The 57,671-nt window shown below is 43.0% G+C and carries 46 protein-coding genes (2 of these 46 running past the window's edge); 15 read left to right on the forward strand and 31 right to left on the reverse strand.

The features are described 5' to 3' along the window. The 3 genes from FHS10_RS15350 to dcd all read right to left on the reverse strand — a co-directional run. Positions 1 to 1,047: the 5' end (the start) of a carboxypeptidase-like regulatory domain-containing protein gene (locus FHS10_RS15350; protein WP_259091961.1), read on the reverse strand. Its footprint begins 1,341 nt before the window's first position; 1,047 of the gene's 2,388 nt are visible here — the first part of the coding sequence; its start codon is at positions 1,045 to 1,047; its stop codon lies off the left edge, out of view. Between the two features lie 252 nt (positions 1,048 to 1,299). Next, positions 1,300 to 4,041 carry a TonB-dependent receptor gene (locus FHS10_RS15355; protein WP_259091962.1) on the reverse strand — a complete coding sequence of 914 codons (2,742 nt, stop codon included), beginning with the start codon at positions 4,039 to 4,041 and terminating at the stop codon, positions 1,300 to 1,302. A 599-nt stretch (positions 4,042 to 4,640) separates the two neighbouring features. After that, the gene (gene dcd / locus FHS10_RS15360; protein WP_259091964.1) at positions 4,641 to 5,177 is read right to left on the reverse strand and encodes a dCTP deaminase; all 537 of its coding nucleotides are present in this window, start codon (positions 5,175 to 5,177) and stop codon (positions 4,641 to 4,643) included. A 205-nt stretch (positions 5,178 to 5,382) separates the two neighbouring features. On the opposite strand from dcd, the gene FHS10_RS15365 reads away from it, so the two are divergent. Genes FHS10_RS15365 through FHS10_RS15375 form a run of 3 tightly spaced genes read left to right on the forward strand, consistent with a single transcriptional unit; the run spans position 5,383 to position 7,510 of the window. Further along, entirely contained in the window at positions 5,383 to 6,027 is a 645-nt protein-coding gene (locus FHS10_RS15365) for a 4'-phosphopantetheinyl transferase family protein (RefSeq protein WP_259091966.1), read from the forward strand. Then, positions 6,027 to 6,782 (forward strand): lipoyl(octanoyl) transferase LipB, encoded by a 756-nt coding sequence (lipB, locus tag FHS10_RS15370; RefSeq protein WP_259091968.1) that lies wholly within the window; start codon positions 6,027 to 6,029, stop codon positions 6,780 to 6,782. Before FHS10_RS15365 ends, lipB begins: the two co-directional genes overlap by 1 nt. Beyond that, positions 6,782 to 7,510, forward strand: coding sequence for an SGNH/GDSL hydrolase family protein (locus tag FHS10_RS15375; protein WP_259091970.1), 729 nt, complete (start codon positions 6,782 to 6,784; stop codon positions 7,508 to 7,510). Before lipB ends, FHS10_RS15375 begins: the two co-directional genes overlap by 1 nt. A 578-nt stretch (positions 7,511 to 8,088) precedes the next feature. Here the strand turns inward: FHS10_RS15375 and FHS10_RS15380 are convergent. Further along, entirely contained in the window at positions 8,089 to 9,516 is a 1,428-nt protein-coding gene (locus FHS10_RS15380) for an L-serine ammonia-lyase (protein WP_259091973.1), read from the reverse strand. 130 nt (positions 9,517 to 9,646) lie between these two features. On the opposite strand from FHS10_RS15380, the gene FHS10_RS15385 reads away from it, so the two are divergent. Together FHS10_RS15385 and FHS10_RS15390 are read left to right on the forward strand one after the other, a co-directional pair. Further along, the gene (locus tag FHS10_RS15385; protein ID WP_259091976.1) at positions 9,647 to 10,114 is read left to right on the forward strand and encodes a DUF5684 domain-containing protein; all 468 of its coding nucleotides are present in this window, start codon (positions 9,647 to 9,649) and stop codon (positions 10,112 to 10,114) included. After that, positions 10,114 to 10,479 (forward strand): DUF2752 domain-containing protein, encoded by a 366-nt coding sequence (locus FHS10_RS15390; protein WP_259091978.1) that lies wholly within the window; start codon positions 10,114 to 10,116, stop codon positions 10,477 to 10,479. Before FHS10_RS15385 ends, FHS10_RS15390 begins: the two co-directional genes overlap by 1 nt. Here the strand turns inward: FHS10_RS15390 and FHS10_RS15395 are convergent. Then, positions 10,461 to 11,195: an RDD family protein gene (locus FHS10_RS15395; RefSeq protein WP_259091981.1), complete on the reverse strand. Its 735-nt coding sequence runs from the start codon at positions 11,193 to 11,195 to the stop codon at positions 10,461 to 10,463. The two genes, FHS10_RS15390 and FHS10_RS15395, sit on opposite strands and share 19 nt — an antisense overlap. Positions 11,196 to 11,289: 94 nt before the next feature. On the opposite strand from FHS10_RS15395, the gene FHS10_RS15400 reads away from it, so the two are divergent. From FHS10_RS15400 to FHS10_RS15430, 7 genes are read left to right on the forward strand one after another with little or no spacing between them, the layout of a single operon-like run. Then, a complete protein-coding gene (locus tag FHS10_RS15400; protein ID WP_259091983.1) occupies positions 11,290 to 12,252 on the forward strand; it encodes a stage II sporulation protein M in 963 nt (320 codons plus the stop codon). After that, the gene (locus FHS10_RS15405; protein ID WP_259091986.1) at positions 12,236 to 13,150 is read left to right on the forward strand and encodes a glycerophosphodiester phosphodiesterase family protein; all 915 of its coding nucleotides are present in this window, start codon (positions 12,236 to 12,238) and stop codon (positions 13,148 to 13,150) included. The genes FHS10_RS15400 and FHS10_RS15405 overlap by 17 nt, the downstream gene beginning before the upstream one ends. Position 13,151: 1 nt before the next feature. Further along, positions 13,152 to 13,919: a DUF4129 domain-containing protein gene (locus FHS10_RS15410; protein ID WP_259091989.1), complete on the forward strand. Its 768-nt coding sequence runs from the start codon at positions 13,152 to 13,154 to the stop codon at positions 13,917 to 13,919. Continuing rightward, on the forward strand, positions 13,916 to 15,100 hold the full coding sequence (locus FHS10_RS15415; RefSeq protein ID WP_259091991.1) for a DUF4350 family protein: 1,185 nt from the start codon (positions 13,916 to 13,918) through the stop codon (positions 15,098 to 15,100). Before FHS10_RS15410 ends, FHS10_RS15415 begins: the two co-directional genes overlap by 4 nt. After that, positions 15,090 to 16,067 carry an AAA family ATPase gene (locus tag FHS10_RS15420; RefSeq protein WP_259091992.1) on the forward strand — a complete coding sequence of 326 codons (978 nt, stop codon included), beginning with the start codon at positions 15,090 to 15,092 and terminating at the stop codon, positions 16,065 to 16,067. Before FHS10_RS15415 ends, FHS10_RS15420 begins: the two co-directional genes overlap by 11 nt. Before the next feature lie 9 nt (positions 16,068 to 16,076). Further along, the gene (locus FHS10_RS15425; RefSeq protein WP_259091995.1) at positions 16,077 to 17,423 is read left to right on the forward strand and encodes a DUF58 domain-containing protein; all 1,347 of its coding nucleotides are present in this window, start codon (positions 16,077 to 16,079) and stop codon (positions 17,421 to 17,423) included. Between the two features lie 4 nt (positions 17,424 to 17,427). Beyond that, entirely contained in the window at positions 17,428 to 18,534 is a 1,107-nt protein-coding gene (locus FHS10_RS15430) for a hypothetical protein (RefSeq protein ID WP_259091997.1), read from the forward strand. 447 nt (positions 18,535 to 18,981) lie between these two features. Here the strand turns inward: FHS10_RS15430 and FHS10_RS15435 are convergent, their stop codons facing one another. The 9 genes from FHS10_RS15435 to FHS10_RS15470 form a co-directional block, all read right to left on the reverse strand. Next, positions 18,982 to 19,788, reverse strand: a complete 807-nt coding sequence (locus tag FHS10_RS15435) for a mechanosensitive ion channel family protein (protein ID WP_259092000.1) — start codon at positions 19,786 to 19,788, stop codon at positions 18,982 to 18,984. A gap of 407 nt (positions 19,789 to 20,195) precedes the next feature. Next, the gene (gene groL, locus FHS10_RS15440; RefSeq protein ID WP_259092005.1) at positions 20,196 to 21,827 is read right to left on the reverse strand and encodes a chaperonin GroEL; all 1,632 of its coding nucleotides are present in this window, start codon (positions 21,825 to 21,827) and stop codon (positions 20,196 to 20,198) included. Positions 21,828 to 22,004: 177 nt separating this feature from the next. Continuing rightward, positions 22,005 to 22,280 (reverse strand): co-chaperone GroES, encoded by a 276-nt coding sequence (gene groES / locus FHS10_RS15445; protein WP_090641441.1) that lies wholly within the window; start codon positions 22,278 to 22,280, stop codon positions 22,005 to 22,007. Between the two features lie 239 nt (positions 22,281 to 22,519). Continuing rightward, the gene (gene secG, locus FHS10_RS15450; protein WP_259092008.1) at positions 22,520 to 22,873 is read right to left on the reverse strand and encodes a preprotein translocase subunit SecG; all 354 of its coding nucleotides are present in this window, start codon (positions 22,871 to 22,873) and stop codon (positions 22,520 to 22,522) included. A 20-nt stretch (positions 22,874 to 22,893) separates the two neighbouring features. Further along, entirely contained in the window at positions 22,894 to 24,267 is a 1,374-nt protein-coding gene (locus FHS10_RS15455; RefSeq protein ID WP_259092010.1) for a hypothetical protein, read from the reverse strand. 21 nt (positions 24,268 to 24,288) lie between these two features. Beyond that, a complete protein-coding gene (gene lptE / locus FHS10_RS15460; RefSeq protein WP_259092013.1) occupies positions 24,289 to 24,804 on the reverse strand; it encodes an LPS assembly lipoprotein LptE in 516 nt (171 codons plus the stop codon). Between the two features lie 3 nt (positions 24,805 to 24,807). Continuing rightward, positions 24,808 to 26,049 carry a sigma-54 interaction domain-containing protein gene (locus FHS10_RS15465; protein ID WP_259092014.1) on the reverse strand — a complete coding sequence of 414 codons (1,242 nt, stop codon included), beginning with the start codon at positions 26,047 to 26,049 and terminating at the stop codon, positions 24,808 to 24,810. A 28-nt stretch (positions 26,050 to 26,077) separates the two neighbouring features. Continuing rightward, a complete protein-coding gene (locus tag FHS10_RS29300) occupies positions 26,078 to 26,458 on the reverse strand; it encodes a four helix bundle protein (protein ID WP_374759829.1) in 381 nt (126 codons plus the stop codon). A gap of 33 nt (positions 26,459 to 26,491) precedes the next feature. Next, positions 26,492 to 28,003: a MiaB/RimO family radical SAM methylthiotransferase gene (locus FHS10_RS15470; RefSeq protein WP_259092016.1), complete on the reverse strand. Its 1,512-nt coding sequence runs from the start codon at positions 28,001 to 28,003 to the stop codon at positions 26,492 to 26,494. Positions 28,004 to 28,156: 153 nt separating this feature from the next. Here FHS10_RS15470 and FHS10_RS15475 point away from each other — a divergent pair, with 153 nt between their 5' ends. Then, on the forward strand, positions 28,157 to 29,965 hold the full coding sequence (locus tag FHS10_RS15475) for a hypothetical protein (protein WP_259092017.1): 1,809 nt from the start codon (positions 28,157 to 28,159) through the stop codon (positions 29,963 to 29,965). A gap of 209 nt (positions 29,966 to 30,174) precedes the next feature. Here FHS10_RS15475 and FHS10_RS15480 read toward each other — a convergent pair whose 3' ends face one another. The 15 genes from FHS10_RS15480 to FHS10_RS15550 form a co-directional block, all read right to left on the reverse strand. Beyond that, on the reverse strand, positions 30,175 to 30,675 hold the full coding sequence (locus tag FHS10_RS15480; RefSeq protein WP_259092020.1) for a YcxB family protein: 501 nt from the start codon (positions 30,673 to 30,675) through the stop codon (positions 30,175 to 30,177). A 14-nt stretch (positions 30,676 to 30,689) separates the two neighbouring features. Beyond that, on the reverse strand, positions 30,690 to 37,748 hold the full coding sequence (gene sov, locus FHS10_RS15485; RefSeq protein WP_259092021.1) for a T9SS outer membrane translocon Sov/SprA: 7,059 nt from the start codon (positions 37,746 to 37,748) through the stop codon (positions 30,690 to 30,692). Positions 37,749 to 37,772: 24 nt separating this feature from the next. After that, entirely contained in the window at positions 37,773 to 38,357 is a 585-nt protein-coding gene (gene ruvA, locus FHS10_RS15490) for a Holliday junction branch migration protein RuvA (RefSeq protein WP_259092023.1), read from the reverse strand. Between the two features lie 40 nt (positions 38,358 to 38,397). Continuing rightward, positions 38,398 to 40,674, reverse strand: a complete 2,277-nt coding sequence (locus FHS10_RS15495) for an NADP-dependent malic enzyme (RefSeq protein WP_259092024.1) — start codon at positions 40,672 to 40,674, stop codon at positions 38,398 to 38,400. A gap of 118 nt (positions 40,675 to 40,792) precedes the next feature. Further along, complete coding sequence (locus FHS10_RS15500) at positions 40,793 to 42,079, reverse strand: lytic transglycosylase domain-containing protein (RefSeq protein WP_259092026.1); 1,287 nt, start codon at positions 42,077 to 42,079, stop codon at positions 40,793 to 40,795. Between the two features lie 65 nt (positions 42,080 to 42,144). Continuing rightward, on the reverse strand, positions 42,145 to 43,569 hold the full coding sequence (gatA, locus tag FHS10_RS15505; RefSeq protein WP_259092027.1) for an Asp-tRNA(Asn)/Glu-tRNA(Gln) amidotransferase subunit GatA: 1,425 nt from the start codon (positions 43,567 to 43,569) through the stop codon (positions 42,145 to 42,147). 100 nt (positions 43,570 to 43,669) lie between these two features. Continuing rightward, entirely contained in the window at positions 43,670 to 43,843 is a 174-nt protein-coding gene (locus tag FHS10_RS15510) for a Sec-independent protein translocase subunit TatA/TatB (RefSeq protein ID WP_259092029.1), read from the reverse strand. A 70-nt stretch (positions 43,844 to 43,913) separates the two neighbouring features. Continuing rightward, positions 43,914 to 44,363 (reverse strand): Sec-independent protein translocase subunit TatA/TatB, encoded by a 450-nt coding sequence (locus FHS10_RS15515; RefSeq protein ID WP_259092031.1) that lies wholly within the window; start codon positions 44,361 to 44,363, stop codon positions 43,914 to 43,916. A 53-nt stretch (positions 44,364 to 44,416) separates the two neighbouring features. Next, complete coding sequence (locus tag FHS10_RS15520) at positions 44,417 to 45,700, reverse strand: murein hydrolase activator EnvC family protein (protein WP_259092034.1); 1,284 nt, start codon at positions 45,698 to 45,700, stop codon at positions 44,417 to 44,419. 16 nt (positions 45,701 to 45,716) lie between these two features. Beyond that, positions 45,717 to 46,508, reverse strand: coding sequence for a lipoprotein insertase outer membrane protein LolB1 (gene lolB1 / locus FHS10_RS15525; RefSeq protein WP_259092036.1), 792 nt, complete (start codon positions 46,506 to 46,508; stop codon positions 45,717 to 45,719). Further along, positions 46,486 to 48,252, reverse strand: a complete 1,767-nt coding sequence (locus FHS10_RS15530; RefSeq protein WP_259092039.1) for a tetratricopeptide repeat protein — start codon at positions 48,250 to 48,252, stop codon at positions 46,486 to 46,488. Before FHS10_RS15530 ends, lolB1 begins: the two co-directional genes overlap by 23 nt. Positions 48,253 to 48,309: 57 nt before the next feature. Continuing rightward, positions 48,310 to 48,744, reverse strand: coding sequence for a dUTP diphosphatase (dut, locus tag FHS10_RS15535; RefSeq protein WP_259092041.1), 435 nt, complete (start codon positions 48,742 to 48,744; stop codon positions 48,310 to 48,312). Further along, positions 48,744 to 50,246, reverse strand: a complete 1,503-nt coding sequence (locus FHS10_RS15540) for an oligosaccharide flippase family protein (RefSeq protein ID WP_259092044.1) — start codon at positions 50,244 to 50,246, stop codon at positions 48,744 to 48,746. Before FHS10_RS15540 ends, dut begins: the two co-directional genes overlap by 1 nt. Before the next feature lie 40 nt (positions 50,247 to 50,286). Further along, positions 50,287 to 50,565, reverse strand: a complete 279-nt coding sequence (locus FHS10_RS15545; RefSeq protein ID WP_259092045.1) for an acylphosphatase — start codon at positions 50,563 to 50,565, stop codon at positions 50,287 to 50,289. A gap of 96 nt (positions 50,566 to 50,661) precedes the next feature. Then, complete coding sequence (locus tag FHS10_RS15550; RefSeq protein ID WP_259092047.1) at positions 50,662 to 51,834, reverse strand: amidohydrolase family protein; 1,173 nt, start codon at positions 51,832 to 51,834, stop codon at positions 50,662 to 50,664. A 154-nt stretch (positions 51,835 to 51,988) separates the two neighbouring features. Between FHS10_RS15550 and rlmN the strand changes: the two genes are divergently transcribed. Next, positions 51,989 to 53,056 (forward strand): dual-specificity RNA methyltransferase RlmN, encoded by a 1,068-nt coding sequence (rlmN, locus tag FHS10_RS15555; protein WP_259092049.1) that lies wholly within the window; start codon positions 51,989 to 51,991, stop codon positions 53,054 to 53,056. Between the two features lie 25 nt (positions 53,057 to 53,081). Beyond that, positions 53,082 to 53,780, forward strand: a complete 699-nt coding sequence (locus FHS10_RS15560; protein WP_259092050.1) for a ComF family protein — start codon at positions 53,082 to 53,084, stop codon at positions 53,778 to 53,780. A gap of 166 nt (positions 53,781 to 53,946) precedes the next feature. On the opposite strand, the gene FHS10_RS15565 is transcribed toward FHS10_RS15560, so the two are convergent. After that, entirely contained in the window at positions 53,947 to 57,075 is a 3,129-nt protein-coding gene (locus FHS10_RS15565; RefSeq protein WP_259092052.1) for a PAS domain S-box protein, read from the reverse strand. Positions 57,076 to 57,079: 4 nt separating this feature from the next. Further along, positions 57,080 to 57,671 carry the 3' end of a serine hydroxymethyltransferase gene (gene glyA, locus FHS10_RS15570; protein WP_259092053.1) on the reverse strand. The gene runs 695 nt beyond the window's last position, so 592 of the gene's 1,287 nt are visible here — the last part of the coding sequence; the start codon falls outside the window, past its right edge; it ends in the stop codon at positions 57,080 to 57,082.

Consider the following 57,671-nt stretch of genomic DNA (forward strand, 5'->3'; position numbering starts at 1 on the left):
CAATTCGTCGTTATGCTGTATGAAAGCTATTCGCTGGTTTAAAGGTTCGCCATTTTCTGCAAACAGTGTAAATTGAACAATACCTGTTGGAAAACGTTTTTTGTCTATCTTGGTGATAAAGCTTTGGGCCGATAGTGTAAACCCGGCAGCAAAATAAACCTCGCCGCCGGTCTGCGCAACCATGTAATACTTAGCTCCCTTTTTTACCTCAAACAATTTAGGTGATGATGCCACCCTGACGCTAATGGTATCCGCGGCGCTATTATTTACTGCAATAGCAAAACCATCATCCTGTGCTTTGGGCAGGTTAACCGTAAACTGCCTGCCATCTTTACGGTTTATTTTAGCCTTATAGGTTTTGCCCGGCTGTGGTATCAGTGCAAAAACGCCCATACCCAGGTGTTGGGTACTAAAAACGGCAACCTCTGTACCATCATTGTCAACTATGGTACCATTTACATCTTCGCCCATGCCGTGGCTGTTTATTGCTTTTATGGCAACCTTGGTGCGCAGGCCGTTAATAAGCGACCCGCCTTCAGGAAAAAATTGCACATCAGGGTCGGCTGCTGCTTTTTCTTTTTTTACCTGCACCAGCGGCTGAATATCGCTTATGAGGATAGATTGATCAAAAAAATAATCGGGTGCAAAATTGCGCATCCAACTGGTGTAGGCCCTTACATGGTAATTGCTGGTTTTAAGTAAAACCGGGATGGCAAAATCGCCCCAGCCAATGCCCGAACTTAGCGGGATAGCTATTTTGCTTACCATCGAATCCTTATCGGTAAGCAACTCTACATGCAATATATTGCTAATGGCCGATAAGCCATGACTTTGCCCGGCAACCGTATAAGCCTTAAACCAGATAGTATCACCAGGCGTGTAGTTGATTTTATTTAAATGCAAGTGTACCTTTTCTACAGGGTTCACATCGGTATACCTGTCAAGTGCAGTAACCGTCCGTTTTAAAAATGAAGTATCTGTTTGTGCAAAAGAGTTAAGTGGGGCAAGTAATAATACAATAAAAACGAAGGTCCAGGTAAGTTTCATACAATCAATAATGGGGATAATATACACAATTATTTATATATTCCAATAAACACTACTCCTCCTTATAAATATACACATGGCTACCAATATTGCCCTCAACATCAATACCCTGCATAGTTACCCGGTAGGTACCCCTTATATCCGCGTTAAAAAACGAAATTGAAGCATTATCCCCTTTATTAAGCTCAAGCAAACCTCTACGATAGGGAGGGCTTTTTTAAGTCTCCCCTACCGGGGGAGATTAGAGGGGGCCTACTCTACCTTATAAGTATAAACCTGCCGGCCAAGGTTTCCCTCAATATCTATCCCCTCAATTAAAACCCGGTACGTGCCTTTGGCATCGGCGTTAAAGAACGACATAGTAGTATTACCCTCTTTATCGGTTACTATGCCGGGGTTCCAGTAAATGGTTGAGCGCAGATCCTGCATTTGGGTGTTGGTTTTAGGATCATCATATTGCGGCGAGTAAAACTCCCTTGCTCTGTAATATCCCTTGGGCGCATAAGTAACCACGCCCGGTGCATAGCGGTTGTATACACCACCATCGCCGCCACGACGGGTGGTAATAACCAATACACCACCACTACCACGGAAACCATAAATGGCTGTGTTGCCTATGGTGCGCAAAACTTCCACGCTGCCAATTTCATCGGTATTTAAATTATCTAAAAAATCGGGCTCCACATAAACGCCATCAACAACAAGCTGCATCGGCTGACCGGGGCTGCGGGTTGAGTAAGCCACATTTTGTCCCTGGTTATTACGCCTTACAAGAACAAAACTTGCCTTCATTTGCAGCGCGTTGGCAAACGCCCCTCCAATGTTTTGAAAATCTTTATAAGTAAGCACCTGGTCGGCATTACCGCCACCGTTAAGGTTGTTTGAGTTTTTCATCAGTTCGGCGTTCTTATTCTGCCTGTCGCGCACTACTACTTCTTTAAGCAGGATGGTATGGTTACCTATGCCGAATTTAACGTCCTCGTTATACTTGCTTTTGCTATTTTTAAGGTAGGCTGCTAAACCGTTACCAATGCTCACCTCAATATCGGCAGCATTTTTATTTTTGCCGATGGGTTGCGCGGCAATGTTATCCAGCTCGATATCGATATTCTTGCGATCTTTAGCAGTACGGGCCTGTACCACAAATTTAATGCTATCCCTGAACACCAGGTTTTTAAAGGCAAAGTTGCCTTTCTCGTCAGATACGGTATCAATAATAAATGTACCGCCTGCCGTGGTCATTAAGGTTATTTTACCGCCGGGCACAGGTTTGCCGCCAAAAGTTTTTAGGTGCCCGCTTATCTGCAATGATTTTTCGGGCTGATAAACTATCGGTGCAAAATTATCGGCCAGTATTTTTTTCCATTCAAAACGGCGGTAGCCCTGGGTTAACATCAGCACATCCAAGTCGGCCTCAGTTGTGGCGTTAGGGTTGTGAAAATAGTACCCCGGCTTTTCAATATAGCCTTTAATATCAGATGTAAGCAGGATATTGGAAAGGATGCTCTCTTCGGCAGTTTCATCAACATTAACTTTCGACAGATCGATAACCGAAGCCGAGAAGCTGCCCATCACAGGCTCATTCTTAGGATTTTTAGCGTTGACGCTGACCTTCACCTTCTCGCGCGGGGCATATTTTTGCTTGTCTGACGATACGGTTAGGGTCATTTCATCTTTCTCCCTGATGAATACAAGGCGTTCATTCAATGCATCGCCTTTATCATTAAACAAAGTAAACTGTACAATACCCGATGGAAATTTGCTTTTGGGGATCACACTGGTAAAAGTTTTGCCGCCATCGGCGCTATTACCGGCATAATAAATTTCGCCGTTACTTTGCCCTACCAGCAATAAGCCGCCTGTTGGTGAAGCGCTTTCCAACAGATCTTTACCTGGCATTATTTTTACTGCGATATCATCATCGTACGAGTTATCAATATCTAAAACGTAGCCATTATCAACAGCCTTGGGCAAATCGAATGTACCTTCAGATCCATCGGCATAAGTAACATGCGCTTTATAGGTTTTACCGTTAACGGGCAACATTTTAAAAACGCCCATCCCCAGGTGCGTGCTGTTAAATGTTGCTACCGTTTGGTTTTGGTCATCAACAACAGTACCTTTTATATTAGCACCCAAACCATCAGCGGCAACGGCTTTAAAAGCCACTTTGCAATTAACCCCGTTTATTAGGTTACCACTTTCGGGGAAAAACTGTACATCAACCTTAGTTGATACCGCTTTAACAATAATGCTTTTTTCTACTATTTTTTTATCAAGCTTAATATTGGTTACTACCCTACCGGTGGCAGCCATATCGGCCGTAGTGTTTATAAAACTAACATTAAGGTTGCCGTTATCATCGGTAATGCCTTTACCATGGGCAATACTTTTGCCGTTTAACTCAATGTGGTAGCTTACTTCTTTGGCGTTGTAGGGGTCGCCATCAATATTGGTGTAGTTTATCAGGGCATTTACCTTCTGTTTGCCATTTTGCTGGCTGTAGGTAAAAGCTGTTTTGGTAAATACGGTATTATTAATGCTGTTTACAACAGTGAAGGTTTTATCAAAAAAATAGCCTTCGCCCTCGTTGCGCATCCAGTTGGTGTAGGCCCGGATGTGGTAGCTGCCTTCCTTCATGGAATCGGCCAGGGCAAAATCGCCTGCGGCAAGGCCGCTTGACAGCGGTAGTTTGATGCTCCGTTTTACAGAATCGTTCTCGTCTATCAAATCAACATTCAGGATCTCACTGAGGGCTGATAGCTGGTGTTTACTGCCAATGGTTACGTAGGCTTTAAACCAGATGTCGTCGCCTATGGCATAGCTGGGCTTATCAAATTGAAGGTAAACTTTTTCCTGCGGATGGTCGGCGCGCCATTTATAAAGCTGATCGACCATTTTATGTAAAAGATCATCGCCGGGTCCGGTAAAACTTAACATAGCAGTGGCCACAACGGCGGCAAGCAAACCGGCAAATAATTGTTTGTGTTTCATCAAGGTAAATAAAGTTCAATCTACAGAAAATATTATAATAATATTATAACATGTGTGTTACGGGCAGGGGCAAATTTTACGCTCGTAATTTCAGGCAGATGAATTAGTTAAGGTTTTGGTTTTCATGATATACGTAGGGTTGTAGGGTTAGGCGTTAGACGAGGCGGAGAATGGAAGGTTTAATGCGGTTGAGTTTTTTTTTCTGAACCGGGATTTTGAAGATTTAGCGGATTTTGGGGATTTTGATTCGCGGGTTGTAAAGTGATTTCGGGCCTTGTGGTTTGGACATACAATTTCCGATCTGGCGGCTAACTAAATGCGGGCCACAAGTGGGCGCTTGCGGCAGCAAAAGAAATCGCTTTTAAAGATTTGCGTAGCAAAAGGTAGCTCCTATGGAGCAAAAAAGCATAAACTTCTTGTTCTACAAATAGGTAGCCGCTATGCGGCATTCTTTCGTATTATTAAATATTCGATGCCGCATAGCGGCTACCCATTGTGCTCATTGAAAGATGTGACCTTATGCGGAAATGTTGAACGTTATTTCTCTGCTTATTCTACTCCAACTCATTAAACCCAATCAATCCAATCCAACCACTCACCTAAAACTTATTCTTCCACATCATGCTTTCAACAGGGCGGGTGGTAGGATTGTTGTATTTGGCGTCGCCTTTGGTATTGTACAGGGTTTCAATATCGCCCTCAACCACAAAATAAATAAGCTGCCCAATGGGCATGCCCGCGTAAATACGTACGGGTTGGGCGCAAGAGATTTCCAGCGTCCAGGTGTTACAAAAACCTACGTCGCCTTTGCCTGCGGTGGCGTGAATATCTATGCCTAACCTGCCGGTGCTTGATTTACCTTCTAAAAAGGGTACGTGTTTATGGGTTTCGGTATACTCAACCGTTACACCCAGGTAAAGCGTGTTGGGTTGCAATACAAAGCCCTCTTTCGGAATTTCAAAGGCATCTATTTCATTGTGTTTTTTGGCATCAAGCACCCTATCGCGGTAAGTAGCCAGGTGTTTGCCCAAATGCACATCGTAGGAGTTAGTGCCAAGACAATCGCGCATAAAGGGTTCAATAATGATGGTTCCTTTTTCTATTTCTTCCAGAATGCGCTTATCAGATAATATCATGGCAGGTGTTTTTAATGAGGGGGCAAAAATATAAAAATTACCACAAGCCGCTTCACCTTTTAATCAAACAATGTTGAAATTGATTGTGGAATAAAAAACTGCTCACATTTCATTAAAAATCAACAGTTTATGAATATGATTTAGCAATTATTATAATTAAATTTATTTCACATAAGTTTGCATCCTATTTTGCAATTTTACTTATATGGCTATAGCATACAGGCAGCATATTGATGACGATACAGAGTTTGCGCTCTGGAAAATTGAGGAGGAAGCCAACGACCTGTATGTACAGCTACAATTGAACGAAGAAGAAAAGGCCTACGTTGAAAAACTAAGCAACGGCAAACGCCACCTGCACTGGCTGGGCACCCGTGTGCTGCTTCGTAAAATGCTGCGTACCGATGAATACATCGACTGTAAGGTTGATGCCCATGGTAAACCCTACCTGGTAAACCTGCCTTACCATATTTCGCTTAGCCATTCTTTTGATTATGCCGCGGTGATGATTAGCAGGACCCATAAAGTTGGGATTGATATTGAGCAGATCAAAGAAAAGGTAGAGCGCATTGCCCGCAAGTTTATGCAGCCGCAGGAACTGGCCTTTATTGCCGAAGAAAAGAGAATTGAGCACCTGTACGTTTGCTGGTGCGCCAAGGAAGCGGTTTACAAATGCCATGGCCAAAAGGAAATATCCTTTGTAGATAACATTTTTTTAGAGCCTTTCAATTTTGAGCATCATGGCGTGTTAGATGCACGCCTGCAAAAAAATGAGCTTAATATTGATTATACCGTAGGCTACATGCAATACCAGGATTACATGATAGGCTATGTAAAAGGAGACGTTTAATGAAAAATAAAAGAGTTTTTTTTGAAGACTGGGGACTGATAGATTACCAACAGGCCTGGGATAAGCAGGAGCACCTGTTTTCGGCAACGGTACAAACCAAACTGCATAACCGCAACAGCGAGCTGGCCTATGCCGAAGCCACCAAAGCGCATGTGCTGGCCGATACCTACACGCTGTTTGAACCCGATGAGACTTTTAATTACCTGGTATTTTGCGAACATCCGCATGTGTACACCTTAGGTAAAAGCGGCAAAGCCGAGCACCTTTTATTAGATGAGCAGGCCCTTAAAGATAAACAGGCTACTTACTATACCATTAACCGCGGCGGTGATATTACCTATCATGGCCCTGGCCAGATAGTATCTTACCCGATATTGGATCTCGATAATTTTTTTACCGATATACACCTGTATCTGCGTACGCTGGAAGAAGCGGTGATCCTTACCCTGGCCGATTATGGTTTAAAGGCTGGCAGGTACCCCGGTTATACCGGTGTTTGGTTTGATGCCGATAACGAAAATGCCCGTAAAATTTGCGCCATGGGCGTGCGCTGCAGTCGCTGGGTAACCATGCACGGACTGGCCTTTAACGTTAATCCCGATTTAAGTTACTTTAAAAACATAGTGCCTTGCGGTATTGATGATAAGGCTGTAACCTCCATGCAGCAGGAGTTGGGGCATGAAGTTGATATTAATGAAGTTAAAAAAATCCTTAAACACCATATTTCCGTATTGTTTGATATGGAGATGTTGTAATGAAAGCAATTGTTTTAATTTTATTTTCGATAAGCACCCTATCGGCGTGCTCAAAAAAAACCGATCCGATGTTTAGCAATACCAATACTACTACACCGCCAGCTACAACTACGCCCGTGGCGGCAACCGATACATTGAGCTACCTTGCCCTTGGCGATTCATATACCATTGGCCAATCGGTTACCGCGCAGGAGTCATTCCCTTATCAACTTGCGGCGCAAATCCCCGGGTTTAAAGTAAAGGAACCCGTTATTATTGCGCGCACCGGGTGGACAACAGGCCAGTTGATACAAGCTATAAAAAGCAGCGATATTAACGGTAAGACCTATAATTTTGTAACCCTGCTCATCGGCGTAAACGACCAATACAGTGGCAACAGCAAGGATGATTACCGTTTAAAGTTTGTGGATGTTTTAAACACAGCCATCAAATTTGCCAATGGGAATAAAAACCATGTATTTGTGCTATCTATCCCCGATTATGGTGTTACCCCCTTTGCCAACGGCAATGACGCCATAATAGGCCCCGAGATTGACCAGTTTAATGCCATCAACCTGGAAGAAAGCAACAAGGCCGGGGTTACGTATATCAACATTACCCCCATATCAAAATTAGCAGCCAATGATCTTACCCTGGTGGCTAACGACGGCCTGCACCCATCGGCCAAAATGTACAATATGTGGGTGCAGCAATTGGTGCCCCAGGTGCTGAAGGTGTTTAAAAAGTAGCGGTCGGAAAGTGGGGAAAACGCATCTTTACCCTGTCATGCTGAGTTGTAAAATTTCGCGAAATTCTGAAGGTGGAATGACAATCAACTTTACTTCCACCGTCATGCCGAACTTGTTTCGGCACCCGATATGCTAAGTATACTTCATGCGGGAAACCTGCCCTGTGGGGTCCTGAAACAAGTTCCAGGATGACAAACGTTTTACAACATGTCATGGGTAGTTTTTAAATCCTGCGGACTATGAAGGAGGAAATGACAATCACCATTAACCCCGCCGTCATGCCGAACTTGTTTCGGCACCCCACTCGCTAAGTATACTTCATGTGGGTAATCTGTCCTGTGGGTTCCTGAAACAAGTTCAGGATGACTCCATTTTTATAACTTGTCATGGGTAGCCTGTCGAAGCACGCGGTCGAAGCCCTCTGCGCACGTCCTTCGACAGGCTCAGGATGACCCGCCCCTTTTCAACAACAATAACTTGCCATGGGAAAGAACGAAGCAGCAACATAATTCCATAGCCCCATTTGCACTTCCAAAGCCTCATCTGCACATCTGTAATCTAAAATCTGCACATCTACCCTAACACTCCGGCAAGCTTATCGGGATATTGATAGCCAGGCCACCATCTGATGTTTCTTTGTATTTGGAGTTCATATCCAATGCGGTTTGCCACATGGTTTTTACTACGGCATCCAGGCTTACTTTGGCTTTTTCGGGATTACTTTGCAGGGCCAGTTGTGATGCGGTAATAGCTTTAATAGCCCCCATCGTATTGCGTTCGATACAAGGGATCTGTACCAGGCCTCCTATAGGGTCGCAGGTGAGGCCAAGGTGATGTTCCATGGCAATTTCCGCAGCCATGAGTACCTGGCGCTGTGTGCCACCCAGGCATTCGGTTAGGGCAGCGGCCGCCATTGCCGATGATACGCCAATTTCGGCCTGGCAACCACCCATGGCGGCAGATATGGTAGCCCCCTTTTTAAAGATACTACCAATTTCAGATGCGGTAAGCAAAAACTGGATGATCTTCTCTTCGGTAAAACTATCGCAAAATACAATATAATATTGCAGCACAGCAGGGATAACACCCGCGGCACCGTTGGTAGGCGCGGTTACTACCCTTCCAAAAGAAGCATTTTCCTCGTTAACCGCCAGGGCAAAACAGCTTACCCAATCCAAGGTATTTTTAAAACCTTCGCCGGTTTTACGGATGGCGGTTACCCATTCATCGTAATTAGTGTAGGCATTATTACCTATTAGTTTGCTATTCAGTTTAAAAGCACGCCGGGCTACATTTAACCCGCCGGGCAAAAGACCGGTAGTATGGCAACCGCGGTACATACATTCTTTTAAGGCTTTAAAAATATTAAGCACACCTGCGCGCGTTTCCTGTTCGGTACGCCAGGCCAGCTCGTTTTCCATCACCACTTCCGAGATCCTTAAGCCTGTTTTAATGCACCAATGCAGCAGATCAGCAGCTGTATCTATCGGGAAAGGCAGATCAACCTCTTGTTTGTTTTGTGCTGATGCGCCATCTTTAACCACGAAACCGCCGCCGATAGAATAGTAAGTTTCAGTTACAGCTTTACCATTAAGCAAAAAAGCCTGGAAGGTTACTGCGTTGGGATGAAAAGGTAAACTTTCATTATATAAAAACATCAGGTCATTTTCAACCGAAAAACTGATAGGTTTAATGCCTCCCAATATTAACTGTTGCGATATGGTGATATGCGCAATTTTTGGCGTAACCTGGTCAACCTCAAAAGTTACCGGGTCATCGCCGCTTAGGCCAAGCAGAATGGCGATATCGGTACCATGGCCCCGGCCGGTTTTAGCCAGTGAGCCATATAGCAATATCTGTACCTGCTCAACCTGTGGTAGTACCTCCTGTTGCACAAGCGATTGTACAAATTGTTCGGCGGCACGCCAGGGACCAAGTGTGTGTGAGCTTGACGGGCCAATGCCAATCTTAAACATATCAAATACCGAAATCTGTTCTCTTTGCATCAGGCCAAAATTAAAAATAATATACCAATAGGGCTTTGTAATAAATGTGATAGGATGTTTAATTTTTATTTAAAAAATTTATAATTTGCGGTAACTAAAACTTACAAAAAAACCACTAAACCTCAAAAAAATGAACGATTACAGTTCTTCTTCCGGCTCGCCAGCAGCATTTGCACTCTTTGGTGTAATGATGATCCCAAGTTTGATCATCGGACTCATTTGCATTATTAGCATGTGGAAATTATTTGAAAAAGCCGGCAAACCAGGCTGGGCAGCAATTATTCCAATTTACAACGTTATTGTAATGCTTGAAATTGTTGGTAAACCTGTATGGTGGATCATCTTGTTTTTGATCCCATGCGTAAATATTATTTTCGCTATCTGGACAATTAACCTGCTTAGTAAAAGCTTTGGCCAAAGCGAAGGGTTTACCATTGGTCTTATCTTACTTCCATTTGTATTTTATCCAATTCTTGGCTTTGGTAATTATCCTTATATAGGCCCTGCCGGTGCAGGTTTTGCAGGTGGCTTTAAACCTTACGATCCATCTGTTGATTATAAAGATCCGTTCAACCCTAATACGCCGCCGCAGGCTTAATGCTGCGCGGTTATATCACATTAACACTATTTTGCAGTCAGCTGGGTTTTATCCACTGGCTGCAAAATCATTTAATACCCTGTCCATTTAAATATATTACCGGCATTGATTGCCCGGGCTGCGGTTTCCAGCGGTCGGTTTTAGCGCTCATCCAGGGCAATTTGCATAAAAGCTTTAGCTTATACCCACCAGCCATTCCTCTTTTGCTTTTTTTTGCCTACGGCCTTGCCGATGGCTACTTCAAACTCGATACCAAAAACTCGACGGTAAAAAAAACACTGTTTATGATTGTAGGCAGCATTGTTTTAGTGAGCTATGGCATAAAAATGTACGGGCTATATCGCCATTACAACACATCGGCCTGAGCTACAATGTGGCTGTAATCTTTAATAATGGTTTGTAAAAACAGCATATCGTTCATCTCGGGCGGCGTGGTTACGCCTAATAACTCCCTGATGCGTTCGGCCATATTGTAAACCAGCACACTGTTGCGTGTTTTAATGTAACTGTTTATTACCTCGTTTATCAATTCAATATCCTGGTCGCTAAGGTTAGCCGCGGCGGCAAAAACGGGCTGGTAATTATCTTCGGATGGTTTAAAGGCTATGTTATTCATTTTGGTGCGGGGTACGGTACGGATCAATGAAGTACCGGCAACCATATCACCCAACCGTTGCGATTTATCAGAAACCGCCACGCAAATCAATCCACATAAATGGGATGATAAGGTAAAATCAACTATCCTGAACAACCAGCGCAACAGGTACTGGCTAAACCGCGGCCGGGCACCATCCAAACTGATCACTTTAATTTTCATTACCCGTTTGCCAACACTTTGCCCGTTCATGATGCTTTCGCAAATGAGATCGTAAAACACAAAAAGCACCGCGTAAGCTATCGCAAGCACAATCCAGGCAATCTTGTTCACCATTCCACCGCTGCTAAAAATAATTATCGAGGCAATCATAATGGCAACAAACATGGCCATATCAATTAAGTAGGCCACAATCCGTTCGCCAAGGCCGGCTACTTCATAGTCAATATCAATGTTTTGCGATGTGGTTATCCGTATGGTTTGCATATAATCAAATATAAAAGCTAAATATGTTTTTTTTAGTTGATATATTTCGCTTTTGTAATTATTTTAACGAAATATTTAAACTGTTGATCACTCCATGCGCGAACCTCTATTTGTAAAGCAAAATTCTGCCAAATGGAGCAGGTATGAGCAATTGCCGACTGATGACCCGGATGAACTTGCCGACAGGTTTATTCAAATAACCGACGACCTGGCTTATGCCAAAACATTTTACCCCAAATCAAAAACCACCACCTATTTAAACGGGTTGGCGGCTGGGCTGCATCAATCCATCTACAAAAACAAAACAGAAAAAAGCAATCGTTTTTTAACGTTCTGGAAGTATGAGTTGCCCCTCCTTTTTAAAACCTATCAAAAGCAACTGCTTTACGCCTTTATATTTTTCATCATTTTTTGCGCAATAGGTGCTGTTTCGGCCAGGTACGATGAAAATTTTGTACGCCTTATTATGGGCAATGAGTATGTGGATATGACCAACGCCAACATTGCCAAAGGCGACCCTTTTGGCGTATATAAAAGCAGAGACGAAGCGTTGATGTTTTTAGCTATAGCAGGCAATAACATTTATGTATCGCTGGTAACCTTTGTAAGCGGTATTATATTTTCTGTGGGCTCGGTTTATTTCCTGTTTCGCAACGGCATTATGCTGGGTTCTTTTCAGTATTACTTTTTCAGCAAGGGCCTGGGGGTAAAATCAATATTGGTGATCTGGATACATGGTACTTTAGAGATCTCCTCTATCATGATTGCCGGTGCCGCCGGTTTAATATTAGGCAACAGTTTTTTATTCCCCAAAACTTACACACGGCTGGCCTCATTAAAAAGAGGAGCTAAAGATGGCATGAAGGTAGCCATTGGTATTGCACCTATTTTAGTTGTAGCGGCTTTTTTTGAAGGTTTTGTTACCCGTCATACCGAAATGCCGGTTTGGCTTAGTGTTACTATTTTAAGCGCATCGTTCCTGTTTATTGTATGGTACGTAATTATATATCCCAATAAAATTTATAAAACCCTAAATCATAATGCCTCCAAAAATTGAATTAGCTAAAACCCGAGATTTTGGTGAGTTGATTAGCGATACCTTTTTATTTATGCGGCAAAACTTTAAGCCGCTGCTCAAATACTTTTTCACTTTTGCCGGCATTTTCGTAGCTGCAGGTGTTATAAGCACCACCATGTACCAGTTAAAAGTATTAAATTTTGCCGTTGCCGATGGACAGGCAGCTGCCAGCGGTGGCCTGGAGTACCGCCCATCTATATGGCGAATGTTTGGGGTAGAGTATTTTGTGATGATCATCTGCTCTATGTTAACCGTTATCATTTTAGAAATCACTGTATTAAGTTACATGACCCTTTATAAAGAAAAGGGTAACCAGGTACCTACCAGCGAAGAGGTTTGGGCCTATATCAAATACTACTTTTTAAAGGGTTTCGGCAGCTCGATCCTGCTCAATATTTTAATGGCGATCGGTTTTCTTTTTTGCTTTTTACCGGGATTCTATTTAGCGCCAATATTTGCATTGGTATTACCCATTATGGTAATGGAAAATACATCTTTCGGCTACGCCTTTAACCGTAGTTTTGTATTGGTAAAGGATAACTGGTGGGCAAACTTTGGCACACAGGTGGTGGTATGGATCATAGTTTATGTTGGGATTATGCTGTTTAGCTTGCCCGCCAGCATTTTCACCATTGTAAGCACCTTAACCCACGCGCAAAAAGGCGGCGCTGCCGCTACCGTAACTTCGGTGCCGTTTGCTTTTGTTACCGCGTTGCTCAGGCAAATAGGTTTTATACTCGTCATTATTCCCTGCATTACTTTAGGCTTGTGCTATTTTAACTTAACCGAGGGTAAGGATGGCACAAACCTGTTAAACAGGATTAATAAACTGGGTAATATTGCGCCCGATACGGATTTACCGGTTGAAGAATATTAGTATGCTACGCCTGCTTTGTATTTTCCTGTTAGCCTTTTCCGTACATACTACAGGTAAAACTGTTGCACCTGTTAAGGTAAAAAAAGCGCCGTTGGTATTAAAAATGGATACCGCACAGGTAAATGTGCGCCATTTTGATAGCGTGGCGTTAAAAACGTACAGCAAGCAGCCGGAGTTTCAGTACCAGGAAGACGATGGGCAATCGGCCCCATCCTGGTGGACACGCTTTTGGCGATGGTTTTGGAATTGGCTTAGCGATCTGTTTAAGCCAATGAAATTAGGGAATCATAAATATAGTCAATTTGTACAGGTACTGTTATACATTTTACAATACCTGGCAATTGGTGCGGGCTTAGGCGCGCTTGTTTTCCTTGGCTTAAAAATGGCCGGCATAGATATGCTCAACATATTCAGGCGTAAACCTATGGGGGCCAACCTGCCTTACCAGGAATCGTTAGAGAACATTCACGATATTAATTTTGATGACGAGCTGGAGAGGGCTGTTGCCCAGCACAACTACCGCCTGGCCGTACGCTTACTTTACCTTAAATGCCTTAAACAGCTTAGCGATGCCGATTTGATTAAATGGCAGATAGATAAAACCAACAGCGCCTACATCAATGAACTTACCAATCCCGATCAGCGCCGCGTTTTTAAAACATTAACCCTGCAGTTTGAGTACACCTGGTACGGCGAGTTTGCTATTGATGCAACGGTTTTTAAAAATATCAATGCTTTATTTATGGATTTTAAAAAGGGCATTGTATGAGGGATTTTAAAATTTATATATCCATTGCCAGCATACTGCTTATCATTTACCTGGTAGCCCAGTACAATAAACCCAACGCGGTTAACTGGCAGCCCTCCCTGGCCAAAAATGATAAGATTCCTTTTGGTACCTTTATTTTACATAACCAGCTTAGCCAGCTGTACCCCGAAGCCACATTGGTTAATACCAATAAATCTATCTACAACGTATTTCATAACGATAGCCTGCAAAAGGGCAACTATATCATCATCGCCAAAAACATAACCCTTAATAAATTTGATTTTAAGGAGTTGCTGAAATACATTAACGCCGGTAACTCGGTGTTTATGTCGGCATTTGAGTTTAAGGGCTTTTTTGCCGATTCATTACAGATTGAGTCGCGGGCAGAAAACTCGGCTAAAAACGTATCGCTCAATTTTGTGAATAGCAAGCTAAAGGCCGGCAAAAACTACGTATTTAACCGCGATGTTGTAAACCAATATTTCAACAGCCTGGATACGGCAAAGGCTACCGTTTTGGGTAAAAACTATGCAGAGCATTGTACGCTCATCAGCTATAAATTTGGCAAAGGCACGCTTTACCTGTGCTCAACACCTGCTGCATTTACCAATTACAGCTTACTTACCAAACAAGGTGCCGACTATGCAGAAAAAGCATTATCGTACCTGCCGCAGGCCAATTATGTATACTGGGACCAGTTTCAGAATGGCGATATCCCCGAAGACGCGTCGCCGCTACGTGTGTTTTTTGCAAACCCGGGTTTGCAGTGGGCCTACTACATCAGCCTGTTTGGCATATTGGTATATGTAATTTACGAGATGAAACGCCGCCAGCGCATTATCCCTATTATTGAGCCGCTGCAAAACTCCACGCTGGAGTTTGTGAACGTAGTGGGCCAGGTTTATTACGAGAAGCGCGACAATGCCAACATCGCCCATAAAAAAGTAATTTATATACTGCAGCATTTCAGGGACCAGTACCGCTTGAAAACCAACAAACTCGACCCTGAATTTATTGATGACCTGAGTAAAAAAACAGGGCTTGATATAGCCTATACTACCGACCTGATACACGCCCTTATTTTCATTAGCGCGCAACACCAGGTTACCGATTCGGAATTGATACGACTTAACAGACTAATAGAAAAATTTTACAGCCAAACCGGATATAATGGAAAATGATTTTTTTGAACAACGAACCGACATGAGCAGGCTAAGCCAGGCGGTTGACCAGATTAAAGCAACCCTGGCTAAAATTATTGTCGGGCAGCATGATTCTATTGATCTGCTGGTAGCCGGTATTTTGGCTGATGGGCATATTTTAATAGAAGGCGTACCCGGTGTGGCTAAAACCCTAACCGCCAAATTGATTGCCAAAGCTATCGATGCGCAATACTCGCGCATACAGTTTACGCCCGATCTGATGCCTTCTGATATCCTGGGCACATCGGTATTTAACCCTAAACTAACTGAGTTTGAGTTTAAACAGGGGCCTATCTTCGGTAACATCATCCTTATTGACGAGATCAACCGGGCACCGGCCAAAACGCAATCGGCCTTGTTTGAGGTGATGGAAGAAAAGCAGGTAACTATCGATGGTAAAACCTACAAAATGCAGGAGCCGTTTACCGTACTGGCTACACAAAACCCGGTTGAGCAGGAAGGCACCTATCGCCTGCCCGAAGCACAGCTGGATAGGTTTTTATTTAAAATAGAGATCAAATACCCAACGCTGGAAGAAGAAATCCAGATCATCACCCAGCAACATCAGCAAAAAACCAGCGATCAGCTGAGCAACCTTAGCCCGGTATTAACTGCCGCCGAAATTATTGCTTTAAGGCAGCAGGTGAAAGCTTTGCACGTAGAGCGTAAACTGTTGGAATTTACTGCCAAAATTGTACATGAAACCCGCAGCCATAAATCATTATACCTGGGTGGTTCGCCAAGGGCATCGTTGGCCATGATCAATGCGGCAAAGGCGCTGGCAGCTATTAAAGGACGCGATTTTGTTACACCTGATGATATTACTTACGTGGCAGCACCTGTTTTAAGGCACCGTGTAATGCTTACGCCCGATAAGGAAATGGAAGGCTTAACGCCCGATGATGTGATTGCACAGATCATCCAAAAAATAGAAATACCACGATAACCTACCAGTGTGAAAAAAATCATCGGCCTGTTTTATAAAGATTTGTTTTTTACCAACCGCTTATTTACCGGTTTAGGTATCAGCGCCGTTGTGTTTGTATTTTCTTTCTTTTTCCCCTGGTTGGGTATTATACCTGTACTGATATTTTGGGCGCTGATAGCACTGTTTTTGATAGATGTGCTGATGCTTTACCGCACCGCCAAAGGCGTGTTTGCCAAACGTCACGCCCCCGAAAGGTTAAGCAACAGCGATGATAACGACCTGGGTGTTTACATCGAAAACTGGTATCCCTTCAACATCGGCATCGCGGTTATTGACGAGATCCCTTTCCAGTTTCAAAAGCGCGACATCTGGTTTAAAAGTAACCTAAAACCAAACGAACGTAAACTCATCAGTTACGTTTTACGCCCAACCAAACGTGGTGAGTATGAATTTGGCAATGTAATGGTGTACGCTAAATCACCCCTGGGATTGATCAGGCGGCGTTTCACTTTTGAGCAGGCCGAGACATTGCCAGTGTATCCATCCTTCCTGCAGATGCGCAAATACGAGCTGATGGCCATATCAAACCGCTTAACAGATATCGGCATCAAAAAGATCCGCCGTATTGGGCACAGCCTGGAGTTTGAGCAGGTAAAAAACTACGTGGCCGGCGATGATTACCGCACCATTAACTGGAAAGCCACCGCAAGGCGCGGCGACCTGATGGTGAACTCCTATACCGACGAAAAATCGCAGCATGTGTATTGCGTTATCGATAAATCGCGCGCCATGAAAATGCCTTTTGATGGTTTAAGTCTGCTTGATTATGCCATTAACGCCAGCCTGGTACTCTCAAGCGTGGCGCTTATTAAGGAGGACAAAGCAGGGTTAATCACCGCGGCTGAGAAGATTGGCGCTGTAGTACCTGCCGATAGGAAGCCTTCCCAACTTAACAAGATCCTGGAAGTTTTATATAAGGAACGCACCCGTTACCTGGAAACCAACATGGAACTGGTTTACAGCACCGTACGCAGCGTAATAAAACAGCGCAGCCTGGTGGTATTTTTTACCAATTACGAAAGTATGAACGCCTTAAACAGGCAACTGCCCTATTTAAAAAGGATAGCCAAGTTTCACCTGCTGTTAGTTGTGTTTTTTGAAAATACCGAACTAAAGACCCTGAGTGAAAAGCAGGCTACCGACCTGGAAGGCATCTACATAAAAACCATTGCCGAAAAATTCGCACACGATAAAAAGCTTATTGTAAAAGAGCTGGCCAAGTATGGCATCCAATCTATTTTAAGTACACCGCAAAATTTAACGGTGAATACCATTAATAAATATTTGGAGCTGAAAGCTAAGCAGAAGATTTAAGGCGATGATCTTTCATTTAATTAAATGGTTTATTGAGTACGTTAACGGTGAGATTCACGATCAGCCCGAGCCACAGTTAAGCCCCTCTTTATACACCAGGAAATCGACCACAATTCCTCAATATATTGAGATTGCCTCCAACGCCATGATTAACAATGGCGAAAACGCGAATGATATTAAAACCATGCTGCGTAACCGGGGCCTACATGAAGATCACTTCGACGTTGTTTTAGACCATGCACAACGTAACTATAAAAAATGGTTTAATGAAACCGGCGGCAAGTCTGCATTATCGACTTTTCAGCTATATGAGCAGTCGCTTCAAAATGTTTTAACAACACCCGTTGAGATAACCACACACAAAGGCGAAAACCACGCTCTACATTTCAGCATTTTAATTAGCTACCAAAGATATTTTTTGATAAGTGGCCGCAACCTGTTATATGCTGTTTCGAACCAGGCGTTAAGTAATGCTCCGGTGTTGTCAAACGGACCGGCAGCTATCAGGCAATCAACCTTTGCCAAAGTAGGCGGCAATATAAGTAACCCCTATTTGCGGGTAGTAACTATTAACGGGTACCGGGAAGCGATATACCCTTACCTACACACCGAAATAAAAACGAGCTTTTCGCCCCAACAAATTATTGAGTGGGATAATGGCGAACCCATTGTGGAAGCAGAAGTGCGCGGCTACCTAAGCAGAACTACCCCGGTATGTTTTTTTGCTACAGATTATGCCGTTAATAAACAAAAATATCAAGTCCAAAACAATATCGACATCCGGCTATCGGCCATGATAGTAGAACTTTCTGAGGCCGACAAAAACACCAATGAAATAACCCAGCAACCCAAAGGATTTTGGGCAAATAACGGCTACAGCAACCAAAGCTATTTTTCGTTTGAAGGGGTAATTGTGGGTATCAAAGAAGCCAAGGTTGATCATTTATCAACAGGCTGTATAATGGCCATCAAATTTGGCCGCGGCGAAAGGCCGGGCAGTGATATTGTTCTCGATACCTATATCACCAACAGTAACATTAATGCCAAAAAGATCCACAAAGGAATGCTTGTGACGGGGGGATTGTGGTTTCAGGGAGAGATTGCGGCTTAGGGAAAAGAGTCAAGAGGTTAGAATCAAGAGGTAAGACTTTTTGAGCTATGGAATAGCAGTCTGGGATCTGTCGCGAACTGTGCAAATCCGCTCTTTGTAGCATGGGATTGCTTCGTGCCTACCCATGACATTTGGTAAAATATTTGTCATCCTGAGGAACGAAGGATCTTCTTCGCCCTGTTAATCGCAAACTTTTATAATGAAGAAGATACTTCGTGCCTACCCATGAAAAATCCGCCATGTCATTGCGAGGAACGAAGCAATCTCATGCTATACACGGCGGATTTGCACAGTTCGCGATTGCTTCGTGCCTCGCAATGACATAGCTTTATATTGTTATTTCCTCCTTCAAAGTCCCCGGATTTAAAAACGCTCAATGACATAATTGACATTATCCCCTGCCCAAAAAGTCTTAACTCTTGATTCTAACCTCTTGACTCTTTCCCCCTATCCTGCTTTAGGAAAAGCCACTCCATTGGCACTAAAATCTTTGAAGATCCTTTCCATGAGGGCTATTTTGGCGGTTAGGAAATCGGCTGGCTCAACCCATACGTTAACGGTGATGCGTACAGAATCAATTTCCATAGCGACGATTCCAACACGGGCTGCCGGATCGTTCAGCAGATATTCCGTTGTTTTAATGGCATTTTCAATGATGGTTTTTACTTTATCCAGGTCGTTGGCGTAGGCTATCTTCACTTCAAAATCAAGACGGCGTTTGCCTTCGCGGGTTACATTCACTATCACTTCGTTAAAGAGCTTACCGTTGGGAATAATAACGGTTTTGTTATCGGCCGTAATTAAAACGGTGTAAAAAATCTGGATAGATACTACTCTACCGTCCTGTCCCTGCGCAATGATACTATCATCAAGCTCAAAAGGTTTCAGCAACAAAATAAGCACCCCGCCGGCAAAGTTTTGGAATGTACCGGATAAGGCCAAACCGGCTGCAACCGAAAAGGCACCAATGATGGTGGTAAAAATGGTCATCTCCAACCCTATAATGTTCATTACCCAAATAATAAGTAATACATATAGCGTGGTGATAGACAGACTTAAAAAGAATGGCTGTAGCGAAGAGTGAACGCCTCTTTTGAGCATGCGGGTACGGAGCCTGTTGCGCAGGAATCTGATAACCCAAAGACCAATAAAAAATATGATTATTCCACCTAAGTATTTGGGGCCGTGGGTGACCAACCAGTTGTGGAAATCGGTATAGAAATCTTCTACTTTGTAAATGCTTTTGTCTTTCATAAAAATTTATGAAGGCAAAAGTATAAATTAATTACTTACCGTAAATGGTAACAAATAATTCGGGGCCTTTAAACAGCAGCCAATCCACAATGGTACTGTGCAGTTGTTTTGTTTTTTGTGTAATATTTTTCATGGTACTCAATTCTATTCAAATCCTGTGCCTAATAAGCCACCTTTCTGATTTGTTACACAAAATTACGTATTGTATGTTAAGATAGTTTTTAGAATTAATCAAATGATTAATTAATGACCATCCATTTACGTTTAAATGACTATAAGGGTATTATAAACAACAAAACCCTGTATACAAAAGCATACAGGGTTTCTTTTTTAGTACGTAGTCGTAAGTTTTGAGTTTTGAGCCACACTTAAGCGGCTTTAAGCTTTTTGCTTTCGACTTTGGGCTTTTACATCATGCCACCCATACCGCCGCCACCCATTGGTGGACCAGCAGGAGCATCTTCAGGATCATCAGCCAATACAACTTCTGTTGTTAACAACATAGCTGCAATTGAAGCTGCGTTCTCTAAAGCTACACGACCTACTTTAGTTGGGTCGATAACGCCTGCTGCAATCAGGTTTTCGTATTTATCGGTACGTGCATTGTAACCAAAATCGCCAGTGCCTTCTTTAACTTTTTGCACAACGATAGAACCTTCGATACCCGCGTTAGCACAAATCTGGCGTAAAGGCTCTTCAATAGCGCGACGGATGATCTGGATACCAGTGTTTTCGTCTTCGTTATCACCTTTAAGATCAGTTAAAGCAGCTACCGCGCGGATGAAGGCAACGCCACCACCTGCAACAATGCCCTCTTCAACAGCAGCACGTGTTGCGTGTAAAGCATCGTCAACACGGTCTTTTTTCTCTTTCATTTCAACTTCTGTAGCAGCACCTACGTAAAGTACAGCAACACCGCCAGATAATTTGGCTAAGCGCTCTTGTAATTTTTCGCGGTCGTAATCAGATGTGGTTGATTCGATCTGTGATTTGATCTGGCCAACACGACCTTTGATCTCATCGGCAGAACCAGCACCATTGATGATGGTAGTGTTATCTTTGTCGATAATGATTTTCTCAGCAGTACCTAAGTAAGTAAGATCAGCATTTTCTAATTTGTAACCTCTTTCTTCAGAAATTAAAGTACCACCGGTTAAGATAGCGATATCCTCTAACATTGCTTTACGGCGATCACCAAAGCCTGGAGCCTTAACAGCAGCAACTTTCAGTGAGCCACGGATCTTGTTAACTACCAGGGTAGCTAATGCTTCGCCATCAAGGTCTTCAGCAATGATCAATAATGGTTTGCCTGTTTGGACTTGTTTTTCAAGGATTGGAAGCAATTCTTTCATCGAAGAGATCTTCTTGTCGTAGATCAGGATGTAAGGATTTTCTAACTCAACTTCCATTTTATCTGCATTGGTAACAAAGTAAGGAGAAAGGTAACCACGGTCAAACTGCATACCTTCTACAGTTTTAACTTCAGTTTCGGTACCTTTTGCTTCTTCAACGGTGATAACACCATCTTTACCAACTTTAGCCATAGCTTCAGCAATTAACGAACCGATGATCTCGTCGTTATTTGCAGAGATTGAAGCAACTTGTTTAATTTTGTTATTGTCTTCGCCTACAGTTTGTGATTGAGCTTTTAAGTCTTCAACAACAGCTGCAACAGCTTTATCAATACCGCGTTTTAAATCCATTGGATTTGCGCCCGCAGCTACGTTTTTAATACCAGCAGTTACAATAGCCTGTGCTAAAACGGTAGCAGTAGTAGTACCATCACCTGCAATATCAGCAGTTTTTGATGCAACTTCTTTAACCATTTGAGCGCCCATGTTTTCTAAAGCATCTTTCAGTTCGATTTCTTTAGCAACAGTTACACCATCTTTAGTGATTGATGGTGAGCCGAATTTTTTATCGATAATTACGTTTCTGCCTTTAGGGCCTAATGTTACTTTAACCGCGTTAGCTAAAATATCAACACCGCGTTTTAAGGCGTCGCGTGCTTCAACATTGTATTTAACTTGTTTTGCCATTTTTTTTAATTATTGAATTATAGAATTATTGAATTATCGATTAAGAATTTTGCTTAGCCGACTTTTCTGGTATTCTATAATTGTTTTTCCTTTTTTAAGTTTTTGAACTGATTTGAAGAATTATTGATTTTGCAGGGTGATTTAATAAATCAATCCTTCAATAATTCAATAATTGATTTACAATACCGCGTAAACGTCAGATTCGCGCATAATTAAATACTCTTTACCTTCGTAGGTAATTTCGGTACCGGCATATTTACCATATAAAACCTGGTCGCCAACTTTTACTGTTAAAGGCTCATCTACTTTACCGTTACCTACTGCAACGATGGTTCCACGCTGAGGTTTTTCTTTAGCGGTATCCGGGATAATAATTCCCGAAGCGGTTTTCTCTTCGGCAGCTGCGGCCTCTACAACCACTCTGTCGCCGATTGGTTTAATGTTTAATGACATAGTTATATCTGTTTATTTTATTTAAGTTTTCAGCAGCAAATGCTCATCAATTATGCCAAGCGGCTGCATTGGCAAAAATTGGCATTTAAACTGTTTTATTGTCAGCAAAATGTATACTGACTTTTTGAAGTTAACATAATTTTAACGTGGCTGTGCCATCGTGTCAGTAATGGCAATAACAACAAAAAAGGGCTTTGGATATATCCAAAGCCCTTTTTACGCTTACAGAGCGCGTTATATTATTGTGCTTTTTTTGGAGCTGGCTGATTAGTAGCAGGTGCTGTTGGCAATTGCTGTACAGGTGCTGTTGTAGGCGCTTTTGTAGCCTTCTCAACCTGCTCGCGCATGCCAGAATTATCTGTACTTGCAATGCCACCTTTAGCAACAACGTTGATAGCCAATGCTAAAACCATTACAGCGATAGCCAGGAACCAGGTACCTTTTTCTAAAAAGTCGCCGGTTTTTTGCACACCCATTAATTGAGATGAACTTGAAAAATTTGACGATAAACCGCCGCCTTTAGGGTTTTGGATCAATACAATAAGCCCTAATAATGAGCAAACGATAATAGCAAGGATAATTAAAATGTACATTTCTTTAGTTTATAATATAATTAAGTGGCTTTCTTTTCTATCAATTCAATTTGGTGGGCAAAGTAACGGCTTTTTTCCGGAAATTTCAATATCAATTTTTTATAAGTAGCAATTGCTTTATGATACAGCATTTGCTCCGCGTAAATCTGCGCCAGGGTTTCGCTCACCAGGTCGTTTTTATCTTCCGAGCTTTTTTTGGCCTTATTCTCGTTATCTAATTTATTGATAGACGGCGGTCTTATCTGAGGCTCTTCCTTAATGAATTTTTCAATGATAATATCTTCCTTGCGTTTTATCTCGGGAGCATCAGGAACCGGTGCGTTTTCAAGGTCCTGCAGGGATTTATCATGAAAAATATTTTCAAAATACTGCTGCTGTAGTTCGTCGGCAGCCTGCGCCCTTTTTTCGTCAAATGCAGCTACGGCAGGCTTTATAACCGCTGTGCCTGCAGGCGAGTAAGGCTGATAAGTTGCAGCATATTCTTTACGGGTTTTATCAAGCCACCACATAAAGGTATAAGGCATCTTATCATCATTATACTTTGATATCGTATCGGCTTCGGGCGCAACATGATGAATTGCAGCATCAACCTGCGCGGGCAAATCAACGGCAGGAACCTGCTCCTCAGCTTCCGGTTGTCCGGCAATTTTCTGATCGGCTTTTGAATTATCAAATGTAAAATAATCGGTAGCCGCTATGTTACCAATAATCCATTTCTCTGTTTCAAAGTTAATATCGCCTTTGTTGTTATCATTTAAATCGTTAGGGATATTTCTAACTTTAGGCTCTTCGGCTTTTTCTTCTGCCGGATGGCCTGTAAAGCTTATATTTTCGATGCCAACAATTTCGTCAAAAACATCGTCCTCAATATCCTCATCATGCTTAACCTGGGATGCTTCAGTGTTGGCAACAGCAAGCTCTGATTCTGCATCGGCCGCATGGGCAGGCAATTGCTCTTCAGGTGTATGCGCTAACACTTCCGGCTCAGTAACGGGTAATTCCGAAGCTTCAAAAGAATTGTTATGAGATACCGCACTTTCCTCAACGGTATCCGCCCCGGCGGTGCTGCCTATGTTAAAATAGTTTTCACTTTGATCAACCGAAGCATACGTAGTTACATTTTGTTGCCAGGCTATTTGCGCAGCCGTTACGATAGGCAAATTATCAGGATCATTAATCAGCTTGTGTAATAACTGTGGTTTAAAATAAGCGGCCGCATGTTTTAAATCGCTGCCGTTGCCTGCATGGGCAAGCATAGCCCTCAGGATGCCGCTTTCCGGAAACTCACTTACCAGTTGTTGTAAATCATAGTTATGCAACTGGCCGTTATTGGCTGGGTTGGCCAAAAGTTCCCATAAAATCTCGTTCTGCCTGTTATTTAAATATTGATCCACGTGGCTGAAATTACAAAAAGCCTACCAATTAGAGAAGGCCCTGTTAAAAATATCTTCGGTTAGCTGTTTTGTAATCTCCTGAATCAGGGCTTGCTCCTGCGAGTTTATATCGCCCCTGTAGTTAGCAAACCGCGTCATACTTTCCTCAAAGTTAAGATTTTTATCCTTCTTATCTTTCTCATAAACGCTTTTTACCCTTACGGTGATGCTTAATTTATTGGCATCGGCAATTGGCGCGGTATTGTTATTGGTAGCTTCGATAGATACCGGAGCTATCTGGTACCCAACAATGGCACCTGAAAAAGTTACATCAGCCTCGCCCCGCACAATACTTAAACGGCTTTGGGTACGGATGCGCTCTTTTAACGCTTCGGTAAAAGTTTGACTTAAGTTATTTACCACCAACGGCGCGTTGTTTTCAAAAAACTGGATGTTGATGGTTTTTACATCAACAGGTATCGCTTGATTTTTAAGTGTGTAGCATGACGAAAGTAAACCAAAACTTAAAACAATGATCAATCCGTATAACCTTTTCATCAACTATAAATTTAACTCTTTTATTTTTCTGTATAATGTACGCTCAGATATCCCAAGCTCGTTGGCAGCCAGCTTACGTTTGCCCTTGTGTTTTTTCAAAGCCTTACGAATGAGGTCTGATTCCTTTTCAATTAAAGAAAGTGATTCTTCTACCTCCTCGGCCTCATGCGTGATGTTATAAGCATCGTTGCTGCCATTATTATTGTTATTAACGGGCTGTTGCAAGGTAAATTGCGCCTCGGGGTTGCCGGGTAGCTCAATATCGCGGTATAACTGGTTAATTGTTTGAGAATGATTGGCATAATTGGTTGATACACCGCCATGTTCAATAATATCGGCTACCAATTTTTTAAGCTCCACCATATCGCGTTTCATATCAAACAGTACTTTGTACAGGATATCCCGTTCAGAAAAATCTTCTTTATGCTGATTATCCAGGCGCATAGGCAAATTGCGCCCACTGGTTTCGTGCGGAATATAGGTAAGCAGTGTTTGCGCGGTAATAATGCGGTCGCGTTCCAATACGGCCAATTGCTCGGCCATATTTTTAAGCTGCCTTACGTTTCCGGGCCAGCTATAGTTAATCAATACCTGTTGCGCGTCGTCATCTAACTGAATAGGTGGCGTACGGTATTTATCGGTAAAGTCCGACGTAAATTTCCTGAAAAGCAGATAAACATCCTCTTTCCTATCGCGCAAAGGCGGGATCTTTAACGGTACGGTATTTAAACGATAATAAAGGTCTTCCCTGAATTTACCGCTTTTTACGGCATCATAAACATCCACATTGGTTGCAGCTATCACGCGCACGTTGGTCTTTTCGACTTTTGATGAACCTACCTTAATATACTGGCCAGACTCCAGCACCCTTAATAAACGGGCCTGGGTGCCCAGGGGCATTTCGGCAATCTCATCTAAAAATATGGTACCGCCGTTAACGGTTTCAAAGTACCCTTTACGCTCACCAACGGCACCGGTATATGCACCTTTTTCGTGGCCAAATAACTCCGAATCAATAGTACCTTCAGGAATAGCACCACAGTTCACCGCGATAAAAGCCCCATGCTTGCGCGGACTCATCTGGTGTATGATGTGCGAAAACACTTCCTTACCGCTCCCGCTTTCGCCGGTGATCAGTACCGAAATATCTGTAGGTGCCACCTGGTTGGCAATATTTATAGCCCGGTTAAGCAATGGCGAATTGCCAATGATCCCGAAGCGTTGTTTTATTTCTTGTATTTCCATGTTTGAAAAAAGAGTCAAGAATCAAGAGTCAAGAATTAAGACTTTTAACCTCAGTTTTTAAGATGTACTCCCGAAAAGAAAATAACATCCTTTGGACTTCAGAAACCAAATCTATGCAATCCTTTAGTTTACCTATCGCTCCGTATTTCCTGCGCTCACATATTAACAATTGTGTTTCCAATTCAAATGACGATGAAATCGCTATCGATAAAAACTCAGCAAAATGTTTATCGGTATTCTTTCCAGACCCCTCGGCAATATTTGAGGGAATCGAACAAGAACTTCTGTTTATTTGATCAATTAAATTATACCGTTCATTAGCAGGTAATTCTCTGCTAAATTCAAAAACCATATCTGTCAAGTCCATCGCCTTTAGCCATATTTTCAAATTCTTAAAATTATGCCGCATACTTGCTTCGGTCTTGATTCTTGACTCTTGATTCTATATTACCTTCCCTATCAACGTTGCTGTAGTAGTTCTTTCTATCAGCACGTTCACGTATTCGCCGGGTTTGTAGTTTTCGCCTACGGGGAAAATCACCATCGCGTTTTGGTCGCTGCGGCCGCAATAATCGTTTTTTGATTTTTTGGAAAAGCCTTCTATCAGTACCTTTTCTACTTTACCAATACGGGCTTGCGCACGGTAAAAAGAATATTCCTGCTGCTTGGCTACTATCTCGGTTAAGCGTTTTTGTTTCACTTCTTCCGGGATGTCATCAGCATAACGCTTGGCGGCTAAAGTGCCCGGGCGTTCGCTGTATTTAAACATATAGGCAAAATCATATTTCACGTAGTCCATCATGCTTACAGTATCGGCGTGCTCCTCATCGGTTTCTGTACAAAAACCGGTGATCACATCGGTAGATATCGCGCAATCGCCAATGATGTTGCGGATAGCATCAATCCTGTTGATATACCAATCGCGATCATAAGTCCGGTTCATCATATCCAATATACGACTGTTGCCAGATTGTACCGGAAGGTGAATGTAGTTACAAATGTTTTCGTATTTGGCAATGGTATATAAAACCTCATCGGTAATATCCTTTGGATGCGAAGTTGAAAAACGCACACGCAGATCGGGGCTTACCTGTGATACCATTTCTAACAGGTTGGCAAAGTTGGTAACAGTAGGAGCAGCCTCAGCCTCACCTAAATCCTCTCCAAAGGAGAGGACTTGCTCTGCACCCGGCTCTGCTATTGCTAATTCAGAACCCTCTCCTTTGGAGAGGGAAGGGTGAGGCTTCCACTTATATGAATCCACATTTTGCCCCAACAAAGTAACTTCGCGGTACCCTTTATCAAAAAGATCTTTACACTCGGCAAGGATAGATCGCGGATCGCGGCTGCGTTCGCGGCCACGGGTAAATGGCACCACGCAAAACGAGCACATGTTATCGCAGCCACGCATAATAGATACAAAGGCATTGATACCATTGCTGTTTAACCTTACCGGACTGATATCCGCATAAGTCTCCTCGCGGGATAGCAATACATTCACAGCCTTTTGGCCGCTATCAACCTGTTCTATCAGGTTAGGCAAATCGCGATAGGCATCAGGACCAACCACAACGTCAACCAGTTTTTCTTCTTCTAAAAATTTCGATTTAAGGCGTTCGGCCATACAGCCCAACACTCCAACCACCAAACCAGGGTTTTTAACCTTGGTTATGGTGAATTCTTTAAGGCGGTTACGTACGCGTTGCTCGGCGTTTTCGCGGATAGAACAGGTATTGATAAAAATAACATCTGCCAGGTTATGATCGGCAGTAGTTTCAAAACCTTGCTCAGATAATATGGATGCTACTATCTCACTGTCGCTGAAGTTCATAGCACAGCCATAGCTTTCTATATATAATTTACGGCCATTGTTTTTACCTGTTGGCTCTAAAACCAACGCCTCACCTTGCCTGCTCTCGTCATGTACCTTATCCGGAAGAACCAAATCCATCATTCAATTAAAAATTAGTTTGCAAAAATACACAAAATTTAAATACACGGATGACATATTGTCAGCATTTAATAAAATCGAAAAAAATATACTATATTCCTCAGTTCATACGTATAAAGTCACCGGAGATACAAGAGCCAAAAGAAACATCGATAAATGAAGCTTAAATTTTTAAAGCATAAGTGGCAAAAACTAACATTTAATTTTGTGCTGATCCCGGTAACGGTCATCTTCATTATCGCTTTAATACTAAACCAGCGGCTGGCCCCCATTTTGGCTACCGAACTGCGTGAAGCTGTTTTAACCGGCAGCGACAGCCTGTACCATGCCGATTTTTCAAAGGCCGAATTACATCTGTTAGAAGGTAAAGTTACTTTCTATAATATCAACATGGTGCCCGATACCGCTATTTACAACAAAAGGAAGCTACAGCACCTGGCTACCAATAACCTTATTACCCTACATGTAAAAAAGCTGATATTGCAGCATGTACACCCTTTTAGCTACTATTTCAGACATAAGCTAAGGATCAGCGAGATCATTTTAAATGAGCCCGAACTGAATGTGAGCTATCAGCTTAACCATACCCAGGATACGGTATTGAAGGACCATCGCACAGCGTGGCAAAAAATCTCCAAAGTACTTCACTCTATACAGATAGATCATATCTACCTAAATGATGTAAAGTTTAAGTACAAGGATTATTCGGGTCACAAGCTGGCAATTTCCACGTTGAAGGAAATGAACATCAGCGTATCCGACCTGCTGATCGATTCGCTGACACAGACTGACAAATCGCGATTTTCTTATTGTAAAGAAATAGTTACCGAATTAAATAATTACAGCGGCAAAACCGATAATGGCCTATATGATTACAGGATTAAATATCTAAAACTATCTACCTTAACCTCCCGCCTTAACGTGGTGGGCCTGCAGCTGGAACCAGCCAAATCAGATGTCTTTTTCAATAAAACGCAAAGTGATCGTGTTACTGTAGCCGTCGACTCGCTGCAGCTTAATAATTTTGATTATTTACTATATCATAAATACCGCATTTTAAACGCCTCCAGCTTACAATTGCACAATGGATCTGTACGGGTATCCAACAACCCTAATAAATCAAAAAAGGACGAAGATGAAGGCGACGCGGTATCCACCTTCCCCAACATGATGGTGCGTAATACCGATGCCAACCTTACCATTGATACCATCCATTTAAAAAACATTAATGTGGAGTATGCCGAATTTAACAATGACTCAAAGAAGACCGGCACGGTTCTGTTCAACAACACCAGCGGTAGTTTTTATAATGTAACCACCAACAAAAAAGCCATTGAAAAAAACAACATTACCAGGGCCGATTTGAGTAGCTACTTCATGAACCGGGGCCATCTTACCGCGCAGTTTCTGTTCAACCTTACCGATAAGGATGCCGCCTTTAGTTACAAAGGAAGCCTGGGGCCGTTTGCGGCCAATAAAATAAACCAGGCAAGCATGGCCCTGGCCATGGTTAAAATAAGTTCAGGATCTGTTAAGCAGTTTAATTTTGATATCCAGGCCAATAGCAAGGTATTTAAAGGTAATGTATCGCTGTTGTATAACGATTTGAAGGTTTCGCTTTTAAAGGCCGATACAGCTCACAACCAGTTAAAAAAGCAGTCGCTGATGTCGATATTTGCCAACCTGTTTGTGATTAAGCGCAACAACCCAGATGCCGCTGGGGTGGTGCCCCGAACAACCTATGTAGTTTACCATCGACCGAAAGACTCGCCATTTTTTAAAACCGTTTGGCGCACCCTGCTCGAAGGCATAAAACCTGCCGTGGGGCTCGACGAAAAATCTAAACGCGCCACCAACCAACGCATAGAAGAGCATAACCAAAACAAAAAGGAAAGGCAGATTAAAAAAGCCGAGCGGAAAAAACACCGGGAAGAGCGGAAACTTGAAAAGGAACAGGGAAGGTAATTAATTTGAGAATTTGAAGATTTGAGAATTTGAAAATGCATTGTATAGTCTAAGCACTAAACCCACGCGGGCTTTTAGCCCGTGGGTATCCATGGCTGCAGCTTTCAGCTGCCCTGCTCTCATATTTATTAGTTACGTAAGCCGAAAGCTTACGCCAGTTTTACCCACGAGTTACGCTACGCTAACCTCGCGGGAGTTAGATAATTACTCTATTTATAAGAAAATTTTATACTTTTTTCTTTAGCTATGCTTTTGAGCCTGCTTATATCTTCTCTTGATTTAAAACCATCTTTAGGTAAATAATGGAAAGCCCGGCTTCCAGTACGAACCATAAAATATTTTTCCCGCTCTACTAATTTGGTTATGTATTGCCAATTATTATTACTGCTAAAAGTATCCCCTTTTACTTCAATTTTTTCTTCATTAATACTATACAACAAAGGCTCACGCAGGAACGCAGTTTTCTTAAAGCTGTTTTTAGCAGCAAAATACATCAGGATAGGAATCAATAATCCATAAAAACCGATAAAGAAAGTGAGTACTTGAAACTCATACGGCCAATCAATATGGGGTTGGGTAAGTAAAAAGATCTGTGACACAACAAACGCAATTCCTATTATTAAAAAAATTCTCTTCGCAAAATATGTTCGGTATACAATACCTAAGTAGGTTTTAAAATCGATAGCGCTATTTACTATAATATCTTCCATGCCACTAATATAATTTATTGAAGTAATAATTTCAGGTTAATACCAAAATTAGTAAAAGCGGTATTAAACGTTTGCGACGTATAAGGCCGGGTAAGGTTTGAATCGTAAAACAGGTTGAGGTTAAAGCGCTGGTTAATTACGTAGTCAATGGATGGCCTTACGGTGATATTTTGCGCGCCTGATGAAATTTCGGCGGCCTGCACATCGGCACGGTAAATAAGGGTTTTGTTATCTCGTAAAGAAAAATCGACCTTAAAATTAACATCCTTAGGGGCGCTGCCTTCCATCCACCCAAAAGGGAAATGGAAGTTTTTGGTGTGATAACCAAAGCCAAACACCACTATTTTTTCGTTTTGCTGTGCCAACTGACTATTGAGTAAACTCAGGCTCAAGGTACGGCTTTGCCTGAACTCCAGGTTGGCGGTCATGCTGTTTTTAAACCTCATGTTGGCACCCAGCAAGGGCACAAACTGCTCAAATATGGTAACCTGCGAAAACTGGTAATACGGCAAAAAGTCGTTATTTAAATCGCGCGCGCTGCTGGCCCCGTGGGTTTCCTGGTATTGCAGCAAGGTAGTAAAACCGTTTACGTTATATGACGACCGGTAGCCGTGACTCAAATCAAACGAGTCAAAAACATCCGATAAAAAAGGCAGCTTGCTTAAGCCCGTGTACCTGATATCCCAGTTAGGGATAGGTATTTTAGGGAATTGCGACAGGCTGCTTTTATTTACATTTTTACCTGTATAGGCCGCTATAAACGCCGGCACCAGCACGTTTTGTGAATTTTGCCCATAACCGTCAAAAAAGCCGGCCGAATCTACCAAACGGGTGGAGTTAGGGTTTTGGGAAGCCAGTTTTTGGGAAATCACCCTGCGGTTATCCAACAGTTTCTGGAACAATGGCGAGGTATTATCAATACCGGTTGTCTTTTTAAACGCCGTACCAATGGTTAGGTATGATATGGTATAACTACCCGTAGTTACCGGGCTTAATGTTTCAATACTATTGGTTGATGCCAAATATTTAAAGTTCGACTGGTAATCGTGCTCCTGTGTTTTAAGCGCTATGAGCTCTATCCTCAAGTCTTTAAACGGTTCAATTACCGCCCTTAAATGCAGGTCTTCGTTAACAGATTTGGTGTATAGCTGGTTCTGTAGCGTATCTGTACTTATCCAGCCATTGGCTACCGCCTTGGCGCGGATATCAGTTTGGCTACCCAATAAAAATCCAATACCCGGTGCATTATAGTCCGAGTTTTCGCCAAAAATACCCGATTGCGGCAGGTAACCCGGCAAATAAATACCGCCCTTGCGGGAGTAAGTTCCGCTCACATTTTTAACGCTGGTTAACAGGCCTATCAATACTTTGCCAATGCCATTTGGCGTATTGGGGTTATTGGCCTTACGTATAAACGGAAACTTGTTATACAACGATACCATGTTTAAAGTGGGTGCCACGTTAATTTCGCGCAGGTTACTGATGCTGTTACCTACATCGTACGATGGATCGTTAATGGCAAACAGCGGCTGGGTTTGCCAGTTAAAGTGCGCGCTGTAACGGGTTACTACCGATGCCCAATCCATCCCCGGAATTTTGCTGAGCGGCAGGGTGTAGTTAACATTTAGCGTGTGGTTGTAGTTGGTTGTACGTCCTAACTTTTTAAGGTTATCCCAAAGCGTATCGCGTTTTAAACCGTTGATGCGGCCGGCAGGTTCATCAACCACCGATAGGTTGGTTGCATCAATATCCAGTTGTAATGATTTGGTCAGGTTCCATCCTATACCGTATACCCGGGTAATATTAAAGTATTTGTTAAATGTGGTGGTTGGTATCGGGATAAAGTTGTTCGGATCGTTATCCCGCAGGGTATTTTCCGAGTAAAAACGATCAAAATTGATACTGAAATTTAACCTTGACGGCAGGATACTGAAGTTGATATCGCGCGCCAGGGCCAGCAGATTATTTTTGATAATTTTGGAGAAGGGGCTATAATACTTTGGCGTATTGGTATAATTATAAGCAAAGGTAAGGTGATAAGTTTTCTCCACATCGTTTTGCGTGGTAAAATCATGGTGCAAAAACTGGGTATAGGCGTAGCTCAGGTTCAGGTTTTCTACATCCCAGATATGGTTTGCCGCCGATGGATTAGTTTTAGCTTTGTGGATATTGGTAAAGTTAATGCTCCGTCGTAAAGTATAATCAACCGCTGCATTCCTGATCGAGTCGCGCTCCTGTTTGCTGGTAGCCGCTGCAAGGGTTTGCTTCAGCTCAATATCCGGCGATCCTGGATCATATTGTGGCATACTTCTTTGCGATGACACGTTGATGTAAGCCGGGATATGAATGCCGCTTTTATCCGGGAAGAATTTGCCAAGTTCGGCAGTGGCCGAAATATCGTAGATCTGGTCATCGCTCTGGCTCCTGTCATTCAGGCGCGAATCCAGCGTACCAAAACCAACGGTAGTTTTACTGCCCGAAAAGGTCACGTCGGCAAAATCGGCCAGCTTGGTATCCAACCTGGCTGTAGCGGCCCAGCCGCCGCGCTGGTCAAAATCGGTAAGGCGTAATTCATCAAACCAAACAATTCCACTTTTATCCAGGCCATCGTCGGTAACAGTGGTATTAGTACCTTTTAAGGGGTTGCGCACACCTATCATGATCGTTCGCAGCCTGCTTAAATCGGGCTGCCCTTTAATGTACACTGTTTGACTGCCTTCGGTATATTTAAATACTTCGTTATAGGCAACGTTAGAGTGGTTTCGTTTCAGTTTTGCGCGGGTAAGTAAACCAAGCTCCAGGTCGATAGCGTTGGCGGTTGGCCATATCGCGTCCGGGTCTGCCGTGCCGGGCTGGGTTATTTTCAGCGGCACTTCGTACTCGTAATAGTTGTCCTGGTAATCGACGCCAAGGCGAATGAAGGCGTTGATATCATTATCCTTTAGCTGATCGCCCTCGGCGTGTACAAACATCTGGATGCGTTTGTATTTGCGCAAATCATTATAAAAAGTACGGAAGGCAGCCCTTGAATAGCCATCGCGCAGTTTTTTTACATCTACAGATAATGATTGCTCATTAAGTTTGGTGTTGGTTTGCAGGTTATTATAATTGCGCTGGCGCTGAATGCCCGGCGGTACCACATAAGGGATAGGTGTACGGTTACCATTTTCCTCAATGTTTACAGCCTGCACATCAATGCTTGAATTGTCTATCGGTGGATTGCTGATCGATGGATCGGCAATTACGTTAAGCAGGTTCCGCTCAGTATTGAAAGCACGCCACTCACCGCGCACCAATTCTAAAGTAGCAAAACGGAGGATGGCGGTATCGGCAAAATTGGTCATAAACATCCGCATAAAACGGATGGCTTTAAAATCTTCAATATTACCCACCTTACTATCATAACCCGTAATAGGGATCCTGAACTGGTACCATGTTACCGCCTGTGTGGTACCGTTCGGCAACTTTACATTGGCAGTTACTTTATCGCTTATGTTGTTTTGCCCAACAACCATATCGCCGGGGCGGATAGATACCTTGTATTGAAAGTACGCGTCTTCCTGGCTCATGTTATTATCCCGGTTGATGTCCTCGCCATCGGGCAACGAGGTTGATGCCGAGTTTTGGATACCCAGTTCGGCCTGTGACTGTGCCGATGTTTTGGAGTTACCATCGGTACCATTGTACTTAGCGTAGCGGTCAAGGATCCCTAAACGGGCCTGGTCAAGCGCGGCACCCTGGTAATATTGGTAATCATCAGATGATGGGTCATTGGCAAAGGCCGTAGCGGCCGCCGTATTCAGCTGCCCTTTTACCTGGTTCACCACGGGGGCAAATTTGGTTCTTTCATCCGCATCATTCAGTCCATCCAAACCAACATCCTGCAAACGTCGGGCATCGGGGTTGTTGTCAAACGCGTTAATAACAGGTTGTAATTTTGATACCCGGCCCCAATGGGTTTCATCAACCTGGGTAAGGTCGCCATTTACGGGCAAGGCGTTTTCCAAACTCTTGCGCCCGTCTTTCAAAATATCTTCAGAGATGCTGCCTAAGTTAAAATACAGATCGCCGCCTGCCGAGTTGGGCTTGTATATAAACGGATCGAGCACCCAAAATTCGATATACGATACGTTTAACGATTCAAAATCATTGGTTTCCAATTTCCTGAACATACCACCCCAGCGCGATTTGGGGTTTTGTAATGTACCATCAGGGTTTATACTTGTGGTGGTATAGTTATATTGCCCGCGCACATTTGGATAAAAGGCCATATTCAGGGTAGCCAAACTCAAAGGCTGCCCGGTTGACGATTGTTTATTAGGGAATACTTCCTGCTCCAATACCTGGCGCGCGTAATGATTTGATAGATCGTTACGGGAAACATTGATATTACCCGAGTTAGTGTAAAATATAGGATCGATATTATAAAAGGCCAGGCGGGCACGGTTGTAACCATAACTCAGATCGTCAAACAAAGCCGACTCGGTGAAAAGCTGCGGTGTACCGGAAATTTGCCAGGCATTCGCGCTTTTGATATCGATGATAGACTGGCTGTTTTCAAAGTCGTCAAGGTATGAGGTTCCGTTTTTTGAGCCTGCAAAGTTCAATGCGCCAGGGCTACCGGGTAACAGTTGTGCAAACTCTCCCGAAAAATTAACCGATGATGGCGCTTTGGTATGAATAAGTGGGATTTTATCAACCAGCCTGGTTAAAAACCGGGATTGAGAACTGTAATTGGCATCAAAACCCCAGATAGTGTTTGAGATGGATTCTTCGCCGGCTATTTCATTTTGGGTGATAGGCTGCTCGGTTAAGTGCATAATGGTACCACCCAAATTCAGCTTATCATTTACATGGTAATCAAATCTTGACCCATATAAGGATTTTTGCTGAACGCCAAAGAGCTCATTATTTTCGAGTTTTACGCTGATGGGCTGGCCCGATGACAACAAAGCCTGGTTAAGCACCCTAATTCGCCCCGAATTGTAATCAATAGTATAATCGGTACCCTCATTTAACTTAAGCTGCCCGGAAGTTACCGTTACCGAACCCTGCGGAATGTTCACTGCGTTTAACTGGTACTCCGATCCACCGGTTGATGAATAAGTTCCTTTGATCACGTACCGGTTAAGTGCCGGGAAAAACTGCTGGGCTATGGTTTTGGTAGAATCATATAAAGGTTGGTACACATATCGCTTGGCCAGGTCGGCTTCGCCGGCAGTAAATTTGGCGGCCAGGTCCGATCCAAAGGGCTCTATCGTAGGGAACACAATGCGGCCGTTTTGCGAATCGATAGTGATCCCTTCCAAAAAATCGAAATAGCCATCGGGTTGCTTGTCGCTTTGCTGGTTCAAATTATCAAGCCCGGTAACCTGCAGCCACAGCTTGCCTTTGGTGTTGGCCCCCTCTTCCATCACCGTTTTTTCGATACCCGATTTATCATCCAGGCGGGTAACGGTAAGTTTAAAGTTGGTAGGAGCTATCTGGAAAGCACCAAGGGAATAGATATTTTTCATCATCAGATCCCATGTTGGCAGGTTGGTTTTCAGTAGCTCGCTTTTCAGCAATTTTACAAAAAGCACTTTTGGGGTAGTAGGATCAACCGCCACATCGCTGCTAAACTCACCTACCTGGTACTGCACGCCGTTTATGGTGTACTGGTAGGCCACCGCCAAAACCTCATCGTTATTTAATGGATAATTAAGGGATATATAGCCCAACTGCGGGCTCAGCTTATAATCCTTATCTAAAACAAGCTTGCGCGCATAAGTTAGCTTCGAATAATTATCAGTGTAACTATTGCTACTTCCTAACGATTGAAAATATGTAGCTATAGCGTTTGAATTGGTTTGCCTTACAGCAGATGGCAAACCATTTAACAGCGAGTTGGACTGTTGCGCAAAACCCGGCCCTTTAAAGCCTGCGGGCAAAGCGCTAAAGCCGGCACCACCCTGAAGATGAGTATTATATGGCTTATTTTCGCCCAGATCCAGGAAAGCCAATATATCCCTCGAATCGGTAGTTACGTTAGTGCGGTTGGTTGTCCAAACTTCAATTTTGGTAATGTTGATGTTTGAGCTGATGATAGGGATGTTTGCCAGCGCCCGGTTGTAGTTATTACGAAAATACTGCGATAAAAAGAAATGCTTGTTGGCCTCATAATCTGCCGGGGTAAGCCTGAACTCGCCCTGTTGTGAACCATTGGTAATGGTAATGGTTTTTGATTGTGAGCGCTGTTGCGATAAAATACTGGTTACATCCAGCCTGCCAAACTTCAACTTGGTTTTTACACCAAACAGGGCCTGGCTACCGGTGATGAGCGTGGTAGGCAAGGGCATACTTACCGTACCGGCTTCTATTTTTTGAATGATCTCATCAGGCGATCCGGTATAATCCAGCTTTACCTGGTTTTCAAACTGAAACTGGGCCTCGGTGTTGTAGTTGGTTGTAATCTTTAACTTATCGCCAATATTACCGGTTACGTTTAACTGGATCTTTTGATCAAAGTTAAAGTTAAACTGGCTGCGCTGCCTTGTATTAAACAGTGGGTTCTCGTTTTTATTAACCTGGCCAGACATGATCATTTCTGCCGATCCCTGAGGACGGATATCGATCTTATCACTGCCAAACATCTGCTCAAACGTACGGCTCCGCACCTTAATCACCGGGATAAAACCAGGTTGTTGCGAATCATAGGCATAGTTATCTGCCAGTTGTTTATAATAGCTACGTTGTTCTGATCTTTCTTTTAGTTTTAGGTATTGCGCAAAGGTTAGGTATTGGGGGGCACGGTATAATAAATTTCCTACACGTTCATACAGGATATATCGGTTGGTTACAGGATCATACTCAACCGTACGCACCAGTCCCGGCGGGTCCGAACTGAAAATACCATCCCTGAGCCTAACATTTTTGGGTTGGGCCAGGTCAAGGGGTGCGGGCGTACTTCTTTGGGTTGTATCAATCCTGGTTTTCTGAGCCTGCTGTTGCTGCGCATAAGCGCCGTTCAGCACGCCGAAAGCAAGAATTAACAACCCACTTATAATAATATTATAAGTAAATATTTTTATCAAAAGTCAAGTCGAATTTGAACGTAATTATAATGTTTTTAATGCAAACTTTATAAGCTGTTCTACGGTTAATTCACCACCATTGTTACTCATTTGCTGGTCAAGAACCTTCTCTGCCGCGTTCTTGGCGAAGCCCAGCATTACCAGGGCGGTAAGTGCTTCATCCTTAGCAGTTTTATCAACCGGCACAACGGTAAGGGTGTCAGGTCCTTCTTTCCGTAGTTTATCCTGTAATTCCAGGATTACCCGCTGGGCCGATTTTGGACCAATACCTTTGATGCGTTGGATGACTGCCACGTTACCATTTACAATGGCAGCCTGGATCTCGGCCGGGGTTATTGATGACAGCATCATGCGCGCGGTATTTGGCCCTATACCTGATATGGAGATCAGGTGCATAAATAAGCGGCGCTCACCATCATCGGCAAAACCGTACAGGGTGAGCGCATCTTCTTTTACATGCTGCCAAACGTATAGTTTGCAGCTTTCATGAGCACCAAGTTTTGAATAAGTATTTAACGATATATTAATGTGATAACCTATGCCACCGGCATCAATAACTACATGCGACGCGCTTTTAAAAATCAGTTTACCACTAATATAATCGTACATAAATATTATTTCCTTGTTAGTTTTTTAAAAATGGCCAGGTTTATTTATCGCCGGCTTTAACCTGTGCAGTAATTACCGCTATGGTTACCATGTTTACAATTTCACGTACCGAGCTACCTAATTGCAATACATGCACCGGTTTTTTAAGGCCTAATAATATTGGCCCAACAGCTTCCGCACCGCCTATCTCCTGCAACAATTTGTAGGCAATGTTACCCGATTCCAGGTTAGGGAATATCAGCGTATTAGCGGGTTTACCGTTCAGTGTAGAGAACGGAAAATTATCGGCAAGCAAATCGGCGTTTAAGGCAAAGTTGGCCTGCATATCGCCATCAACCACCATATCGGGATATTTGGCATGCAGTATTTTTACCGTTTCCCTGGTCTTTTCGGGGATCTCGCCTTCGTTCGATCCAAAATTGGAGTACGATAGCAAAGCTACCCTTGGCGCGATATTGAACCGTTTAACCGAGCGTTCTATCAGCACCGTAATATCAACCAGCTCTTGCACCGTTGGGTTTACGTTTACTGTGGTATCGCCAAAAAACACAGGTCCTTTAGGCGTTATCATCATATACATACCGGCTACCCGGTTTACACCATCTTCGGTACCAATGATCTGTAAGGCCGGCTTAACGGTGGTTACATAATCTTTGGTTAAGCCCGAGATCAATGCATCAGCGCGGCCAAACTGCACCATGCTGGCACCGTAATAATTACGGTCGATCATCATTTTGCGGGCCTCAAATAAGGTAATCCCCCTGCGCTGGCGCTTTTTATAAAGGAAATCAACATACTCCTCCATATTTTCGCAACCCTCGCGCGGGTCGATGATCTGTACATCGCCCAGGTCAATCTCATTTTCGCGCATGATCTTTTTGATCTTTTCAATGTTACCCAGCAATATCGGGGTAGCAATACCTTCCTCTTTTACTATCTGGGCCGATCTTAGGATCTTGTAGTTATCAGCCTCGGCAAAAACCACGCGTTTAGGGCTTTGCTTGGCCTTGTTGGTGAGGTTGCGCAACAGCTTATCATTATTACCCAGGCGCGACCGTAATTCTTCGGCATAGGCATCCCAATCGGTGATCACCTTGCGGGCTACGCCCGATTCGATAGCTGCCTTTGCAACAGCCATAGATACCTCGGTGATCAGCCTTTGATCCATTGGTTTAGGGATAATATAATCCCTGCCAAATTTAAGGTTGGTAATATTATAGGCCAGGTTAACAGCCTCGGGAACCGGCTTTTTGGCCATTTCGGCTATAGCAATGGTAGCCGCGATTTTCATTTCCTCGTTGATGGCCGTTGCCCTTACGTCAAGCGCGCCCCTGAATATATAAGGGAAACCCAATACGTTATTTACCTGGTTAGGGAAATCCGACCGGCCGGTTGCCATAATAATATCCTCACGGGCGCTGATGGCCAGGTCATAATCAATTTCGGGCACAGGGTTAGCCATGGCAAATACCACCGGTTTTTTAGCCATTGATTTGAGCATGGCCGGGGTTACTACGTTACCGGCAGAAAGACCAACAAATACGTCGGCATCTTTCATGGCATCGGCCAGTGTTTTAACATCGGTACGGCTTGTAGCAAACTCCATCCTGATATCATCAAGATCGGTGCGTTGCTCGTTTAATACCCCATTGATATCAAACATCACCAGGTTTTCCTTTTTAACGCCTAATGACAGGTACATTTTAGAGCAGGATACCGCGGCAGCGCCGGCACCGTTCACTACCATTTTAATCTTATCCAGTTTTTTCCCCTGAATTTCGCAGGCATTCATCAAGGCCGCGCCAGATATAATGGCGGTACCATGCTGGTCATCATGCATTACCGGGATATTCATTTCGGCTTTAAGCCTGCGTTCTATCTCAAAGCAGGTTGGGGCCGAAATATCTTCGAGGTTTACACCGCCGAAGGTAGGCTCAAGTGCCTTTACAATATTTACAAATTCGTCAACAGTTTTGGCGTTTACCTCCAGGTCAAAAACATCTATATCGGCATAAATTTTAAACAGCAGGCCTTTACCTTCCATTACCGGTTTACTGGCCTCGGGACCAATATTACCTAAACCCAATACCGCCGTACCGTTACTGATTACAGCTACCAGGTTACCTTTGGCTGTGTATTTATATACGTCATCAACATTATCGGCTATGCGCAGGCAGGGTTCGGCCACACCGGGCGAGTAAGCCATTGTAAGATCTCGTTGCGAATTGGTAGGCTTGGTGGGCACTACTTGTATCTTCCCGGGACGACCCATTGAATGATAATTCAGGGCATCCTGTTTACGGTTGTTCTTATTCATCTTCTCAAAATTCAAGCGCCCAAAATTACAATTCTTTTTATGGTAACCTCAAATAAAAAAGCCCGGTTTTGAAACATGTCAAAATCGGGCTATTCCGTAACCGGATATTATCCTGTATTTACAAGGTAGGTTTAGTATCAGCAGATACACTTGCCGAGATATCACCACCAGCCGCAACCCTTATTGTTTTACCTACAGGCGCGCGGTTGCTTTCCAGGTTATTCCATACTTTAAGATCGTGCACCTCGCAGCCAAACAAATCGGCTATACCAGCCAGTGTTTCGCCCTTTTTAACTTTATGATAGGTAGTTATCTTACGATCTGTTTTACCCGTTTCCACATAAGCAGGGTGCACTACAGGAGCTGCCACCGCGTAAACCGGGGCTGGTTTGGCAAACTCCATAGGAGCTACCGCATCGCCGGCGCTGTTCAATACATTATATAAAGCTGCAAAATTTTCTTTTGAGGTTTGCGGCAGGATGAGCCTGCGCGGCGCATTTGGCGTACCATTTACAATTAACCTGCGATAAGCCGGGTTAAGGATGGTTATTTCGCCGACGCCTACATTTAAGGCGCGGGCCACATTACTTAACGATACAAACTTTTTAACCATTACTGTATCCGTTTTTATCGAAAAGTTGCAGGCCTGGGCTACAATGTTGTGCTTGCCAAAATAGTTCATCACGTAGTTCATGGCTATAAAAGCAGGCACATAACCACGGGTTTCGGCAGGCAGGTATTGGCGGATAGTCCAGAAATCACTCCCGGCACCTGCTTTTTCCATGGCATGCTCCACATTGCTTTTGCCGCAATTGTAGGATGCTATGGCCAGCAGCCAATCGCCAAATTCCTGGTAGGCATCTTTCAGATAAGCGGCAGCGGCATAGCTGGCCTGGATAGGATCGCGGCGCTCATCTACATAGTCGGTCATGCTTAAGCCGTAAACTTTGGCGGTAGTAGCCATGAACTGCCATGGACCTGTAGCCCCTACCCTTGATATGGCGTTGGGATCAAGCTTTGACTCTACTATTGATAAAAATTTTATTTCTTCGGGAATGCCCGCGTCGCGGAAAGCTTTCTCATAAATAGGGAAGTAATATTTGGTAAGCCCGGCAACCTGCCCCATTTCATCACGGTTGTGCATGTACAGGTCAATGTAGCTTTGCACATATTCGTTATAATCTAACTGAATATCCTTGCGGACAGAATCCAGCCGGCGTTTGTAAATGCTGCCTTGCGCGCCTATAGGCATTGGATGGTTAATTACCGGCACTATGGTAGTATCGGCGTTTACATCACCATGAAACGTTGCAAAATGACTGATCTGTTTTGTTGACGGGAGGGCGTGGGCTTGAATGATTTGCAGTAGTGACAGGCAGATGGTAAGCGTAAATAATCTCTTCATTATTGGTGGATTTGATTAAGTAATGATGCTTGCCGCACCAGATTTCCTACTAAATTATTCCTTTTTCAAAGCTTATGGAAGTATTCAGAGAAATCTAACAGTTGTTGTTCGTTAAAATGTTTAGTCAATAATTGTAATCCTAACGGCAAACCCTCGGTATTATTGCCAACAGGCAACGATATGGCAGGCACACCGGATAAAGATGCTTGTACGGTAAATATATCATAAAGATACGTTACCACGGGATCTTTTTCTTCGGCCCCTATTGCAAAAGCAGGTTCAGGAGCTGTGGGAATCAATATAAAATCGTATTCATTCAAGATCTCTTCCGTTTTTTCGCGGATCAACCGGCGTACCTTTTGCGCTTTGGCATAGTACGCATCATAGTAACCTGCGCTAAGTACAAACGTGCCCAACATAATGCGGCGCTTCACTTCTTTACCAAAACCTTCAGAACGTGAACGTTTATAGGTTGATTGCAGATCTGTAGCCGATGGACTACGGAAACCGTAATGTACCCCATCATACCTTGCCAGGTTTGATGAGGCTTCGGCCGATGCTAATATATAATAGGCAGGCACCATGTAGTCCAATTGCTCAAAGGCAATTGGTTTTACGGTATGGCCTTCGGCCCTTAATTTATCAATGTATTTTACCAGCGCGTCTTTTACCTCGGTATCAACACCTGGACTTGAAATGGCTTCCTGTAAATAGGCAATTTTTTTAGGGGCGGGTTTTTCTTTATTTATGGTGATAGATTCAACTTCCCGTTGTGCAAGCGTATCATCATATTCATCCGAACCAGCCATTACTTCATACAGCAAAGCAGCATCTTCAACCGAACGGGTTATAGGCCCCACCTGGTCAAATGACGACGCATAGGCAATGATGCCATGCCTGGAGATACGGCCATAAGTGGGCTTGAAGCCGATAACACCACAAAAAGATGCCGGCTGCCTAACCGAGCCGCCCGTATCCGTACCGATAGCTGCATGACACATATTGGCCTGTACCGCAACCGCCGAACCGCCCGATGAACCACCGGATACCCTGGTTTCATCGGCATAGTTTTTTACCGGACCAAAAAAAGAGTTTTCATTTGAGCCCCCCATGGCAAACTCATCGCAGTTACAACGGCCAATGATCACAGCATCCTGCGCAAGCAGGCGTTCAACAATGGTTGATGAGTATATTGATGTAAAACCTTTCAGTATTTTGGATGAGGCGTTTACCTCATGCCCTTTGTAGCAGATATTATCTTTAATGGCTATAACCATACCGGCCAGCTTACCGGCAGTACCATTTTGAATGCGCTGGTCAATCTCTTTGGCCTTAGCCAAAGCCTCTGTTTCAAATACTTCGTTAAAAGCATTTAAATGGGCGTTTTTTTTAATCTCGCCCAAATAGTTCTTTACCAAATCCTGAACAGTAATCTCCGCACGCTGCAACCCGCTCTTTATTTCTGTTAAAGAGGAATAAAATTTAGCCATGGGGCTAAAATAAAAAAACTTATCCGTTGTAATAATAAATTATTCAACAGATAAGTTTATATCGTTTACTAAAGCAGTAAAAACGCTTTATCTTAAAGTATTAAACTTTAGGTTTTTCTTCTGAAGAAGAAGAGTTTTCGCCGTTTTGCGCGTCTTTAAATTCTTTAACGCCTTTTCCTAAGCCTCTCATTAGTTCGGGTATTTTTTTACCGCCAAACAATAAAAGTATTGCAATAATGATCAGAATAATTTCTGGTGCGCCTAATCCACCCATGATTTTTTAAGTTTTATGTATGTTAATATTATGATTAATGTAGAATGCTCTTTTACGTTGACCTAAACAATTATGAATGTTTACTTAAGTCGATTTTTGATCCTGTGCTTTCTGCTTCGTTGTTACTTACGAAGGGATTGCTCACCGGGATTGAATGTGGTAAACTATTTTCGGCAACCACCGGGTTAGGGTGATGCTCCACGCTTTCGGCAACCGGCGTTTGATCTGCCGCGTGCTCTTCTATAAGCGCGGTTTTATGTTCTTCAATAACCGGAGTAGCATGTTCTTCTATTACCGGGGTTGTTGTAGTTTCTTCCTTTTTTTCGCTGTAGTTGTTGATCTGATTATTGATCTCGCGCTTTACATCTTCAGATGCATCTTTAAAATCACGGATGCCTTTACCAAGTGTCCGTGCCATACCAGGAAGCTTTTCGCCGCCAAATAACATTAATGCTGCAAAAAGTATCAGTACCATCTCGCCTGTACCAATATTTAAAAATAAAAAAACTGTACTTAGCATCGCATTTTTTTTAGGTTACAAATATAAACAATTAATATCTCTTGTATTTACAACTAATTAGGCGCCAGCCATAACTTAGGATTTTGCGCATCTTTAACCTTGTAAATATCAAAGTTAACTTCAGTTTCGCCGGTTGAAGGATCGGTAGCAACAACCCCTAATGATTGTTTGGTACTCACCTTTTGCCCGCGGGCTACACTTACCGATCTTAAGTTACCATACACCGTAAAGTACTCTCCATGTTTAATCATCACCAGGTAGGTACCACTTACGTCAACCACCCTGATCACCTCGCCTTCAAACACTGCCCTTACATTACTGCCGGCATTCGTTCTGATATCAACACCTGTATTCTCGCTGCGGATACCCTCACTTGTATACTGCCCAAATCCCTGGGTTATAACCCCATTGGCAACCGGCCACGGTAAACGGCCCTTGTTGCCCAAAAAGTCATTTGATAGCCTGGCCGCTTCCGGTGTTGCATTCAAATACCCCGAGCTGGTTTTTGGCGCGGCTTTAACTACTACAGGGGCAGGCCTGTTTTCGGCCTTTGCTTTTAGCGCTGCCAGCCTTGCCGCTTCTTTTGCTTCGGCTTCGGCTTTGCGTTGGGCTTCCTCAATTTCGCGGCGGATGGCTGCACCAATTTCCCTGTTGGTTTTAGCGATCTTGTTTTGCACATCTTTTTGCTGTTGTTTCAGCTGTCCCTCGTGCTGCGACAAATCTTTTACCACTTTAACCTGGTTTTCCTTTTCGCTTCCCAGCGTTTTCTTTTCCTTTTCCTGATCTACTAACAGGTTATTTTTTTCCTGTTTGGTTTTATCCAGTTCGTTAATCTTTACGTGCAGTTCTTTTTGTGTACCCTGTATATAACCGGCCTGCCGTTCGCGGTAGGTACCAAACTGCTGCAAATATTTTAAACGCTTGTAAGCCTGGTTAAAATCTTTTGATGCAAAAACAAACATCAGTTTGTTGTAGGCACTTTGATTGCGATAAGCAAAAAGGATCATGGCAGCATATTCCTTTTTTAACTGATCTAACTGGCTCTGCAAGCTATGTACGGTATTATTGCTCTCAGAGATCTGATTATCTAAATTTCTTACTTCGGAGTTAATCACATTGATCTTCTCTTCCCTGATATTGATCTGGGCCTTTAGCAGGCTCAGCTGTTTTAAAGTTGCCTTTTTATTATTGGTAGTTTCCTGGTAATCCTTATTCAGCTGCTCAAGCTCTTCAGATAATTTATCGCGCCTGCGCTTCAGTTCGGCGCTGCTTTGGGCATGGGCGTCTACAGCTACAAGTACTATTATAATTAAGAAAACTGCTTTTAAAAATTTCATCAAACAAAAATAGGAATTATTTAGCCGGCTCGTACCTGTCAGGAATACTAAAAGGATACTCAAGCTGTTGGTTAAAATCAACCTTGGTGTAATGCAGGTTAATGTGTATTTTTTTATCTTTTACTACCGATGCGATATCTATTAACGATGGCAGGATGCGGTTAGTGGCCTGTATAAAAGTACCATTAGCAACCTGTAACGATTGCCCCTGGCTTTGGTTATTTAAATTGGTTTGGGTAACCTTGTTATCGGCACCAACTACTAATTTGTAAACCAGGTCGTCAAGGCTGCCGCTCAATGTGGTATTTCCATTGCCTGTTGCCAGGTCGGCATTTTCATTAAGTAACTCAGGAATGGCGTTACCTATCAACAACGATTCCAGCGTTTTATAGTTAACCTGTTTGCTGGCGTAAGCATACACATAGCTAAACGGTTTCTTCAGATAAACGCCATCTAACCTGTTTATCATCAGGATGCTATCGGGTGTAATTATCGCGCGTGCCACCTCAACACCTAAAATAGCGGTGATAGATACCCAGATCTTTTTATCCCTGTTAATGCGGATGTTAAGGGTTACATCATTGCTGTTACCGTTAATATCTAAATTAGTTTTTGCCTTTGCGCTAAAGGTATTAAAGGAAACCTGCTGCGCTTTTATGGCGGCAATTTTGTTGCTTAGTGTATTGTCAACAGCTTTGGCGACAGTATCGGGCCTACGGGTAACTAAAACCTGCTTGCGCGCCTTACAGCTTACTATTGCAAGCAGGCTACAAGCTATCAGAAAGCTATTGAATATATTTCTTCTCATTTATTTTACGCTCTAAAACCGGCGATTGCTCACCGTAGCCTTTGGCTTTTTTCCAATTTTGGACTGCATCGTCCGTGTTACCAAGATTAAACAAAATATCGCCGTAATGTTCATACTTTACCGCGCTATTTTCTTTATCGTGCGATAATGCCTTTTCCATCCATACCTTAGCATCGGCGTATTTCTTTTGCATAAACAGGATCCATGCATAAGTATCCTCAAACGACGCGGTGTTGGGCTGTAATTGGTTTGAACGGGCCGACATTTGCGCCGCCTTTTCTAAAGCTTCATTTCTTAACGATAAATAGTAAGCATAATTGTTTAAGGTATAAGCATTATCGGGATTAACCGCCAATGCCTTATCATAAGCCTCATCAGAACTTTTATTGTTCTTAAGGTCGTGATAGCAATCACCTAATAACGAAAAGCTGAGCGAAAGTAGCTCCTTATCCTGAATTTCTAATGAAGTTGCATTTTTAACATAACCCAGCGCTTTACCAAAATCCTTTTTTTGCGCGTAGGCAACGCCCACCAGGTAATTTATCCAGGCCTGGTTAGGGAACAGCGATAAAGCATTCTCGCCGTCTTTTACCGCGCCATCCAAATCATTCTGACTAAGCTCAATACGCACCAGTTGCTCATGCACAGCGTAAATCCTGTCATTCAGTTCCAATGATTTTTTGTAGGCAGCTTTGGCCTCCTTTAATTTCTCGGTTTGCAGTAACATATCGCCATACATGGCAAATGCTTTGCTATCCGAGGGATGCGTAACCGTTAAAATACGGCTAAGCTCAAGCGCGCTGGCTTTGGCATTAGGATCGGGAAATTTGGGATAGTAACCGGTTATGATCCTTATTTTTTGATCGATGGCTACTTCCGGCGAAGCAAAGGCCTGCATGAGCTCTTTATAGCTTAGCTCATTGTTCTTTTTGTCGCGGTAAATATCCGCAAGGGCCAGGTGTACCATCCCATTGCTATTATCCACCTTTTCGGCCTGCTGTAAAGTTTTGAGGGCCTTATCGGTTAAACCGTTCGAGTTGTATATTTCAGACAGCAACAGGTAATACCTTATCTGGCCGGGGTTCTCGGCAATAGCCTTTTCAATATCCGCCGCCGCTTTATCGATCTTTCCCTGTTTTAAATAAATTTTTTGACGGCTGCCAAGCAAATCGTCGGTTGGCCCCGTGATCTCTTCCACCTGGTCGTAGGCTTTTAGCGCATCATCATATCTTTTCAGCAACACATAAGCATTAGCCTTATCGTAATAATATTCGGGTTTATCCGGGTTGATGCGGATAAGCTGGTTAAAAACGTTCTCTAACTTATTTATGTTATTACTTTTTTCGTAGCTATCGGCAAGCGCGGCCCAATACCATTCGTTATCGGGTTTAATAGCAACGGCCCGCTCTAATAAAGGCTGAGCGTCAGCATAATCATTCTGGATCTTTTTTAAATTGGCCAGCTCATAAAGCGAAGCATCATTCCGGGGGTCGGTTTCAATTACACGCTCAAACAGTTCCGACGCGTGTTTAAGGTTCTCCACCGTTTTTTCCCGCAGGGCCGAAAAGAACAGCTGCTTAACCTCGGCACTATCAAGGGCAGTCATCTGCTTACCGGTAACCGCTTTTTGTTGCCCGTTTACATTCAGCGTTAAAAAACAAGCAACAAGCGACAACATTACAGCCATATAACCAACACCGGCCTTACTCACCTGTTTGCTATATCTCAAATGCTGTTTATCCATATTAATATTTCTTCTGTCTTGATTCTTGACTCTAATCTCTTGACTCTATTACCAACCCTATTTTACCGCTGTGTGGCCAAAGCCGCCTTCGCCGCGCGTGGTATCGTTTAATACCTCAACCTGGCTCCAGCTTACAGTTTCGTGTTTAGCTATCACCATCTGGGCTATCCTATCGCCATGATTAATCTCAAATGCTTCAGCACCAAAGTTAATAAGCAACACTTTAATTTCGCCCCGGTAATCGGCATCAATAGTACCCGGCGAATTAACTATGCCTATGCCATGTTTAAATGCCAGCCCACTACGCGGCCTGATCTGCGCTTCAAAGCCCACAGGCAATTCAATATACAAACCCGTCGGGATCAGTTTACGCTCCATAGGGTTTAGCCGGATGGACTCCTCCAGGTTGGCCCGCAGATCCATACCTGCGGCATGGGCGGTTTCATAAGCTGGCAGGCTATTGTTTGATTTATTGATTATGCTGATGGTCATTATTTCTTTAAAATAGCCGTTAACGATTTACGTTCCAGGTAAATCGCAGTGCCTGCAAATGCAAGCAGCAGCGCGTTTCCTACAAATATATTCCGTTTAAATATAGTGAACGACAAATAAACGAGTATTATTGATGCTACAATATAAGCAAGGTTCTTTTTTATATTGTATGGAATTGGATAGTTTTTTTGGCCCCAAAGATAGGAGAGCACCATCATGGTGGTATAAGCAGCAAAAGAGATCCAGGCCGAAGCGATGTAACTATATTTGGGGATAAAAATTACGTTTAAAACAATGGTGAGCACAGCCCCCACGCCCGAAACATATAAACCATATTTAGTTTGATCAGACAATTTGTACCATACCGAAAGGTTCATATAAATACCCAAACTTACGTAACCAAAAACCAGGGGCGGTACTACTTTTAAACCCGTCCAGTATAAGGCTGTTTGTTCGGGATTGTGTCCACGTATAAAGTATTTCAATACTTCGATATTGGCTATCAGCGCAACAAAAATTACACATACGGTTATTACAAAGTAATCCATAATACGGGCATAGGTTTGCCCGGCATTTTTGTTTTTAGCATGACTGAAAAAGAAAGGTTCGGCCCCCAAACGGAATGCCTGCACAAAAATGCTCAGAAATAGCGAAATCTTGGCGCAGGCCGCATAAATGCCTACTTCGCTTACACTTATATTTTGTGGCAGCAGCTTGCCTAAAAGTATTTTATCCAGATTTTCATTCACCAGGAAAGATAAGTTGGCTATCAAAACCGGCCAGCTATAACCAAACATTTCGGCAAACATCTTTTTATCAAACTCCAAACCCAGTTTCAAAAACTCGGGCAGTAACATCGCCAACGAAAAAACACTGGCTATCAGGTTAGATACAAACACATATCCTACCCATCCTTTTACATACCAGCCGCTTATCCAGCCGGCACCTGCCAAATGATGGTTAATCCAAAATGGCACCACATAAATAAAAATAAGGTTGAAGCAAATAAAGATGATAACGTTCAAAAACTTGATCATCCCGTAGCGGCCAGGCCTGCCATCGGCGCGTAACCGGGCAAACGGAACAGTACACCATGCATCTATCACCAATATGGCTATAAATATTTTGATGAATGTTAAAAAATCGGCCCGGCTGGTTGAGTCACCTACTTTTATAAAGCCGGTTATAAAGCCTAAAAAAGGCAAGGTGAGTAATAAAAAAATAAGCGAAACTACAAAAACAGCTATAAACGAGTTGTTGTAAACGCGTTTTTTCTTTTCGGGATATTTGTTCAAATACCTGAAATATGTGGTTTCCATCCCGAAGGACATCACCGCGTTGAGTATAGACACCCAACCAAACATGGTAGTTAATATTCCGTAATTGCCTGTGGAGTATGCCCTGGTATAAACCGGGGTAAGAAAAAAACCAAGTACCCTGCCTGCAATGGTACTTAAACCATATACTGCAGTTTGGCCTGCAAATTTTTTAGCGGTTGACAATGTTGATATTCCGTGTAATTTATGTTGCTTGCCGTTACTATTACGGACGCCTTTTTACAACCTCAAAATTACGATAGTTTTTCAATTCGCCCTCATGGGTTTCAACAGAAGTTACTTCGCCATACTCGGGGCCTTCGTTGCACCAATCCATAAACATATCCATAGCAAAACCCTCGCCTTCGGCTTCAATGTATACATCGCCGTTAGGCTCGTTTAAAATAAAGCCCTTAATACCCAACTGATCGGCAGTTGCCTTGGTTGATTTGCGAAAGAAAACGCCCTGTACTTTGCCTTTTACCGTTATATTGAAGTGTTTCATCTTTTGAATTTGAAGATTTGAGAATTTGAAGATTTGAAAATGAATTTGCAAAAGTCAATATTTTCAAATTCTCAAATCTTCAAATTCTCAAATAATTTAAATCAACTTCCTCACCTTACTTTCGGGCGTTAATTTCAGTCCATCAAGGCCGGTTATGAGGTTTAAGCCCGGAGTTTTACCGGCGTTTAATGAGCCTTTTTCATCATCGATGCCTAAAAACCTTGCTCCGTTAATGGTTCCCCATTCCAACAGGCGGGTTAAACTTAACGCCGGGAATTTCTTTTGAATCGCCCGTATTTCGCTCATAATGCAAAGCTTATCATTTGATGCCAGGCTATCGGTACCCAGGGTGAGGTTAAAACCCTGATCAACAAAAAGTTCAATTTTTGGCATTTTACCCTCAATATAAACATTGGCATTAGGGCAAAAACAAAAACTCACCTTGCGATCAAAACGTTTTATAAAATAGATATCTTTTAAATTCGTGCAGGTGTTATGTACCAGCAATACATCCTGCTTATTGGTTAACAGCGGGATAATGGATTGTACCGAATTACGGGCCTGGGGCTTAAAATAGCTGATATCGATACCAAAATGATCGTACAGATCTAAAAAACCGCCCAGTTTATAGCGGTAAAATTTATTCTCGTCCTCACATTCCTGGTTGTGGATGCTGATGAGGTTTTGCCCGTTTTCACTATGTTTCCTGATCAGTTTAAACAACTCTTTTGAAACAGAATAAGGTGCATGCGGGGTTATCGATACCGATTGCGGCTTAAATTCGGCCATCAAAGCCACTGCTTTATTAAAAACGTCTTCGGCATTTTGTGGTAAAAAGCCAAAGGTTTCTACAAAGGTGTGGTAGTATAATTTACTTTTTGCTTTTACAGCAATGCTGTGGTTGGTATTTGAAATATCGCCCACGGCAACAATGCCGTTATCATACATCTCCTGGTCGGCTTTTTCAATAGCCTCATCTACCAGTTGCCGGTCGGAGTTTCTAAAAGCCTGGGTATCTTTAATAAAGCTCACCAGTCCGCCGCCGGTTTTGATTTTATCTTTAAGATGTGAAAGTTCGGTGTGGCAATGGGTGTTTACAAAACCGGGGCAAATAATGCCGCTTAAGGTTTCAATGTGTTTGGCACCTTGTGGTGGACTGTTTGAATCTGTAACCGAGATTATTTTACCTGCATCATCAACTGTGACAATACCATTTTTTATAGGATCGGCATAAACGGGAAAAACGTAATCGGCTTTAAAACTTTTCATTCATCTGTAAAACTTGGTATCTGTCTATAAACGTTCTTTTAATTTATGCCCACTCCAAATTAAAACAATTAACTTTTAATTATTGTTTTTTATCACCCAAAAGAATGACTTTAAAAAAAGAAAAAGATTTTTTTAAATTAAGTACCTTTGCAATGTGAATATTGCAAAAAACAAAATAGACATCCGCAGCCTGAGTTTGAGTGCGTTACAGGAACATTTTACCCAAATGGAGGAAAAAAGTTTCAGAGCTAAACAAGTTTACGAATGGCTTTGGAAAAAATCATGTTTCTCATTTGATGAAATGAGCAATATCTCAAAAGAACTACGTGCTAAACTGGATGAAAATTTTGTAATTAACAACGTTAAAATACATACATCACAGGTTAGTGCTGATAAAACTATAAAAAATTCTTTTATTTTACACGATACCCACCTAATTGAGGGTGTTTTAATACCTACACCGGGCAGGATGACCGCTTGTGTATCATCGCAGGTAGGTTGTAGCCTTACCTGTAAATTTTGCGCTACAGGATATATGGAGCGCAAAAGAAACCTCAATGCCGATGAAATTTACGACCAGGTAGTATTGATTGATCAGCAGGCCCGTGAAAATTACGGACAGCCGCTATCAAACATCGTGTACATGGGCATGGGCGAACCTTTACTTAACTACGCCAACATGATGAAATCTGTTGAGCGCATTACTGCCGAGGATGGTTTAAACATGGCGGCCAAAAGAATTACGGTTTCGACAGCCGGTATTGCCAAGATGATTAAAAAGCTGGGCGACGACGAGGTGAAATTTAACCTTGCACTTTCACTGCATGCTGCCAACGACGAAAAGCGCAATACCATAATGCCCATTAACGAGCAAAACTCATTAAAGGCACTGGCCGAAGCTTTAAAATACTACTACGCCAAAACCAAAAACCCGGTAACTTACGAGTATATTATTTTTGACGGTGTTAACGACGGCATCCAGGACGCTATGGAACTTGCCAAATTTTGCAAGCACCTCCCTTGTAAAGTAAATATCATTGAATATAATCCTATTGCTTTTGCCAGCTACATCAACGCCGGCGAAGATAAGGTAGAGGCTTTTGCAGCTTACTTAACCAAACAGGGCATTAACACGCACATGCGCCGTAGCCGAGGTAAAGATATTGACGCGGCCTGCGGTCAGTTGGCTATCAAAGAAAAAGCAAAAACTGTAGCCGTTTAATAAAAATGTACCTTACATTAAGGGCATGAAATTATTGGGCGGTTACCTGGCCGATTTTATAGCATTACTTTTCCCCGAGCTTTGCCCGGCCTGCAATACCAGCTTGGTAGCGGGCGAACACGTGATTTGTTCTGATTGTCGTTATAATCTACCATTCACCAATTTCCACACCCAGCCCGGTAATATTGTAGCCCAGCAATTTTATGGTAAAATCAATGTCGAATATGTTTACGCTTTGTACTTTTTCAATAAAGGCGGCAAGGTGCAAAACCTGATGCACCATTTTAAATACAACGGTATGAAACAGATTGGCAATGTATTAGGCAACATTGCGGGCAGCCAGTTAAAACAGAACCCGATTATTGATACCGTGGATTATATTATCCCGGTGCCCCTGCATAAAAAGCGACTACAGGAACGCGGCTATAATCAAAGCGCCTGTTTTGCAGATGGATTGGCGGAAAAATTAAATGCCACTGTAGAATTAAATACCCTGATCCGCAAAAAAGCAACAGCAACCCAAACCCACAAATCGCGCTTTGCCAGGTTTGAAAATATGCAGGAAGTATTCGCGGTAGATAAGCCGGAGCAGTTGGCGGGCAAACACGTATTGTTGGTAGATGATATTGTAACAACCGGCTCAACCCTGGAAGCCTGCGGGATAGAATTACTGAAAGTGCCGGGGTTAAAGTTGAGTATTGCTACAATTGCTTATGCGGAGTAGCGGTTATTGAAGTTCAGCTGAAAGCTGAAGCGATGGTTACCACGAGTTGGAAACTCGCGGTAGCGACAGTTTGACGGAAAGCTTAAATTGTTGGAATGAAAGATTTTAGGGCCTCTTTCATACGGTTTCATTTGCACATTTGAAATCTACACACCTGCACATCTACCTATTGATGCTGATACCTGCTCAGCTTATCGTAAAGTACTTTTGGGTCAAAAGGTTTCAGGATGTAATCATTCATGCCGGCATTGCCAATCTCGCCCATTTGGTTGCTTAGCATCGATGCTGTTAACGCGATGATAGGTAATTGCTGAAAATATGGCTCGGGGTTTGACCGGATAACCTGGGTTGCTTCCAGACCGCCCATTTCGGGCATGTGGATATCCATCAATACTACATTATAGTTCTGATTGGCTGTTATTTTATTTACAGCCTCAATACCGTTTTCGGCAAAATCAGCGTCGGCGCCCCATTTTTTAAGGATCTTGTTGATCAGTAACCTGTTAATCTGGTTATCATCAACTACCAAAACATTAATTTTAAGTCCTTCTTCCACTTTATTATAGTTACTATTTAACTGGCTATCAGCCTTTTGAAAGGTTATGGTAAACCAAAATGTTGAACCCTGCCCGGGTACACTATCCACATTTATCCTTGAATCGTGTAGTTCAATCAGGCGCTTACTTATGGCCAGGCCTAAACCAGTACCTCCGTATTTACGGGTAGTATCGGCTTCGGCTTGCTTAAATTGCTCAAATATGAGGCCTATTTTATCACTTGCAATACCAATTCCGGTATCGGTTATCGAAAACCTCACCCTGATATCTTTATCACTTTCCTGGATCACCTTCAGATCAACGGTTACGCCACCGGTTTCGGTAAACTTAACCGCGTTACTCACCAGGTTTAAAACAATCTGGCTTAAGCGGGTTTTATCGCCCAAAATAACTGATGGTATCGCATCATCAATATGCCCGCTAATATATATATATTTTTCGGCTGCTTTATATTGTAACGAAGTGTTGATGCTGTGCACCAGGTCGCGCAGGTTAAGCGGAGCTTTCTCAAGTTCTACGTTGCCGGTTTCCATCTTGGCAAAATCGAGCACATCGTTAATAAGCGTTAACAGGTTTTCGGCCGAAAACCTGAGGATACCCAGGTTTTCTTTTTGAGATTCGGGCGGATCGTCCTCCAACAATAAATGCGACATGCCTATAACGGCATTAAGCGGCGTGCGAATCTCGTGGCTCATTACAGATATGAACATATCTTTGGCCCTGCTTAGCTGCAATGCTTCCTCCTTGGCCGCTATAAGCTCTATCTCGGTTTTCTTTTTAGCCGTAATATCAATAATTACTTCTACGTATTTATCAACCGTTCCATGAGCATCCAATATAACCGAATTGATCACCGAGATCCATAGTGGTTGTCCGTCTTTACGGTAAATAAGCAAATCGACCTCGAAGGATTGTTTTTTCCGGGATAGCTCACGTGCCCGTTCAATAATGGATACGTCGGTAAGCGCGCCCTTTAAAACATCCCCCAAATGATTGCCGCGCACCTCGTTAATGCTATAACCTGTAATTGTTTCAAAAGCACTGTTAACCCATTCAACCTCGCCGGCGCTGTTATTAATTACAATACCGCTGGTGGCTTTACTGGCAACTAATGACAGTAAGGTTAATTCGGCTTCGCTCTTTTTACGTTCGGTAATATCAACCATAACACCTATCTGCCTGTCAACCTGGCCTACTTCGTTAAATACCGGGCTATTTGAAATCAAGGTCCATATCGGGGTACCATCTTGCTTATAAACCTTCATTTCAACTTCGTAGGGCCTGTTTTCTTTTACGGCTTGTACCGCGCTTTCAAAAACAGATAGATCAGAGTCTTCCCCTAACAATGAAGTACCTAATGATTTACCCTCCAGATCGGCAAAGGAGTACCCGATTATTTGCTCCAGAGCCTCATTCATCCACAAAAACCGCCCCTCTTTATCCCGGATAAAAATACCGCTCGGCGACTTACGGGCAGCAAAGGACAACACTTCCAGGTCCTGTTCTATTTTTTTACGGGCCGATATATCGATAATTACCCTGATAAATTTATCTACCTGGCCGGCGCCGTTAAGGATAACCGAATTGATAACCGTTATCCAGAAAGGAGCACCGTTTTTAGGCGTTATCAATAATTCAACCTCGTATGATTCTTTATTTTTTATCGATTTTATTAACCGTTCTTCCGCAGCGACGTCAATAACGGTACCTTTTAGCGTAGCACCTAAATATTTATTCTCAACATTGGCAAGGTTATAACCGGTAATATGTTCAAAAGCATCATTTACCCAAACAACTTCATCCGCCGCGTTACTGATCACTACCCCATTACTCACCTTGCTGGCTACCAAGGCCAGCTGCTCCAACTCCTGCGAGATCTTTTTTTGATAACTGATATCCCTGCCGCTGGCAAACCACTTATCGTCTTTAAAAGTAACCAACCAGCTCACCCATTTAATATCCCGGGCCGGTGTTGAAATAACCGTTTCGATATCAAATTTGCGTCGCTGCCTGGCAAGGCCGTCCTTCAATATTTTCAGCGATTTAGTCCGCTCTTCTTCCCGAAAAAAGTTCCAGATAGGTTGGCCGATAACTTCGGCAGGAGGATATCCTAAAATAGATTTGGCACAACGATTTACCTGCTCAACGTTAAACTGCCTGTCCATAATGCAATGAATATCGGGCGAGCTATCAAACAGGTCGAAAAATTCTTTATGGCGGGCAAGGCTCTGCTCCAGGTCGTGCTTTTGCTTGCGTACGGTAAAATGCGACATTACCTCGTCGGCCAGCGTCCGTAAAGCATCACGCTGTTCGGCACTAAGCTTACGCGGTACTATATCAATCACACAAACCGATCCTAAACGATAGCCATCGGGATCTATCAGCGGGGCACCGGCATAAAACCGTACATTGTGATTTTTTGCGAGCGCGTTGTCTTTAAAATCACCATCCAACAGCACGTCGTCAATCTCCAGGATCTCATCGCTGAGGATGGTTGTATTGCAAAAAGCGCCGATGCGTGGAGTTTCGTCCACGTCGGCGCCAAATTTCGATTTAAACCATTGCCTGTCGGCATCTATTAAGGTGATGAAAGCAACAGGTACGTTACATATATATGATGCCAAACGGGTGATAGCATCATACTCCTTTTCGGGTAAGGTATCTAAAACATGGTATGATTGCAGGGCCGTTAAGCGCGCGTTCTCATCATCTAAAAGTCCATGTTGCTTTGCTGTCATTTATCTATTCAGATCCTTCTTCGCGATACAGCGGAAAGTCGTGCATCAGCTTATGGACCCTTTTACGGATTTTCTTGATAGAATGTTCGTTTTCAGGATCGGAAATTACGGCATCTATCAACTCCACAATCTCTTCCATATGTTTCTCTTTCATATGGCGGGTGGTGATAGCCGCGGTACCCACACGGATACCCGAAGTTACAAACGGCGACTTATCATCATAAGGCACCATATTTTTATTTACGGTGATATCAGCGCTAACCAAAGCATTTTCGGCAGCTTTACCGGTGATGTTTTTATTACGCAGATCTATCAGCATCAGGTGGTTGTCGGTACCGCCTGATATGATCTGGTAGCCACGGGCAACAAATGCTTCGGCCATAGCTTCGGCATTCTTTTTAACCTGTACAACATATTTCATGTAGCCATCACTCAAAGCCTCACCAAAAGCAATTGCTTTAGCAGCAATAATATGCTCTAACGGGCCGCCTTGCGTACCAGGGAATACCGCCATATCTAATAATGACGACATCATCCTGGTTTCGCCTTTTGGAGTTTTTACACCGAAAGGATTTTCAAAATCTTTCCCTAAAAGG

It is taken from the genome of Mucilaginibacter dorajii (assembly GCF_024808255.1).
Classification (GTDB): Bacteria; Bacteroidota; Bacteroidia; order Sphingobacteriales; family Sphingobacteriaceae; genus Mucilaginibacter; species Mucilaginibacter dorajii.

Coding starts and splice junctions, on each gene's coding strand:
- FHS10_RS15375 (WP_259091970.1), top strand. CDS start 6,782: ATGAAAGCAATTGTTTTAATTTTATTTTCGATAAGCACCCTATCGGCG.
- FHS10_RS15405 (WP_259091986.1), top strand. CDS start 12,236: ATGCCTCCAAAAATTGAATTAGCTAAAACCCGAGATTTTGGTGAGTTG.
- groL (WP_259092005.1), bottom strand. CDS start 21,827: ATGGCAAAACAAGTTAAATACAATGTTGAAGCACGCGACGCCTTAAAA.
- FHS10_RS15465 (WP_259092014.1), bottom strand. CDS start 26,049: ATGGAAATACAAGAAATAAAACAACGCTTCGGGATCATTGGCAATTCG.
- ruvA (WP_259092023.1), bottom strand. CDS start 38,357: ATGTACGATTATATTAGTGGTAAACTGATTTTTAAAAGCGCGTCGCAT.
- FHS10_RS15410 (WP_259091989.1), top strand. CDS start 13,152: ATGCTACGCCTGCTTTGTATTTTCCTGTTAGCCTTTTCCGTACATACT.
- FHS10_RS15365 (WP_259091966.1), top strand. CDS start 5,383: ATGGCTATAGCATACAGGCAGCATATTGATGACGATACAGAGTTTGCG.
- lolB1 (WP_259092036.1), bottom strand. CDS start 46,508: ATGAGAAGAAATATATTCAATAGCTTTCTGATAGCTTGTAGCCTGCTT.
- FHS10_RS15515 (WP_259092031.1), bottom strand. CDS start 44,363: ATGCTAAGTACAGTTTTTTTATTTTTAAATATTGGTACAGGCGAGATG.
- FHS10_RS15550 (WP_259092047.1), bottom strand. CDS start 51,834: ATGAAAAGTTTTAAAGCCGATTACGTTTTTCCCGTTTATGCCGATCCT.
- FHS10_RS15545 (WP_259092045.1), bottom strand. CDS start 50,565: ATGAAACACTTCAATATAACGGTAAAAGGCAAAGTACAGGGCGTTTTC.
- lipB (WP_259091968.1), top strand. CDS start 6,027: ATGAAAAATAAAAGAGTTTTTTTTGAAGACTGGGGACTGATAGATTAC.
- groES (WP_090641441.1), bottom strand. CDS start 22,280: ATGTCATTAAACATTAAACCAATCGGCGACAGAGTGGTTGTAGAGGCC.
- FHS10_RS15510 (WP_259092029.1), bottom strand. CDS start 43,843: ATGGGTGGATTAGGCGCACCAGAAATTATTCTGATCATTATTGCAATA.
- FHS10_RS15475 (WP_259092017.1), top strand. CDS start 28,157: ATGAAGCTTAAATTTTTAAAGCATAAGTGGCAAAAACTAACATTTAAT.
- FHS10_RS15395 (WP_259091981.1), bottom strand. CDS start 11,195: ATGCAAACCATACGGATAACCACATCGCAAAACATTGATATTGACTAT.
- FHS10_RS15415 (WP_259091991.1), top strand. CDS start 13,916: ATGAGGGATTTTAAAATTTATATATCCATTGCCAGCATACTGCTTATC.
- FHS10_RS15385 (WP_259091976.1), top strand. CDS start 9,647: ATGAACGATTACAGTTCTTCTTCCGGCTCGCCAGCAGCATTTGCACTC.
- FHS10_RS15565 (WP_259092052.1), bottom strand. CDS start 57,075: ATGACAGCAAAGCAACATGGACTTTTAGATGATGAGAACGCGCGCTTA.
- FHS10_RS15435 (WP_259092000.1), bottom strand. CDS start 19,788: ATGAAAGACAAAAGCATTTACAAAGTAGAAGATTTCTATACCGATTTC.
- FHS10_RS15380 (WP_259091973.1), bottom strand. CDS start 9,516: ATGCAAAGAGAACAGATTTCGGTATTTGATATGTTTAAGATTGGCATT.
- FHS10_RS15500 (WP_259092026.1), bottom strand. CDS start 42,079: ATGAAGAGATTATTTACGCTTACCATCTGCCTGTCACTACTGCAAATC.
- secG (WP_259092008.1), bottom strand. CDS start 22,873: ATGTACATTTTAATTATCCTTGCTATTATCGTTTGCTCATTATTAGGG.
- lptE (WP_259092013.1), bottom strand. CDS start 24,804: ATGAAAAGGTTATACGGATTGATCATTGTTTTAAGTTTTGGTTTACTT.
- FHS10_RS15420 (WP_259091992.1), top strand. CDS start 15,090: ATGGAAAATGATTTTTTTGAACAACGAACCGACATGAGCAGGCTAAGC.
- FHS10_RS15480 (WP_259092020.1), bottom strand. CDS start 30,675: ATGGAAGATATTATAGTAAATAGCGCTATCGATTTTAAAACCTACTTA.
- gatA (WP_259092027.1), bottom strand. CDS start 43,569: ATGGCTAAATTTTATTCCTCTTTAACAGAAATAAAGAGCGGGTTGCAG.
- FHS10_RS15390 (WP_259091978.1), top strand. CDS start 10,114: ATGCTGCGCGGTTATATCACATTAACACTATTTTGCAGTCAGCTGGGT.
- FHS10_RS15560 (WP_259092050.1), top strand. CDS start 53,082: ATGAAATTATTGGGCGGTTACCTGGCCGATTTTATAGCATTACTTTTC.
- dcd (WP_259091964.1), bottom strand. CDS start 5,177: ATGATATTATCTGATAAGCGCATTCTGGAAGAAATAGAAAAAGGAACC.
- FHS10_RS15355 (WP_259091962.1), bottom strand. CDS start 4,041: ATGAAACACAAACAATTATTTGCCGGTTTGCTTGCCGCCGTTGTGGCC.
- FHS10_RS15520 (WP_259092034.1), bottom strand. CDS start 45,700: ATGAAATTTTTAAAAGCAGTTTTCTTAATTATAATAGTACTTGTAGCT.
- dut (WP_259092041.1), bottom strand. CDS start 48,744: ATGACCATCAGCATAATCAATAAATCAAACAATAGCCTGCCAGCTTAT.
- FHS10_RS15470 (WP_259092016.1), bottom strand. CDS start 28,003: ATGATGGATTTGGTTCTTCCGGATAAGGTACATGACGAGAGCAGGCAA.
- FHS10_RS15430 (WP_259091997.1), top strand. CDS start 17,428: ATGATCTTTCATTTAATTAAATGGTTTATTGAGTACGTTAACGGTGAG.
- FHS10_RS15400 (WP_259091983.1), top strand. CDS start 11,290: ATGCGCGAACCTCTATTTGTAAAGCAAAATTCTGCCAAATGGAGCAGG.
- FHS10_RS15530 (WP_259092039.1), bottom strand. CDS start 48,252: ATGGATAAACAGCATTTGAGATATAGCAAACAGGTGAGTAAGGCCGGT.
- FHS10_RS29300 (WP_374759829.1), bottom strand. CDS start 26,458: ATGCGGCATAATTTTAAGAATTTGAAAATATGGCTAAAGGCGATGGAC.
- FHS10_RS15495 (WP_259092024.1), bottom strand. CDS start 40,674: ATGAATAAGAACAACCGTAAACAGGATGCCCTGAATTATCATTCAATG.